Source organism: Tenacibaculum sp. TB-56 (assembly GCF_059716275.2).
Map to the genome: position 1 here is coordinate 235687 of NZ_CM201367.1, position 57671 is coordinate 293357.

A 57671-nucleotide genomic window follows, 5' to 3' on the forward strand; every position below is an offset into this window, starting at 1 on the left:
GAAATTACCGATAAAAGTATAAATATTAGCGATTACGATTTCAGTCCACATTCGAAAATTGTGTTACTTTTGGGTAGCGAAAGAAACGGCATAGAAAATGTTAATTTGGTAGACACAACAGTTGCGATACCAATGTACGGAAGAAATTCTAGCATGAATGTAATTCACAGTTTAGCTATCGCATTATACGAAACGACAAATCAGTTAAAAGAAAAGAACTTGAAATAGTATGAAAGGAGTTTTATTAGTAAACCTTGGCTCACCAAAAAGCACAAACCCTAAAGACGTAAAAAAGTACTTAGATGAATTTTTAATGGACGAACGTGTTATTGACGTTCCATTTTGGTTACGTGCATTTATTGTTAGAGGTATTATTTTAAATACACGCCCAAAAAAATCGGCAGAAGCATATCAAAAAATATGGTGGAAAGAAGGTTCTCCCCTAATCGTATTATCAGAACGCTTACAAAACAAAGTACAAGCAAAAACAGAACTACCCGTTGCTTTGGCAATGCGATACGGAAATCCATCTATCAAAAGTGGATTACAAGAACTACACGACAAAGGTGTTACGGATGTTTTATTAGTTCCGTTATATCCTCAGTTTGCTATGGCGACCACTGAGACTATTTTGGTTTTAGCTGAAGAATTAAGAAAAGAATTCTTCCCTAACATGAAAATTACGGATGTTCCTGCTTTTTACAACAAACCAGAATATATTAAAGCTTTATCTAACAGCATAAAAGATTATTTAGCTGATAAAGACTACGACCATATCTTATTTTCTTATCACGGAGTACCAGAGCGACACATCAGAAAATCTGACATCACTAAATCGCACTGTAACCCTGAGGCAGGAAATTTAAGTTGTTGTAACACTCCTTCTGAAGCTCATAAGTATTGTTACCGTCACCAATGTTATCAAACTACTAAAAATGTGATTTCTGAATTAGGTTTAGACGAAAATAAAGTATCCACTTCATTTCAATCTCGCTTAGGAGTAGATCCTTGGTTACAACCGTATACTGATAGAACAATTGTAAATAAAGCTGAAAAAGACGGAATTAAAAAGTTAGCTATTGTAACTCCTGCCTTTGTTTCTGATTGTTTAGAAACTTTAGAAGAAATAGCAATGGAGGGCAAACATGAATTTTTGGAAGCTGGTGGTGAAGAGTTTCATACAGTTCCTTGTATTAACGACAACGATGAATGGGTAAATGTTTTAGCAGGATGGATTAATGATTTTAATAAGAATTAATTATGGACTTTTTATACGTAAAAGCATTACACATTATATTTGTAGTAACTTGGTTTGCCGGGTTATTTTACATAGGTCGCTTATTTATTTACCATGTAGAAGCTGAAAAAAAAGACGAACCAGCCAAGTCTATATTACAAACCCAATACAAGTTAATGTCTAAACGTTTATGGTACATTATTACTTGGCCTTCTTTATTTATAGCGAGTTTTTTTGCTTTTTGGATGCTATATAAAAATCCTTATTACTTAAAAATGCCTTGGATGCATGTAAAATTAGCCTTTGTATTAGCGCTGTATTTTTACCACGGATTTTGTCACAAAATCTACAAAGAACTACAACGTGATGAGGTTAAATACACACCTAATAAACTCCGCATGTTTAATGAAATTCCAACTGTAATTTTATTTGCTGTTGTGTTTTTAGTCGTTTTAAAAAGTGCTATTAATTGGATTTGGGGTGTGGTAGGAATTATATTATTTGGAGTATTATTGATGATTGGTATTCGTTATTATAAAAAAGTAAGAGCTAAAAAATCGTGGGATAAATTCGAGCAAGAGTTGATTGATGAGGATGAAAAATTAGATAATTAGAAAAAAGCGAAGTTTAAAACTTCACTTTTTTTATCCCTTTATCGATTGTTCAAACGGTATCCTGTTCACAATACTTCTTCCTAAAGTAACCTCATCTGCATATTCCAACTCATCTCCTACCGAAATTCCTCTAGCAATCGTTGAAGTTGTAATTCCGTATTGCTCTATCTGTTTGTAAATATAAAAGTTGGTCGTATCACCTTCCATCGTAGAACTTAAGGCAAAGATCAATTCTTTCACCTCTCCTTCTTTTACCTTTTCTACTAATGATTCAATCTGTAAATTTTGAGGACCAATCCCTTCAATAGGAGAAATCTTTCCTCCTAACACATGATACAGACCTCTGTATTGTGCTGTATTTTCAATCGCCATTACATCACGAATATCTTCTACCACACATACAATCTCAGCATTTCGCTTCGGATTACTACAAATATCACATAACACTGTATCAGAAATATTATGACATTTCTTACACGATTTTACATCGTTACGTAAATGCGTCAATGCTTCTGTTAAATACTTCGTATTCTCTTTCGGTTGTTTCAATAAATGCAACACCAAGCGAAGTGCAGTGCGTTTACCAATTCCAGGTAATCGACTTACTTCATTTACTGCATTTTCTAATAATTTTGACGAAAAATCCATGCTGCGAATTTACAATTTTTCAATAAGGATTAAGTATCTTCGTAGCTTTAAAATTAAACAAACAATTCACAATGAATTCAGAGATAAGAAACCTAGAACCGAAAGCTGTTTGGAAAAATTTCGCAGATTTAAACGCAGTTCCTCGTCCATCAAAAAAAGAAGAAAGAGTCATTCAATTCATGGTTGATTTTGGTAAAAAATTAAACCTTGAAACTATGGTTGACAAAGTAGGTAACGTAATTATTCGTAAGCCTGCTTCAGCTGGAATGGAAGACCGTAAAACAGTCGTTATGCAAAGCCATTTAGATATGGTACACCAAAAAAATGCTGATACTGTTTTTGATTTTGACACCGAAGGAATTAAAATGTTTGTAGATGGTGATTGGGTTAAAGCTGACGGAACTACATTAGGAGCCGACAACGGTTTAGGTGTTGCCGCTATCATGGGAGTTTTAGAATCTACTGATATTCCTCACCCTGCTATCGAAGCTTTATTCACAATTGATGAAGAAACAGGTATGACAGGTGCTATGGGACTTGAAGGTGGTTTATTACAAGGTGAAATTTTATTAAACCTAGATACTGAAGAGGATGATGAAATAGGAATGGGATGTGCTGGTGGTGTAGATGTTACCGCTACTAGAGATTATAACGAAGAAACCACTCCTGAAAACACCATTGCTTATGAAATTTCTGTTACTGGGTTAAATGGTGGTCACTCAGGAATGGATATCATCAAAGGTTTAGGAAACGCCAACAAAATAATGAACCGTTTACTATTTGATGGTTTTACAAACTTCGGATTACGTGTTTCAGAAATTAACGGAGGTAGTTTACGTAATGCTATTCCTCGCGAAAGCTTTTCAACTGTAGTTATTGATGCTGTTTCTAAAGAACCTTTCTTATTTGAAATACATGAGCTTATCAACAACATCAAAGCTGAGTTTTTAACATTAGAACCTAATCTTTCTATTGAATTGAAAGAAGTTGACACTCCAGAAACTGTAATGGATTTAGGGATTCAAGAAGGATTAATTAAAGCTGTTTACACAGCTTTAAATGGCGTATACCGTATGAGTCCTGATATTGAAGGTTTAGTAGAAACTTCAAACAACATTGCTCGTATTATTGTAAAAGACGGAGCTATTAAAATTGGATGTTTAACTCGTTCTTCTTCTGAAACTAATAAATGGGATTTAGCGAACTCATTACGTTCAGCTTTTGAATTAGCAGGTTTTGACGTAGAGTTTTCTGGTTCGTATCCAGGATGGTTACCAAACGTAAACTCTGAAATTTTAAAAACGGTAACAGATTTATATGAAGAATTGCATAACGAAAAACCTATTGTAGCTGCTTGTCATGCAGGATTAGAATGTGGTATTTTAGGTCAAAACTACCCAGAAATGGACATGGTTTCTTTCGGTCCTAATATTAAAGGAGCTCACTCACCTGATGAGCGCGCACAAATATCATCAACGCAAAAATTCTGGAAGTTTTTACTAGAGATTTTAAAGAACACTCCAGTAAAAAACTAAATTTCATACATAAACTTTCAAACCACAACTTTTCAGTTGTGGTTTTTTGTTTACATTTATAAAATGAATTTTTTAGCGCATCTATATCTTTCCGATAACAACACCAATATAATGATTGGTAACTTTATTGCCGATCATGTAAAAGGGAAAAACTTTTCTCATTATCATGAAGATATTCAAAAAGGTATTTTACTACACCGAGAAATAGACACCTATACAGATGCGCATGAAATTGTTAGGATTAGTAAGCGTCGCCTTCACGAAAGATATCGTCATTATGACGGAGTAATTATCGATATTTTTTACGATCATTATTTAGCCAAAAACTGGAAAAATTATTCGCAAGTTCCATTAGGCATCTATGTTAATTCTGTCTATAATTTACTTCAAGACAATATTGATATTCTTCCTGAAAAAACACAAGAAATGCTACCCTACATGATACAGTATAACTGGTTATATAATTATCAATATGCTAAAGGGATTCAGGAAGTGCTAAACGGAATGAATAGACGCACTAATGGGAAATCAAAAATGAATTTAGCTACTGGAGATTTGTTAGAGAATTATCAAATTTTTGAAAATGATTTCACTACTTTTTTTGAAGATCTCCGTGCATTTTCTAATCAAAAACTAAAAGAACTAAGTTAACAACACATGAAAAAAGCATTCTTATTTTTTTTAACACTCACAGTATTATATAGCTGTAAAAAAGAAAAAGTTGTAGGTACAATTACTGAAAAGGCTATGGTAGTTTCTGCCCGTAAAGAAGCTTCACAAATTGGTTCAGATATCTTACAAAAAGGAGGAAATGCTTTTGATGCCATGGTTGCTACCGAACTAGCATTGGCAGTTGCTTATCCGTATGCAGGAAACATAGGCGGTGGCGGATTCATGGTCTACCGCAAAAATTCAGGAGAAATTGGCGCGTTAGATTATCGTGAGAAAGCACCTCTTGCCGCTCATAAAAACATGTATTTAGACAGCTTAGGAAATGTAATTGAAAATAAAAGTACCTTAGGCGCTATGGCTGTTGGAATACCCGGTACAGTAGCTGGAGTTTTTGCTACACACGAAAAATTTGGTTCATTACCTATACAAGAAATTTTAAAACCAGTTATAGCCTTAGCTAAAAAAGGCGTTATAGTTACTCAAAAACAAGAAGACCGCATTAAAAAATATCAACACTACTTTTTAAAAGCGAATAAAGACTCTATTCTTTTTGATAAATCTTGGAAAAAAGGTGACACTATTAAATACCCTGCTCTAGCAGAAACCTTAGGGCGCATTTCAAAAAACGGTCGTGATGAGTTTTACAAAGGAGAAACTGCTAAACGCTTAGTTGCTTTTATGCAAGACAACGGTGGAATTATGACAGAAGAAGATTTAGCTAAGTATGAAGCCAAATGGAGAACTCCGATAACTTTTACCTATGACGATTTACGAATCATTTCTATGTCACCACCCGCTAGTGGAGGTATTTGTTTAGCACAAATTATGAATGGAATTGAACCGTTTGATCTAGACAAATACGGACATAATTCAACAAGAGCGATGCAAGTAATCACCGAATCTGAACGTAGAGCTTATGCTGATAGAAGTTTTTACTTAGGAGATCCTGATTTTGTTGAGATTCCAGTTAAAACACTTATAAGTAAAGAGTATACAAAAAATCGAATGGATGATTTTTCTTTTGAAAAAGCGACTCCTTCAACCAATGTTTCTCACGGAAGCATTACTATGATTGAAAGCGACGAAACTACCCACTACTCTATTGTTGATCAATTTGGAAATGCTATTTCAGCCACCACAACCATCAACGGAGCTTACGGTTCTAAATTATATTGTTCAGATTTAGGATTCTTCCTAAACAATGAAATGGATGATTTTTCAAGCAAACCTGGGGTACCAAATATGTTTGGTTTGGTAGGTGCTGAAGCTAATAAAATAGAACCTGAAAAACGCATGTTAAGTTCTATGACTCCTACCATTGTAGAGAAAAACGGAAACTTGTATATGGTTGTAGGAACCCCTGGAGGCTCAACCATCATCACATCTGTATTACAAACCATTTTAAATGTGCATGAATTTGACATGGGAATGCAAGAAGCAGTAAATCAACCACGCTTTCACCATCAATGGTTGCCTGATGTAATTAAAATGGAACCTAATGGTTTTAACGAAGAAGTAAAAAAAGAGCTACAACTACTCGGATACGAACTAGACGAAACAAACTCACCTGTTATTGGTAAAGTAGATGCTATTTTAGTACTTCCCAATGGAAAACTAGAAGGTGGTGCTGATCCTAGAGGGGATGATACTGCGGTAGGGTTTTAGGTTTTAGGCTTTAGGCTTTAGGCTTTAGGCTTTAGGCTTTAGGCTTTAGGCTTTAGGCTTTAGGCTTTAGGCTTTAGGCTTTAGGCTTTAGGCTTTAGGCTTTAGGAAGTTTATTTTTTTACACTTATATCACAAATAATTTCATAATTTTTTTTCGCTTTTCACTTTTCACTTTTACCACTTCAACAAACAGATATGCAGTTATTAGAAACTCATAAAGTTCCTCTTTTAAAAACTCCTATTCGATTACAAGAATATGGAACTGGTATTTTTGCTTCATTACCCACAAAATCTGGACTAAAAAAGGCTATTAAGAATAATTTGATATTTGTTAACGGAAAACCTGCTACTACCGCATTATTTATTAAAGGAAACGAAACCATTGAATTATTTCAAGCTGAAGACAACACTAATAAAAAACACTTCCATTTTCCTTTAGAAGTTCTTTTTGAAGATGATTATTTAGCTATTGTATATAAACCAGCAGGAATTTTAGTTAGCGGAAACTCTTTTGCTACGATTGACAACGCACTTACTCAAAATCTACAAAAAAGCAGCTTACCAAATGCCACTCGTCCCAGACCAGTACATCGATTAGATTATCCGACTAGTGGATTGTTACTCATTGGAAAAACAACCGAAAGTATCATTGCTTTGAATAAACTTTTTGAGCAAAAAGAAATTCAAAAAACATATCACGCAATTTGCATTGGTAAAATGAAACGAAACGGAGAAATCGATTTACCTATTGATGGTAAAAGCGCTACTACAAACTACGAAATTCTTCAAACAGTCGCTTCTCCAAGATTTGAGTTCTTGAATCTAGTTAAACTTCAACCTCAAACAGGAAGAAAACATCAATTACGCAAGCATCTTTTTGCTATTGGTAATCCTATTTTAGGTGACAAAGAATACTTTTTAGAAGACCTAATCTTAAATGGAAAAGGGTTATTTCTTCATGCTTCTACACTCGATTTTAAGCATCCCTTTTCCGAAGAAAAAATAACGATTACGAAAGAACTTCCGAAGAAATTCAAAAAAATATTCTCTCAGTAAAATCTCCTTTAAAAGATATATCTTTGCCGCATGCGAATAGATATTATCACAGTAGAACCCGACTTAATTAAAAGCCCTTTTGAAAACTCAATGATGAAAAGAGCTATTGAAAAAGGCTTAGCAGAAGTTCATTTTCACAATTTAAGAGAATACGGTTTTGGCAACTATCGTCAAGTAGACGATTACCAATTTGGTGGAGGTGCAGGTATGGTTTTAATGATTGAACCCATTGCGAAATGTATTGATAAGCTGCAATCAGAAAGAACTTATGATGAAATAATTTACATGACTCCTGATGCTAAAACTTTAAACCAAGCTACTGCAAACACACTTTCTTTAAAAGAAAATATCATCATTTTAACGGGACATTATAAAGGTGTCGACCAACGTGTACGTGATAAATATGTTACCAAAGAAATATCTATTGGCGATTATGTATTAACCGGAGGCGAACTTGCTGCAGCAGTTTTATGTGATGCCGTAATTCGATTAATTCCTGGTGTTTTAGGCGATGAAACTTCTGCTTTAACGGATAGTTTTCAGGATAATTTGTTATCACCACCCGTATACACAAGACCTTCTGAATATGAAGGCATGAAAGTACCAGAAGTATTATTATCAGGTAATTTTCCTAAAATTGAAGAGTGGCGTTCAGAACAAGCGTATAAACGCACCAAAGAAATACGACCTGACTTGTTAGATTAACTAATAATCAGCTATTTATTTATTTTTTTTATCAAAATAAAAATCTTAAATTTGCAGCCACTAAAATCAACCTCTGACGAAAAAATCGTGTATGTTGCTTTTACGCAACCATAAATAATTATAGAAATGGATTTAGTAAAATTTGTTCAAGACGAATTTGTAACAAAAAACGAATTACCAGAATTCGCAGCTGGAGACACTATTACAGTGTACTACGAAATTAGAGAAGGAGATAAAGTTCGTACTCAGTTCTTTAGAGGAGTTGTTATCCAAAAAAGAGGTAGTGGAGCTTCTGAAACATTTACTATCAGAAAAATGTCTGGTACCGTAGGTGTTGAGCGTATCTTCCCTATCAACTTACCATCTATTCAAAAGATCGAAGTTAACAAAAGAGGTAAAGTACGTAGAGCTCGTATTTTCTACTTTAGAGGTCTTACTGGTAAGAAAGCAAGAATTAAAGAAAGAAGACACTAAGATTTTCTTTCGTTTAAGAAGCAAAAGCACTGTGGTTTCACAGTGCTTTTTTTATGCACATTTTGTTAATAAACCCACCCTCTCAACCTGTTGATAACTAACTAGTTAAAACCATTGGGATTCCAGAAAATCTTCTTATATTTGGGAAAGAGTTTACAAATAAGTGACGTCAGAAAATAGTTCAACTATATTAATCACACAAAGTAAACCATTTAAAGTAACGTTCTTTATATATTTTTCGTTTTTAAACTAAAGAGCTAAGTACCATCGTAATTTTTGATTAATTGTAAGTTATTAGTAATTTATAATTTTCTAGTTATAAGTTTATAAGTATTATTGGTTTTAAATTTAGCAAACCTGTTTAAAAACATCGAAGTAGTAGTTTTATAAATAGATTTTTTATAAAATGAAGCTTCAAATTTGAAGTAGTAATGTAGTTTTTTCTACGGAAGAAACATAAACACTGTTTTATTTGATGATGTAGCAATACAAGTCAGTGCCCTTACTATTTCAGGAAAGCCATGTTAATTACAAGAAATTGTTTGATATGGCTTTTTTTTTAATAACGAAATCTTCATTTTAGTCCATCATATTATCATTTTCACAATAAAACCCCTTAATTAATAATAATTTAGCATTAGAAAACTCGTTCGTTATTCTTAAATTTGCCTCACTTCAAAATATAATTTAATTATTACATATAAATATGAATAAGACTGCTAAAATTATGTATACAAAAACGGATGAAGCTCCTGCATTAGCTACTCGTTCGTTTTTACCTATCGTAAAAGCTTTTACAAAATCATCTAACATAGAAATAGAAACCAAAGATATTTCTCTTGCGGGTCGTATTCTTGCTAATTTTTCAAGCTACTTAACAAAAGAACAACAAGTAGAAGATGCTTTAGCTTTTTTAGGTGACTTAGCTACAAAACCAGAAGCTAACATTATTAAACTTCCTAATATTTCTGCTTCTGTTCCTCAGTTAAAAGCTGCTATTAAAGAATTACAAGCTTTAGGTTACGCATTACCTGACTACCCAGAAGAAGCTACTACCGATGAAGAAAAAGCTGTTTTAGCACGTTATAATAAAGTAAAAGGTTCTGCAGTAAACCCTGTGTTACGTGAAGGAAACTCTGACCGTAGAGCTCCTAAAGCTGTTAAGAACTACGCAAAAAAGAATCCTCATTCAATGGGAGCTTGGAGTGCTGACTCTAAAACACACGTTTCTACAATGACATCAGGTGATTTTGCTCATAGTGAAAAATCGGTTACTGTACCAAATGCTACTGATGTACAAATTGTACACACTGATGCTAACGGAAACAAAACTGTTTTAAAAGAAAAAGTTTCTTTACTAGCTGAAGAAGTTATAGATGCTTCTGTAATGAGTAAAAAAGCTTTATTAACTTTCTTAGAAGAGCAAGTTAAAGACGCTAAAGACAAAGGAGTATTATTCTCTTTACACATGAAAGCAACCATGATGAAGGTTTCTGATCCTATCATTTTCGGACATGCTGTTCGTGTTTTCTTTAAAGATTTATACGCTAAACACAGCCAAACTTTCAAAGAAATTGGTGTAGATGTAAACAACGGATTCGGAAACTTAATAAGCAATCTAGAAGAATTATCTGCTGATAAAAAAGCAGAAATCTTAGCTGATATTGAAGCTGTTTATGCTAACAATCCTGATTTAGCAATGGTAAATTCTGACAAAGGAATTACCAACTTACACGTTCCTTCAGATGTAATTATTGATGCTTCTATGCCTGCAATGATTCGTACCTCAGGACAAATGTGGAATAAAGAAGGAAAACAACAAGATACCAAAGCGGTAATTCCTGATAGTTCGTATGCTGGATTATATCAAGAAACTATCGATTTTTGTATCAAAAATGGTGCTTTTGATCCAACTACTATGGGAACCGTTCCTAACGTAGGATTAATGGCTCAAAAAGCTGAAGAATATGGTTCTCACGATAAAACTTTTGAAATTGCTGCTGATGGAAAAGTTGAAGTGATCGATGCAAACGGAACTACTTTATTAGAGCACACTGTTGAAGCTGGTGATATCTGGAGAATGTGTCAAACTAAAGATGCACCTATCCAAGATTGGGTAAAGCTAGCTGTTACTCGTGCAAGAGCCACTGACACTCCTGCTGTTTTCTGGTTAGGAAAAGAAAGAGCACACGATGCAGAAATCATCAAAAAAGTAGAAAAATACTTACAAGATCACGATACTACTGGTTTAGAAATTAAAATCTTATCGCAAGTAGAAGCTACTAAATATACTTTAGAAAGAGTTAAAGAAGGAAAAGATACTATTTCTGTTACAGGAAACGTATTACGTGACTATTTAACGGACCTTTTCCCTATTTTAGAATTAGGAACTTCAGCTAAAATGTTATCTATCGTACCATTAATGAATGGTGGTGGATTATTTGAAACTGGTGCGGGTGGATCTGCTCCTAAACACGTTGAGCAATTAGTAGAAGAAAATCACTTACGTTGGGATTCTTTAGGAGAGTTTTTAGCGTTGGCGGTTTCTTTAGAACACTTAGGTGAAACAAATGACAACAATAAAGCAAAAGTTTTAGCAGAAACTTTAGACGATGCAACAAGCAAGTTGTTAGATAACAAAAAAGGGCCTTCAAGAAGAACTGGAGAGTTAGACAACAGAGGTTCTCACTTTTATTTAGCTATGTATTGGGCTCAAGCATTAGCTGCTCAAGACAACGATGCTGAATTAAAAGCTCAATTCGCTCCTGTTGCTGAAAAAATGGCTGTTGAAGAAACTGCAATTATAAATGAATTAAACACTGTTCAAGGAAAAGCGGTAAACATTGGTGGTTACTACGAACCTAATGATGGTTTAGCTGACAATGTTATGCGTCCTAGTGCTACTTTCAATACTATTTTACAAAGCATTTAATATAGTATAACAACTTATAAAACAAAAAGCAGGTGATTTCTCACCTGCTTTTTTGTTTAAAATAAGAAAACCAAACAACTTACTAATAATTCCCCCAAATTATTATATAATACCCCATTAATATTGTTAGGCTTCATATAATAAGACACTCAAAAATTATAAACGTCACACTTCTTCCTTAAACTTTTAAATTAGTAAATTTGAAGCATGAAGTTTACCAAAACGACCGAGCAAGATTCTAAGTACAATAACTTAGAGCAGATGAGTATTTCTGAATTATTAACAAACATTAATAATGAAGACAAAACAGTTCCTTTAGCTGTTGAAAAAGCTTTACCGCAAATAGAAAAACTAACCCAACAAATCGTTCTAAAACTAAAAGAAGGTGGACGTTTGTTTTATATGGGAGCAGGAACCAGCGGTAGGTTAGGAATTGTTGATGCAAGTGAGTGCCCTCCTACTTTCGGAGTACCTCACGAATTAGTTGTTGGCTTAATTGCTGGAGGAGATTATGCCATTAGAAAAGCGGTAGAATTTGCTGAAGATTCTACCACACAAGGTTGGGAAGATTTACAAAATCACAATATCTCTTCTAAAGATGTCGTTGTTGGTATTGCGGCTTCTGGTACCACTCCGTATGTAATATCAGCTCTAGAAAAATGCAATGAAAACAACGTAGTTACAGGCTGTATAACCTGTAATGAAGGAAGTCCGTTAGCACTTACAGCACAGTTCCCTATTGAAGTTGTGGTTGGACCTGAATTTGTAACGGGTAGCTCTCGAATGAAAGCTGGTACCGCTCAGAAATTGGTTTTAAACATGTTGTCTACTGCAAGCATGATTCAATTAGGAAAAGTAAAAGGAAATAAAATGGTAGACATGCAACTATCAAACAACAAACTAGTTGATAGAGGCGAAAAAATGTTAATGACTGAGTTACAGATTGACCAAAAAACCGCAGCAGATTTATTAAAAAAACACGGAAGTGTTCGAGAAGCGATTAAAAATTTCAACAATGAGTAACACTTCTACTTTAGAAAAAGGCATCAAAAAACTCCTAATCTTTTTAGGATTACTTATTGCATCTCCACTGGTATTAAGTATTGCTTTTAAAGCAATCCGTATATTTAAAGAAGCTCCAAAAGTTTTCTTTGCCTATGGTTTGTTAGTTATAGGTATTTTGCTAACCCTTTTTACCGTATATTTCGGTTTTAAAACATTTAAAACCTTGCTAGATTACCTTTTTGAAAAAAAGTAACACCATACAAAAACTTACGAATTGGGAGCATTGGCCTTCAGCAATGTTTTACCTCCCTAACCTACCCTATGCTTTTTATTTGGCACTAAGAGCTAAACATTTAACTTTTTTCAGCGCTACGAATCCCTGTATAAAAAGTTCAGGAAACGGAACAGAAAGTAAATACGAAACTATTTTATTGGTTCCTGAAAAACACCGTCCGAAATCAGTTTTAGTAAAAGCTACTGCTAAATTTGAGGACGTTCTTTTTGCTATCAATCAGCAACAAATAGCTTTTCCTTTAATTGCCAAACCAGATGTTGGTTTCAGAGGTTTGTTGGTTCAAAAAATAGCTTCCGAAGAAGAACTTAAAAACTATCTTGAAAAGTATCCTATCAATATTATTATTCAGGAGTTTTTAGATTATAAAAATGAATGTGGCGTTTTTTATCATAGAAATCCGAATGAGCAAACAGGGCAAATTTCTTCTTTAACCTTGAAACATTTTCTATCAGTAACAGGAAATGGTAACGCAAATCTAAAAGAATTAATCCTTGCAGATGATAGGGCTAAATTATACCTCGATTTATTTGCTGAAATCCATAAAGAAAAACTCGCTTCTATTCCGAAGAAAAACGAAATCATAAAACTTACAGCGGTAGGAAATCATTCCAAAGGAACGCAATTTATTAATGGTAATCACCTTATCAGTAAAAAGTTAGTGAGAACTTTCGATCAACTAAGCAAAGCTATTCCTGGTTGGTACTATGGACGGATTGACATAAAATACAACACGTTTGAAGAACTAGAAAATGGTACCGATTTTAAAGTCTTAGAAATTAACGGAATCATCGCTGAACCTACGCATATTTACGATTCTGAAAACTATACTTACTTAAAAGCTTTAAAAGCAATTAGGACGCACTGGAAATCTCTTTTTACTATTGCAACCACTAATCACATCCATTTTAACACACCATATAAAAAACCTTTTCACTTCTTAGGTGAAATAATCGTTTTAAAAAAGTACACAAAAAAAATTAGGCATCTTTCAAAATAAGAAAACTTTTTTATTACATTTGTATCAGATACAGAACCTGTATTCTAAGAATCCCCCGAGTCTTAGAAACCAATTAATTAGCTCGCTGAATGGAAAGAAAACTACTTTTTTCTTTTATTCTTATTTTTCTGTTAACCCCTATTTTTGCTCAGGTAAAAATTGGGAACAATCCTTCTTCTATACACTCAAATTCCATTTTAGAATTAGAAAGTTCAGACAAGGTTTTAGTTATTAGTAAAATGACTGACACTCAAATGAACGCCATTCAACCTTTACGAGGTGCGTTGGTATTTAACACCGATCGTAATTGTGTGTTTATGTACAACGGAACCGCTTAGGCTAGTTTATGTACAGGAAGTACAGGGGGCGGAATTAACGTAACGACATCGAGTACTGCTCCTAACAATAACAGTTTAGGTGATTTTTGGATAAATGACACGCAAAATAACACAACACATATTTGGGATGGCACCAATTGGATTGCTATCGATAACAACCCGAGAAGAGGAAACGGAAGTCCGAATGCAAGTACTGCCCCTAACCCTACTGCTGGTGATGTGTATGTAGATAGCAGCACAGGAATTATTTATGCGTACGATGGCACTACTTGGGTAAACTCAAACACAACGCCATCCGCCAATAACGGTTTGTTGGTAAACGCTAACAATACCATACAATTAGGCGGCGTTTTAATACAACCTACGGTTATTGAAACCGATGCTACCAATACCTTAGCCATAACAGGTTTACAAAACGGAGATGTTACTACAGATGATATTGTAACTGTTGATAGAACTACAGGTACACTAAAAAGAACATCGGCTAGTAACTTATTGAGAGAAGAAGTAACTGACATTATTGCTACTGACGGACAAGTAACATTTACAGGGTTAACATTATATACCACTGATAAAATTAATGTATATAGAAATGGTGTACGTATTGATTTTACAGTAGATAACGCCACCACCATAACCATAGAACCTGATGCTACATGCTATGCAGGTGATGAAATACGAATCGTTCAATTATATTAATATAAAACAAAAATTAAAAAAGTTTAATAACGCAATCAATTCTTTAAAATTATGAAAACAATTACAAACAAATTTAAAATCGCGCTAGTTGCCGTTGGTTTGTTAGCCATGGGTACAGTAAGTGCGCAAACATTACCAACGGATTCAGGAGAAGAAACAAAAACTGCTCGTTCTGCTGCTGCTGGAGAATCTATTAGATTAATTGACAACAAAGGTACAATAAAGTACATGCAATCTAACAATGGTATTACTACCATCACTTCTACTTTTGCTGGAAACAGAACTGTTACTACTTGGCAATTAGGAGGAGCTTTATTAGATGCTACCACCATAACAATGGACGGAAATGATTTTACATTAGATGGTAATACTTTTAAATTACAAAACATTGATACTGAATCTGGAGTTGCTGCTGATGCTGCAACTATAGGAAATTCTGGATTTACTTTATTAGTTAGAGATGAAGATACTGGTACAGTTAAAAAAATGTTAGCTACTAATTTAATTCAATCTGGACAAACTTATTTTACTGCTACTGACGGACAAACTAGTTATGACATAACTACTGGTACACCAGGTGTTACCATTGCTTTACCTACTTATGAAAAGGTATGGGTGTATAGAAACGGAGCTAAATTAATTGCTAACGAAGATTATACAGTTGCAGGTAGTATTGTAACACTAACCCCAGGAGGTACTGCTCCTAATGACTGGGCTGTTTATGCTGGTGACAGAATAGAAGTTCAATTCGTTAAGTAAACACTTCTTAATGTTTAATAAAACTAAACATACAAAACTTTTTATACTAACTTCTGTATTGGTACTTTTTACTTTAAGTACCAATGCACAAGAAGTTAGGGTTATTGATAATAAGGGAACGATACAAAACATCAACAACAACCGTGTGTTTACACAAGCAACAGACCCTAACCCTACTTTACCTACCCCACCAATTACAGTTCAAGGAGATATTTGGTTTAACTCTTCTGTTACACCTAACGAAATGAATGTATGGAACGGAACTAGCTGGGTTACTGTTAGCACACAAAACAATGCTTGGTTAAGAGCAAACTCTACCGATATACCTAACGATATTAATGATAACATTTACACTAACGGTCGTATTGGTATAAATGACGACAACCCAGATTACGCAATTAAAGTAATTACACAGAGTGAAGGGATTGATCGTTTTTTACGTTTCGAAACAAACGACAGTAATGATTACTTAGAAATAAGTAATACTACTAGTAGTCCTTCTACATTATCTGGCGGTTTTATTGGAGGAACACTACAAACCAATAGAGCTGCTCTTAATTTTTTTGGTGATACAGAAATAAGCGATGATAATGCTAGCTCAGAACCTATTATAAAGTTTTTTGCTCGTAGAGGTTCTAATAATGCTAATATTACACCAAATCCTTATGGAGGTGCCGCAGAAGCTGTAACAGATAGACCTCTATTTGATTTCTTAAATGGTAATACTGATTCTAAATTAAGAATTTTAGCAAACGGAAATACTGGTATAGACGTTGATACACCTACTGAAAAGTTAGATATAAACGGAAAATTACGTATTAGAGACATCTCTACTGTTACTACAAATAATGACATTTTAACAACCGATGCAAAAGGTGTTGTGCAAAAAAAAGTATTAGTAGACACTCAAGCTAACAACAGTATAACCAATGGAGCTAACGGTGGAGTGTATTACAACTCACCAATAAAAGCAATGGGTAAAATTTATGCCGATGGCAGTGTTGCTAAAATTACTACTGGATATACCGTAGCACGATTAGAAAGAGGCAGATACCAAATTAATATACCTGCTGCTCAACAAACGGATGATGATTACATTATACAACTGACCACTGCTGGTAATCAATACAGAGTTATTAACTACTACGGTCAAACACCAAGTGATTTTAAAGTAGAAATAAAGAGTGTTGGACTTTTACGAGACACAGAATTCATGTTTACTATCCTAAATTTTTAAAAAGTAAACCATGAAAAAATATTTTTATTCTTTTTTTTTCTTTGGTTTTATAATCAATACTTATTCCCAAACTGCTTTTTTTAATTCTGGTAACGTTCAATTGCACGATGGAGCTCAAGTAGGTTTCCATACCAATGTTATTAATGATGGTACACTAGATAATTATACCGGTTTTGCTGGTTTCTATGCTGATAATGAAATTAGAACTATTTCAGGAACCAATAAAATTACGTTTTTTAATGTTGAAGTTGATGCACTACAAAATCTAGAATTATACAACTCTCTTGGGGTACGTAATCAACTAGACTTTATTAACGGACAAGTAATTACACCTAGAAACAATACCAATATCACACTCGATTTTATTGATTATGATTTTTACGCAGGTGAAGACAATGAGCGACATGTAAACGGTTATACTTCTTTAAAACAAGGAAATAAAAACACCGCAGATTTTACCTTTCCTGTGGGAGATGGCGCTATGTTACGTCCGATGAGCATTCCAAATGCCAACAGATATTATACGTTTAAAGGAGCCTATTTTTATGAAGACCCTAACTTTCCATCAACATTTACTGCTAATTTTTTAACTGATCAAAAACAAGCGATCATTGAAAATATTAGTCAAACAGAGTTTTGGGACTTAGACGGTAGAAATGAAACCAGAATTACCTTAACCTGGAATTCTCGAAGTGATATTTCAGCCTTAGCTAACAACATTTCTCAACTTATTGTAGTAGCATGGAGTAAAACCGAAAATCAATGGGTTAACTTGGATGTATTGAATGTTACAGGAAACCTATCTGAAGGTACAATTACCTCTGCTGCCTTTGTTCCTGATAACTATGAGGCGATCACTATTGGTTCTTTGATGAGTGACGAAATAAATGACAACAATAACAATATTTTAATTTCTCCTAATGGCGATAATCTAAACGATTTCTTAGTTTTTGATGAAGTTGAAGAATACGCTCACAATAAATTAGTTATTTACAATCGTTGGGGAAATATTGTGTTTCAAACTGAAAACTACAAAAATAACTGGGACGGTACTTCTAACGGAAGAGCTACCATTAACAAAGAAGACAAACTTCCTGCTGCTACTTACTTCTATTATTTAGAATTAGGTGATAAACCTAACACCTATCAAAAACTTAAAAAAGGTTGGGTTTATATTAACCGATAATACTTACTCTACTAATATTTTCTTTGGAGTTGTTGGATTGTAACCAAAATCTGCATCAGGCAATTCTATTCCTAGTTGATGTATGATAAATCCGATACTTGCAAAGTGATGTATTGCATGGCTATGCGCTTGTATCAATGCGCTTCCTAAGGTATAATTTGCTGTTACTTTTCCTGTACCCAAATCATCTGTAACAGAGATAATTTCATCAAAATCTTCTGATTGTAAACAATGTAATTGAGCAATTACTTCGTTAAAATAAGCGATTCCATACGTTGTTTTTTCTTCTGCTAATTGGTTTCGTTCTCTATCAGAAAAATCTACACATTTTTTCTCGAGTCCGTTAAAAACACAAGCAAAAACATCCAAAATATGTCTCATATTCGCTCCTATACTTGAATAGTACGGAGGTATTGATTTATCGCTGTATTGTTCATCTGTTATTGCTGTTAATAATTTAATTCCTCGTTGTAAATTCTTCTCAATAGCTTCAACCATTCCTATGTATAAGTTTTAAAGTAAGTTGTATAAATATAGAACTTTTCAGCAGAAGAAGTAAATTATTTTTTAAACCATAAACAACACACTGAATTACAGGGTTATACAAAATAAATCAACCTTAAAAAACACTTTAAAAAAGCATCCTTTTCATTTTTTGGCACGTTCTTTGAAAATTACTCTAACAAATGCGGAAGCCGAAAAGCATATAGAGTAAGCATAACCCTAAAATTAGCAATTATGAGAACAGGGATACTATTATTATTAGCAATGATGTCTTTAAGCACAGTAAAAGCAGACGACAACATTACAAAATCAACTAGCAAAATTGGGGTTACTATTCGCCACAACGACGCTGTTACCTTTGTTGAAAGAGGAATTCAATTTCATGTATTTTTAAATGGTGATTTCGATTTTAACACACATTACAACAGATATTCTGATTACGGAGTACGAATTAACAGAGATAGAAGCGGACGTGTTAGAAGTGTAGGTAATGTACATATTAATTATGATCGTAGAGGTAATGTTACCCGAATAGGTAGTGTATATATGAAGTACAAATTCGGAAATTTATTTAAAGTCGGTAACCTGCGTATTCAATATGATAGATGGGGAAATCCTAGATACAGAGGATTTGTAAAGCCAGGTAACCACCATCATTATGACGATGATCATTACTATTACGATGATGGATTTGATGTAAATATTGATATAAACATTGGTGATATTTTTGATTATAATGATGTTTATTTTTACAGAAAAGATTTTACCAGAAACTATCGTCAGTTTAGAGAGGATAACGATTTTTACTACTACAGAGCGGTACCAAATGCTAAGATTGGTAAAAAGAGTAAAATAATTAAAAGACGTAAGAACAAAGACAATAAATATTACAAAAAAGGAAAGTCTGAGCAAAGAGGAAAATCAAGAAGAAACCATGATTAATAAAAAAATCCCTCATCAAAATTGATGAGGGATTTTTTGTTTTTTTTAATTTTATGTAATTACTTCGCTACGTTTACAGCTCTAGTTTCACGAATAACCGTAACTTTTACTTGACCTGGATACGTCATATCATTTTGAATTTTTTGAGAAATATTAAATGATAATTCAGCTGCTTTAGTATCGTTTACTTTAGCACTCTCTACCATAACTCTTAATTCACGTCCTGCTTGAATAGCATAAGCCTTTTGTACACCGTTAAACCCAAAAGCAATATCTTCTAAATCCTTTAAACGTTGTATGTACGAATCTAACACTTGACGACGTGCTCCTGGTCTTGCACCAGAAATAGCATCACACACCTGAACAATTGGAGATAACATACTCTTCATTTCTATCTCATCGTGGTGCGCTCCAATAGCGTTACATACATCAGGTTTTTCACCATACTTTTCAGCCCATTGCATTCCTAATAATGCGTGTGGTAATTCACTTTCTGTTTCTGGTACTTTACCTATATCATGTAATAATCCAGCACGTTTAGCTGCTTTAGCATTTAAGCCCATTTCTGCAGCCATGATACCACATAAATTAGCTACTTCACGCGAGTGTTGTAATAAGTTTTGTCCGTACGAAGAACGATACTTCATACGTCCCACAGTTTTAATTAATTCAGGGTGTAAACCGTGAATTCCTAAATCTATAACCGTACGTTTACCTACTTCAATAATCTCTTGAGTTATTTGTTTTTCAGTCTTTTTAACAACTTCTTCAATTCTCGCAGGGTGAATTCTACCATCAGTTACTAATTTATGCATTGATAAACGAGCAATTTCTCTGCGAACAGGATCAAAACAAGATAAAATGATTGCTTCTGGAGTATCATCAACAATAATCTCAACACCTGTAGCTGCTTCTAATGCACGAATATTACGTCCTTCACGACCAATAATTCTTCCTTTTACATCATCCGACTCTAAGTTAAACACCGATACACAATTCTCTACTGCTTGCTCTACTCCTACTCGTTGAATTGTATTTAATACTACTTTACGAGCTTCTTGTTGTGCGGTCATTTTAGCTTCTTCAACCGTATCTTGAATAAAAGACATCGCATCAGCCTTTGCTTCATCTTTTAAGGAAGCTACTAATTCTGTTTTAGCTTCATCTGCTGATAAACCAGAAATTTGCTCAAGCATTTCTACATGACGCTTATGCATTTTTTCAACTTCAGATTCTTTTTTCTCTAAGAATTCAATTTTGTAGTCAAAATCAGCTTCTTTCTTCTCTAATTGCTTGTTAAGTTTTTTGGTTTTATCTAACTCTGAAGATACTTGACTCTCTTTGTCTCTTATTCTCTTTTCTACATCAGAAACTTTTTTCTCTCTTGATAAGATTACTTTTTCATGTTCAGACTTTAACTCTATAAACTTTTCTTTGGCTTGTAAAATCTTATCTTTCTTTATAGCTTCGGCTTCAACTTTAGCTTCTTTTAAAATGCTATTTGCCTCTTTTTTTGTTTCTTGTATTAATTTATTCGCGTTAGATTTCTCTAACATCTTAGCAATAAAAAAACCTATTGCTACACCTATAATTCCTGCTAAAACAGGAAATAATATTCCCTCCATAATTGTGATTTGATTATATAAAAAAAGCCTACATTAATAGGGTTATCATAAACTCCAAAAAACAAGTTTAGGATTAACTGGCTGATCAAGGATCCGAGGTAAAATCGGCGTGCTTTACTAACCATGACTCATCCTTTATAATTGAATAACGTTGAGTTTAACAAACGATGTACTAATGTAGGCAGTATGTTTAAATATTATATTTTAAAGAACGTATTATAAATGATTTTCTAGCAAGTTAGTCAATTCATTTATCTTTTCCAATACTTCGGTGTTTTCTTTAGTATTTTTTAACGATACTATTTCTGCTTTTGATGCAAATTGCAACGCGCACATTGCCAATACATCTTGTTTATCTGCTACCGCATAATTTTGTTCAAACTTAGCTATTAACTCGTTAATGTTTTTTGCCGCTTTTCGCATCCCTTCTTCTTCATTGGTATCATTAACACTCAACGGATACGTTCTTCCTGCAATAACTACATTAACTTTTATTTTTGCCATGTAAAGAACCTTTTTTATGTGTTCAAAAGAGAAATACATTTATCTATCTCTCGAACTAAAGTATTTATTTTGAGTTTTGTTTCTCTTGTATTTTCATTACTGCCTTCAATAGTTTTTGCAACTTTAAGCAAAGCATATTCTTTTTGCTGTTTTTCTAATTGCTTCTCTTTTTCTTGTAATAAAACTTGTAACTCCGCGTTATTCTGAAGTAATACTTGGTTTTCTTCTTTTAAAAATTCATAGTTAGCAAGTAAGTTCTTCAACTTATCTTCCAGTAAATGAATTGCTTCTAAAGGGTTACTCATTTATTTTTAGAGAATAAAACTATATTCACAAAGTTATTAATATAACTTATAATTAGCAACACTTTTAGTGTTTTTTACCAAAACACTGTTTATTAACCCTTTAACAACTTAGTATTATTTTACTATTTTTGTTTGAAAACGATTGTACTTTGAAGCTTTACTTTTCACTTATTTTATTACTATTTATCACAACTGTTAATGCACAGAAACAGTACCCTAAAAACTATTTTTCTAACCCTTTAAAAATTCCTGTGGTACTATCTGGTACTTTTGGTGAACTGCGCAGCAATCACTTTCATTCAGGCATCGATATTAAAACACAAGGTAAAGAAGGGATTCCTATTTATGCCCCTGCAGATGGTTATGTTTCTCGTATTAAAGTACAACAATATGGTTTTGGAAAAGCTTTGTACATTACACATCCTAACGGTTATACTACCGTATATGCGCATTTAAAATATTTTGAACCAAAAATTCAAAAATATGTGAAAGACATTCAGTATAAAAAAGAAAATTATAGTACTGGAAATCTTTTTCTTTCTGCTGATAAGTTTCCTGTAAAAAAAGGGCAGCTTGTAGGATATACTGGTGATACGGGAAGCTCTGGAGGTCCACATTTACATTATGAAATTAGAGATACCGAAACAGAAAACATTATCAACCCAATGCATTTTGGATTAACCGCGCATGATGACACCCCTCCTACCATACAAAAACTGATGGCTTATCCGTTAAGTGATGATGCTCGAATTAATAATTCTTCGTTAGAATCTGTTATTTCTTTTAAAAACAATAGTAACGGTAATTATGTTGCTGAAAAAATTACAGCTAGCGGTACCATTGGTTTTGGAATTAGCGTTTTTGACCGACTTAATGGTGCTTTAAATAAAAACGGAATTTACAGCTTAGAAATGAACGTAAATGGTAAAAGAGTGTATTACCACGATGTTGAAACCTTTTCATTTGCTGAATCGAAGTATATTAATTTGTTAATTGACTATAAACACTACAAAAAATATAAAAATCGACTTCAAAAAACCCATAAAGTGGCCGCTAATAAATTGAGTTTATACGAAGATCTTATAAATAACGGTAAAATTCACATTGATGAAAATGCTAATTATAATATTGAAATTATAGCCAAAGATTTTGATAACAACACCTCTAAAATTAGGATTCCGGTACAAGGAGTAAAAAGTAATTTAGTTTTTAAAGAAAAAGACACAACTAATTACAAAATTACTGCTGCTGAGTTCAATAAATTTCATCAAAAAAATGTTACAGTAGCCTTTCCAAAAAACACATTTTATACCGATTGTTTCATCGACTTTAAGGTAGAAAACGGTACGGCTAAAATTCATGAACCTACCATTCCGCTTGATAAACGATATACTCTTACTTTTGAAACTTCTTTTTTAACCGAAGATCAAAAACAGCATGTGTACATTGCTAATGTTACCAATCCTAAATATCCTAGATATACTTCTACCAAGAAAAAAATAGACAAGGTGTACACTACCACTAAAGTTTTAGGTAGTTACGCTTTACGTTTTGATACTAAAAAACCAACTATTCAACTGTATAATTTTAGCAATAATCAGTGGATTTCTAAAAATAAGACCCTAAAAGTTAAAATTAAAGATGCTGAAACCGGTGTAAAAAACTACCGCGCTACTATTAATGGTCAATGGATTTTAATGGAATTAAACCACAAAAAAGGAATTTTAACCTATGATTTTAGTGATAAAAAATTAGAAGGAAGTAAACATCTTTTTAAAATTGTAGTTTCTGACAATGTTGGAAATACTGAAACTGTATCTGCTACTTTCTTTAAAAAAATAAACTAAACTCTTTAAAACAACGCATAAAAAAAGTGTCTCTTAATTATTGGGAAATAATGTATCTATAAAATGTTGTGTTTAAAAGGATGCAAGGTACATTATTAATGCCAAAACCAAGAGAATCTCTCTTAAATTAACTTAATTGATTCTTTCTTGTTAAACTTTTTAAACAGAAAATATACTGGTCTTATGGAAGTTTATAAACTTACCCTACTTTGTTTCTGTTAATTAGTTATTTTCGTATAGTGAATAATGAATTTATTTTCTTTCTGAACAAAAATGAATTGGATTATATTAATTATTGCTGGACTTTTTGAAGTCGCATTTGCCACTTGCCTAGGAAAAGCAAAAGAGGCCACAGGAACTGAAGCTACTTACTGGTATATCGGCTTTTTAGTTTGTTTATCAATAAGCATGTTACTTCTTATGAAAGCTACTCAAGAATTACCGATTGGAACGGCTTATGCTGTTTGGACAGGTATTGGTGCTGTGGGGACTGTGTTAATAGGAGTTTTAATTTTTAAAGAACCTGCAACCTTTTGGCGTTTGTTCTTTATCACAACATTAATCGTTTCAATAGTAGGACTTAAATTTGTTTCGAATTAATATTACATTATGAAAACAACACCAGAACACGACGAAAAAATAGCCAAAATAAGCTTCTCTTCTGTATACCCTCATTACATTACAAAAGTTGAGAAAAAAGGAAGAACCAAAGAAGAACTACATCAAGTAATTGAATGGTTAACTGGTTTTAATATTGAAAAAGTAAACGAGCTAGTTGACAGAAAAGTTACTTTTAAAACTTTCTTTGAAGAAGCGACTCTCAATCCTAATTCTGATTTGATTACTGGTGTTATTTGTGGTTACAGAATTGAAGAAATCGAAACTCCGTTAACTAAACAAGTTCGTTATTTAGATAAACTAGTAGATGAATTAGCTAAAGGACGTAAAATGGAGAAAATTTTACGCGCATAATATCACTATTTTCCACAAAAAAACTCCAAGCTTTCACTTGGAGTATTCTATTTTATATATTTTTTACTTCGTTTTTCTAAACATTAACCAGAAACCAATTAACACTAACGGAATACTCAATACTTGACCTGTATTTAACGAGTTGAAAACCCAATCTTCACGTCCTTCTACTTGTGCTTCTTTTAAGAACTCGATAAAGAAACGTAACGACCATAAAACGACCATAAACAACCCAAATAAGAACCCTGTTTGATTCTTTTTATCTGTTTTCCAGTAGAAATACCACAATGCAAAAAACAAAACTAAGTAACTAAATGCTTCGTATAATTGGGTTGGATGACGTGGTACCGTTTCTCCTGCTAGTTTAAAAATTACTCCAAAACTACTCCCTGTAGGTTTTCCATAGATTTCTGAGTTGAAAAAGTTTCCAAAACGGATAAAAAACCCTGCTAAGGCAACCATAATTCCTAATCTATCTAAAATAAACAACCATGGTTTATTTAAGTGTTTTTTAGCGTAGAAATACATTGCTATCGGAATAGCAATCGCTGCTCCGTGACTTGCAAACCCTGTAAATCCTGTAAATTTCCATCCATCTAACAACCCAAATAAAGCAGAAGCTCCTTCTTGCTTTTTAATTGGTAAAATAATTTCTAGTAAATGGTTTTGGTAATAATCCCAACTGTAAAAAAACACATCTCCTAAACGCATTCCTATTAACATAGAAACGAATACGTACATAAATAACGGATCTAATTTTTCTACAGGAATATTATCGTTGATGTAAATCTTTTTCATTAATCGAAGTCCTAATACAAATGCTGCTACAAACATTAAGCTGTACCAACGAATACCAAAACCTCCAATGTTTATTAATTCTGGGTTCCAATCCCACACTATGGATAAAAAATTCATATTTCTAATTAAAAAATTAAAAGATTTAAAAATTGAAAAACAACATTACGGGAAATCTTTCAATTAATGAATCTTTACACTTATTATTTTGTCAAATTGAGTGCAAACCTTCACGAAGTTATTACTCTTAATGACGATTATTTTTTTCTTTTTTCTCTGGAACAGGATCATAACCACTACCGCCCCACGGATGACAACTAAAAATTCTTTTGAGTGCTAACCATCCACCATAAAACAAACCATGTTTTTGTAATGCTTCTATGGTATAGCTTGAACAGGTAGGTGAATACCTACACGTAGCAGGTGTAAACGGAGATATGGCTGTTTGATAAAATCGCACCAACAATATAAACGGGTATGCTATGATCGTTTTTAGTTTCAAATTTTGATTTTTTAAGGCTTCTTCAATATTACTAAAGATTTCTCGACTGTACTCGAAATAACATCTTACTTCATTAACACATTTACTCATGATCGAATTAACTCATTAAATCATTGTTTCATTAAATCATTAGCTCATTGAGCCATTATTAATTAACTGTAAACGTTGTTCCCTCTCTACCGTCTTTTAATTGAATACCTAAAGCAAGTAGCTTATCACGAATTTCATCTGACAATGCCCAATCTTTGTTCTCGCGGGCTTCTTTACGCATGGTAATTAACATTTCTACCACACCGTCTAATTTATCAGAATTATTTCCTTCAGAAGTTTCATTTAACAATCCTAAAACATCATAAACAAATGCCTTGATGGTTTCTTTTAACATTGTTAAATCTTCTTCATTTAAACTAGCATTTCCTTCTTTTATTTGATTGATAACTTTAACGGCTTCAAATAAATGAGAAATTAAAATAGGCGTATTAAAATCATCATTCATAGCAGCATAACAATCCTCTTTCCATTTTTGAACATCAAATGTTGAAGTTGCGCCAGCAGTTATTTTATCTAAAGCATTTATAGCTTCCATTAATTTATTATATCCTTTTTCAGAAGCTAACAACGCTTCTCCTGAAAAATCTAGGATACTACGATAATGTGCCTGCATAATAAAGAAACGTACTACACCTGCATTAAACGCCTTTGGTAAAATAGCGTTTGTTCCTGTTAAAATTTCATCAGGTAAAATATAGTTCCCTGTAGATTTTGCCATTTTCTGACTGTTTAACAGTAACATATTAGCGTGCATCCAATAATTAACAGGTTGTACTCCTGAGCAAGTATGCGATTGCGCAATTTCACATTCATGATGCGGGAATTTCAAATCCATTCCTCCACCGTGAATATCAAATTGTTCTCCTAAATACTTGGTACTCATTACCGAACACTCTAAATGCCAACCAGGAAAACCATCACTCCAAGGAGAAGGCCAACGCATGATATGACGCTCATCTGCTTTTTTCCAAAGTGCAAAGTCTTGTGGATTTTTCTTGTCTGATTGTCCGTCTAAAACCCTTGTATTATGAATAGCATCTTCAATAGTACGCCCTGAAAGGATTCCGTAGTTATTCTTTTCATTATACTTTAACACATCGAAATACACCGATCCGTTTACTTCGTAAGCAAAACCTTTTTCCATGATTTCTTTAATCATTTCTATTTGCTCTACAATGTGTCCTGTTGCAGTTGGCTCTATACTCGGTGGTAAAAAGTTGTATTTTGCGGCTACTGTATGAAAATCTACCGTGTAGCGCTGAACCACTTCCATAGGTTCAATTTCTTCTAATCGCGCTTTTTTAGCAATTCTATCTTCACCTTCATCTGCATCATTTTCTAAGTGACCTGCATCGGTAATATTACGTACATAACGTACTTTATAGCCTAAGTGTAGTAAATAACGAAAAACCATATCAAACGACATAAAGGTTCTAATATTTCCTAAATGCACATTACTATAAACTGTTGGTCCACACACATACATTCCTACGCGCCCCTCAGTTACTGGTTTAAAAAGCTCTTTTGATTTGCTTAAAGAGTTATATATTTTAAGTTGATTTTCTTTGTATAATTCCATCCTAAAAGTGACTATTTACAAACGCTAAGATAGGCACTTTAAAAAGAATACAGAAATGGAATTTAGCAGTATTTTTGTTAAGAAAGAAGTAGTTTTATTTACATAAATCTACTGTTTTTTCAGCTCTAGTTGACTGTATTTTCCATCTATTACAATCTTTTTATCTTTTGAAGTTAGTGTGAAATCTCCATTATACTCTACACTTCCATTTTTAGAATTTCGAATTTCATTAGAAACCTTAAATTCTAACTTACCTTTTAATTCTGAAAGGTTTACAGTGGCGTCTGAATAATTTAAAAACACTTTAAAACTGTTTGGGTTTGGATGCACTTTTGTAATCGTTAAATTACCAAATTTATTAGTTACCTCTACGTCGTTATATACATTATTAACTACAACTCCTGATGAGTTTGAGTTAACCGTTGCGTTAGTAACCGACGCTAATTGAGCATCGGTTACATTATTTAAAAACAACGTACAAGCGTTTAATGAATTAATAGTTACTGGTGAATAAGACACGGTTAATTTTCCGCCATCAATAGCATCTGCTTTAAAAGTTCCGTAGCTTACTTTTCCTGAAGCCTTCGTTTTTGGCAGCGTAACTTTGCAGTGACGCGTATTCAAATCAAACGTTGCTGATTTTGGTACTTTTACCATAATTTTTTTGGTAACTTTTACTTTTTTGCCATTTACCATAAAGTTGTTACTATCTGATGAAAAAGAATAGCTAACACGATTTTTATGTATTTCCTTTCTTGTTTTATGCATCTCTTCTCTAGCCTTGTGCATTTCCTCTCTAACTATCGCCATCTCCTTTCGGATTTCTTCTCTATTAATTTTTCGAACCTCAGCTCTAGCTCTCGCCACTTCTCTTCTAAGTTCTTCTTGATTAATTCTTTCTACCTTAATCTTTTTTAATTCTTCTTGAATTTCTTTTTTTCGTTCTTCTTGATGTTTTTTAAACTCTTTATACTTAGCTGTTTTCTTGAACTCTTCCCATTCTTTTTTCGATTTAATCGTAATATCGTTTACACCGTCTTTCCATTGAAAAAAATAATTATCACCGTCTTTTGCATACTTATCAAAATCAAACTCTATATCTTCTAATCCCGTTACAATTTCTTCAAAATTAATTTCTGGAATTTCAATTTCAGGAATCTCTGGCATCTCAGGCATTTCTGGAATTCTTACTTCTGGAATTTCTGGCATTTCTGGCATCACTACAACTCCACTTTCTGTATCGTATTCAAATACTTTCGGGAAATTATTATCCGACGAATTAAAAAAGACAATATTCTCACTTCCTACAGATCGAAAAGTACTTCGGTTGGCATTAATTTGTACTTTACTTTTGTTTCCTAAAGCTTCAAATTTCCAATTGTCTAAATATTTTTGAGCCTCTTTTTTATCTAGCCCTTCAACCTCTACGATTGCTTCTACCGAAACTTCATTTTTGTTCCATGTAGTTACATCTACTTCAGCGTTAGACGCATTTATAGCAACCAATACATCTTTATTGGTTTTAAAATTTTCACTAAACTTTTTATTGTACTGCTGTGCAGATACAACTCCAGCTATAAACAGTAAAAAAACACTGATTTTAAATTGTTTGAATGTCATTTTGAGTTGGATTTTTAAATTCTTGTAATTGTTTTTGCATACGTTTTAACAGCTGTAAACGCAGTTGCAGATTTCCAATCAATGCATTGATAGTATCATCGTTAACTCCTTTTGTATTGAGCTCTTGAGTTAGCGATTTATATTCTTTGGTTAATTCACCTATCTTGGTTAAATAACCATCAAAAAGTTCTTTATTAGCACTTGTTAATTCTAATTGACTTAACTCGTAATTAATTGTATTTATATAATAATCTTCCACCGTTTTTAATTCTGGTGAAATAGAACCTAAACTAATTTGATTTCGATATTCTTCTGGAATCTCTTTTATAACTGGTTCTATATTATTTGTTGGATAAAATTTAATCCCTATGCTAACCAATAACATAATTGATGCAGCTACAAATAACCATTGATATGATTTTCTTGTTGATGGTTTTTCGTGCAATTCATCCATCAACTTTTGTTGAAAACGCTGTCTGTGATTTGTTGATAACTTCGTTGAGTTTTCAACCTCTTTTTTAGTATTTCTCTAAGATCTCTAGACATGATGTACTGCTTTTAATTGCTCTTGTACTTGCTTTTTTCCTCGTAATAAATGTGTTCTCGAACTCACTTCCGAAATTCCTAATATTTGTGAAATTTCTCCGTGGTCATAACCCTCCAATAAGAACAGCGTCAACACTATCCTGTACTTTTCTTTTAATTGTTGAATGCAGTTTACAATATCTTGATACGATATCGTTGAAGCTACATTCCAATTCTCATGATCATCATCTACCAATGTGGTAGTTTCTTCATTAATCGAAATCAATTCTAATTTTCTCTTTTTTAAATAATCAATACTTTGATTGATCACAATCCTTTTCAACCAAGCCCCAAACGTTACTTCTTCTTTGTAAGAATCCATATTTTTAAACGCTTTTATAAACGCTTCTTGCATCACATCTTCCGCAGTAAATGAATCTTTCACGTACCGTAATGCCACTGTGTACATAGCATCACAATACAAATCATACAATTGCATTTGCGCTTTTGCATCATTATTTTTACAGGCATCTATAACCGGTTGATGTATCTGTTTGGTTGATTTCATTCTTGATTTCTTACCCTAAAGACGAGTCTTTTTATACTCCGTTGCATTTTCCTGCATTTTTATTTCTAAATTTACATTATTATTCTGTTTTAGCTATACAATGACCGATAAAAACAAATCTGCACTTACTGAAAAAGATGGGGTTTCACAACCTGAAACGACTAGCAAAGCTTCCGCAGAAAAAATAAAACGTAGCAGAAGAAAAAGCACCTCTACCGAAGAATTTGTAACCCAAATATTAGCAGGAAACATTCCTTTTTTAAGTAGAGCGATTACTTTGGTTGAAAGTACCAATCCAAAACACCAAGAACAAGCAAATGAAATTTTAGAAGCTTGTTTGCCACATGCCAATAAATCGGTACGAATTGGAATTACAGGAGTGCCTGGAGTAGGAAAAAGTACGTTTATCGAATCTTTCGGAAAACATTTGACTTCACTAGGTAAAAAAGTTGCGGTATTAGCAGTTGACCCAAGTAGTTCGGTACACAAAGGAAGTATTTTAGGAGATAAAACTCGTATGGAAGAATTGGTTACTGATGAAAATGCGTTTATCCGCCCTTCTCCTTCTGGGACTTCACTGGGTGGAGTAGCTCAAAAAACACGCGAAAGTATTATTTTATGTGAAGCAGCAGGATTTGATACCATTATTATAGAAACTGTAGGTGTTGGTCAATCAGAAACTGCCGTACATTCTATGACCGATTTCTTTTTATTATTGAAGTTAGCAGGTGCTGGTGATGAATTACAAGGAATTAAACGCGGAATTATTGAAATGGCAGATGCTATTGTGATTAACAAAGCAGACAGCGGTAACGAAAAAAATGCGAAGATTGCCAAAGTGGAGTTTAACAGAGCCTTACATTTATATCCTCCTAAAGATAGTGGTTGGCAACCCAAAGTTTTGTTGGCAAGTGCACTTCAACATCAAGGAATTGATGCTATTCATACGATGATTGATGAATACATCACGCAGGCAAAAAACTCTGGCTATTTTCAACAAAAAAGAAACGAACAGAACAACTATTGGTTGTTAGAAACCATTAATCAGCAACTAAAAAGTAATTTTTACAATAATCCCAAAATTAAAGAATTGTTACAACAAGAAGTTGCCAAACTAGAAAACGGAAAAACCACACCATTTACAGCTGCAAAACGATTGTTAGACAACAAATAATTAAAAATATATGGAAGAGAACACTCTTACTTGGAACGATTTTGCAAAAGTAGAAATGCGCATTGGTACGATTATTTCTGCTGAAGTTTTTAAAGAAGTTAAAAACCCTGCCTATAAAATGCAAGTAGATTTTGGCGACTACGGAATTAAAAAAACCTCTGCACAAATTACCAAACTATACCAACCCGAAGACTTGATAGGAAAACAAGTAGTAGCAGTCGTAAATTTCCCAAAAAAACAAATTGCCAATATGATGAGCGAATGCTTGGTATTAGGCGGCTTAGGTGATGATAAAGAAGTAACGCTTTTAACTGCCGAACGTGCTGTTAAAAACGGAACAAAAATTGGGTAAAGTTTAGTTTATCTAAAATTGTTTATGAGTAAACTCTTAATAAATGAAAACTAAAAAAACTATAAAAGGTACTTGCAGAATATGTAAACAGGAAAAAGAACTTAGTTTCGAACATATCCCTCCTAAATCAGCCTTTAATAAAAATAATAGATTTTATACTATTAGCTCTATAGATCATTACCAAAATTTTGAACAATATAAGAATGAAAAACCTAACCTAAAAATAGAGCAAGGAGGCTTAGGAGAATATTGTCTTTGTGTAAATTGTAATGGTTTTTCAGGACAAATGTATGTTAGAGAATATAAAAAGTTTTCACATATTGCTATGAGTATACTCAATAAATATGAAGATAATTATGTTAAATCTTTTGAATTTGACATATCTGATATAAATCTTTTAAAATTTTTAAAGCAAATAACTTCAATTTTTGTTTGTAGTAACCAACCTGCTTTTACAAATTCTTATCCAGAACTAATTGACTTTATTAAAAAACCTGAATTAGAATCGCTTCCTGATAAATATCGTTTTTATATGTATTTAAATAATGAAGGCCATATAAAAAATGGAAAATTTCATTATACAAATATTCATGGTATGGTTTGTGAATTTGTATACCCTCCCTTTGGTTTTGTATTAAATATTGATAATCCAAATAGGATAATGGAAGTTACTGAGATAACCAACTTCAAACATTATAACAAAATTGATAAGACCAGAAAATTACCGATTATTTTGAATAAGTATATCACACATTATCCTTTCCCTTTAGATTTTAGACAAAAAGGTTAATTAAAAAATTTTACTGAAAACTCAACAAAACTCCCCTCTATTCACTTTCTAAAAATTCCAAATAACCGTATCTTGCAGTCTTATTAAAAGACACCTATAATGCAAGACAAAAACTTACATACCTATATAAAAAATGTTGTAGAAAATATGCCAGCAGATTGGTTAAACTTAACCACGCACCGTCTGGATATTTATGTAGAAAAACTAGCCAAAACTCAGTTTTTAGAACAGTTTGAAGATTTGTATAAAAACAACGATGCTACTGCTTCAGCTTTAAGCAAGTTGCCAACTGCATACGATTATATTCGTTTAGGGCATCCGTTATCGTCTGTATTAGAGTGGACGATTGCCAAACTATACAACACAAAAGCAGCAAATGTAATTAGTTTTTCGTCACAAACAGTTCCTGTATTGGCTGTATTAAGAGCGAATTTATTTGCAAATAAAAACACGCAAATAGTGTACACCAATGAAATCCCTAGCTTTTTTGATGCAGAGGTAATTAAGAGCGTATACGGATATCAATTTGAATTAAAAAAGGTGGATAGTGTTGAAGCTATTCCTGAGTTTGATGGTAGCACCGTATTGATTGTTGAGCAAGAAACTATTTGCAACTTTACCATTGTACCAAACGTTGATTTCTACATCAATACACACCCTGAATTAGGAAGCTTTTTATTAGTTAACGGAGAGCAAAACGACTCTTATATTTCAGACATTCAACATGTAAGAAGAAGAGAAACTATTGCCATGACTCCTGCTAATTCACTAAAAGCATTAAAAAGTCTTATCGATGAGCCGTATGAGGTTACAGTAACTGACGTAGCACAAAACAAAGCGAAGGTTGAGAAACTCATCAATGAAATTACCAACACCAGCACAAAAGCGTTAGTAGCTTCAAGTGGACTTTCAATACAATATGCTATTTTAATGGGATTGATTGATGATGCTCTTGAAAACCATAAAGGGAAAGCTATTAAAATTGTAGTGCCTCCAAACTGTTATGGTGGTACAAACGACCAAGCAAGACGTGTTGCTGCTTGTTTAAACAACGTAGATATTGTTGATTTACCTGTTGATGGAGACAATGATATGGTAGAAAGTATCGATACCGTGTTAACCAACATTGCAGCACAAGATGCGATTCCGTATATCATTGCAGAAATTCCGACCAACCCAAGAGTAGAAGTACCAAACCTTACCGATTTAAGAGATGTTTTGAGTAAAAAACGTACGACTCCTACTGGTGAAACAGCGGTTGATCCTGTGTTTATTTTAGATCAAACTTTTTGTCCGAATGTTCACTTTTTAGGAGATACAGACATGTTAGCCAATATTAGAACTATTTCGTTTGCTAGTGGATCAAAATTCCCTAGTGGTGGAAAATGTACTGCTGGATACTGTGTTGGAAATAAAACAACCAACGCGTTAATAGAAAAAATAGAAAAGCACTTACATATTTGCGATAACGAGGCTACACCGCTTCAATATGAAATATTGGCTGCACAAATGCCTTCGATGACGCAACGAATTAGTGACGCTTATAAGAATACGCGTGAGTTTGTAAACTTTATTCATGAAGTGTTACCTGATGCTAAAATCAGTTTTGTTTCTGAGGAATTAGCAGCACAAGGATTTACACCATCGGTATTTTCGTTAGATCTTCCTACCAAAGGAAATACTGCGGAAGAAAAAGAAGCCTATAAAAGAGCCTTAAACTTAAAGCTTATCAATTTAATGATTACTGAAATACCTAATGAAAGTAAGTATTGTGTAAGCTACGGACAGTTAAAAGGTTGTTACTGGACGATTCCTGCAACCTCAACACAAGGAACTACGAAAGAAGGTGATAAAGATTATATTGCTCGTGTAGCACTTTCTCCTAATATGGATTTAGAGCTTCATAAAAAAGTATTCTTAGACTTTGTAAAAGGTATTTAAGAACTACAAAACGTCATTTCGACTATATGAGTGACTCCTATTTTAAAGATTTCTCCTTTCGTTACACTTCAGTTCGAAATGACAAAATAAAAACGTCATTTCGACCGGAGGGAGAAATCTTTAAAATAGGAGTTACTATCCTTAGTAAGATTTCTCGTTATCACTCGAAATGACGTTTATTAATTACTTGTATTCTAACATCTCTCTAAAACCTCCAACACACTATACGCGTTACCTTGTTTCCTTGGTGCATAGGAATTACTTTAAATTCTTTAACTCCTAATTTCTTACCTGAGTTCTGTAAACTTTCTACGTTTTCTTTTTTAGAAACCAAACTTGTAAACCATTTACTTACTTTCGGATATTTAGAACTCTCATATAAATAGGTATGCAAAAAAGCTTTTTCTCCACCTATATACCATAGCTCGTTTGAGTTCCCTGCAAAGTTACGTACCGCATTATTCCCTAAGTTTCTCGATTTTCTTCGGTTGGCTCCTCTCGCCTCTTCTGCCGATTTATAAAATGGCGGATTGCACATCGTTACCGTAAATGCATCACCTTCTTCTATAATTCCTTCTAAGATATGTTCTTCTTTAAACTGTTGTCTTAATTCAACCTTATCAGTAAAATCATTATCATCTATAATATCTTGAGAATAATCTAACGAATCTAAATCGATATCGGTTGCTACAAAATTCCAATCGTATACTGCAATTCCCAACAAAGGATAAATACAACTTGCCCCAGTGCCAATATCTAACACCTTTACGTTTTCCTCATCTGCAACTAAATCAGCTAAATGGTGAATATAGTCCACTCTTCCTGGTATTGGTGGACATAAATTCTCATCAGAAAAATTCCAATGTTTAATATTATAATGAGCTGTTAATAATGCCTTATTAAACTCTTTTACAGCTATTGGATCAGAAAAATCAATAGTCTCTTTCTCAAATTTCTCAATAATAAATTCAGAAAGTTTCGGGTACTTTTCTACTAATAGCGTGAAATCGTATCCTTGATTGTGTATGTTTTTTGGATGTAATCCTTTTTTTGTGCTCATTAAAGTGTAATAACTGTAAACTCTAGTTGTAACGGACGTAAGTTTTCTTTTAAAACCTTAATAAAATCGGTTCCGTATGCTAAATAATATTCTGAAAAGTTACGCTGACGTTCTTCTAAACTTTGATTTGGCAAAATCTCATTTTGCAATGCTGTAATTCTCTCTACCAAATCTTGCTGCCTGCGTTTTTCTGCTCGCAACCATCTTTTTTCTAGGTTTTCTAATCCTTTTGTCTGCTTTTTTTCTTGCGCATTTACAGCTCCAACAAACGAAACATCTGTTTTTTCTGCAAGCTCTCTTAACGTTTCAAATTGCTCTTGTAAAAACTGTTTTTGATTGGTAAAATCTACTTTAGTTTCAGAGTTTTCCAATACTTTTTGCTCGATTAAGTTGTTCTGTTTGATAAAAATATCTTCAATAGACAACTCTAAATTTCCTAGTTTCTTGACTTGTTTTTCTGAAACTACTTGTACTGAATTACGTAACAATAAAATAGGAAAAGGAATATCAACCGATTCAAACATGCTTTTTAGCTCTAGCCAATAGGCTAACTCTCCTCCTCCACCAATGTAACATAGGTTTGGTAAGATTACCTCTTGGTATAACGGACGTAAAATTACATTGGGTGAAAATCGCTCAGGTAACTCGTTTACTTCTGCTAGCAACTCTTCCAAACTCCATGAAATATCTGTGCTATTTACTTTGTAAACTCCATCTTCTAAAACTATGCGTTCACGAAGCGAATCTCCTAAATAAAATAAGTTAATCTCTCTAGGATTTACCTGAATTTTATAGTCGTTTTCTAGGCTTGAAATCGTTTCAGAAACCTTGGTATATGAAAATTGTTCCGTTAGTTCTTTAGTGATATACGGAACAAACTCTTTCTTTAACTTAGCATCATCTCCATCAACAATCACCAAACCATACTCTCCAAACAATTCATTGGCTATGTATCGGGTTGCAGCGGTTAAATTAGTATGCTCTATATAGGCTTTCTTGAAAAGTTGCGCTAAATATTGTGCATTTTTCGATGTTCCTAAATGTTCTGAAAACACTTCTAATACGTGATCTAAACCTTCTGTAGAAAAACGTCCTACAGCCCCGGTTTGATGTGAATTCCATTGTACTTTCTTTCCTTCGAAATTAAAAAAGTTGATTTCTTCAAAGTCATGATCTTCAGATGCCATCCAATATACAGGTACAAAATTTTCTTCAGGAAACTGTGTACGTAATTCTTCACACAAGTTGATTGCTGACACAATTTTGTATAAAAAATATAACGGGCCTGTAAACAAGTTTAATTGATGTCCTGTAGTAATCGTAAAAGTATTTTCTGACGCTAACGCTTCTATATTTTGCTGAGTTACCTCTGAAACCTTACTGCTTTTATATTGCTCTTTTAAAGCACTCACTAAGGTTTGTCTATGTGATATAGAAAAACTACGTTTTTGATTTAACTGCTTTTTAAAACCTTCTATGTTTGAAAAATTACCGTAAAACGGTTGTATTGTTGGAGATTCTTCTAAATAATCTAGCATTGTTTTAGAGAAAAACCCTGTGTTTTTAAAAGGGATATTGGTTACCTTCATTACTTATTCTTTCTTTGAAACAATGTATAAATATATGGACGCTCTCCTCCATACGGATTTATAAATGTGTGATTAAACGTTTTAACTAACTCAAAATCTTTTCCTAATTTTTCTTGCAACATTTCAGCATCGTATCGCTGTAAAGGTAATCCACAACATTTTTCAGCTCCATCCAATGCAAAGACAGCTATAATTACAAATCCACTCGCTTTCACTACTTTTTTTAATAAATTAAAATAAGCGTCTTGCTCTTCTTCCTTTAAAAAGAAATGTAGTACCGCTCTATCATTCCAAACAGTTACTTCTTCTAACCCTTCAAGTTGTGTCGGATTGATAATATCATCAGCAATAAAAGTAACTTTCGAAGCATTTTCTCCTAACCGATTTTTCACATCATTTAGGGCTTTTTCCGATAAATCGTTAGCTATTAATTGGGAGTATCCTTTGTTGACTAATTCATCAATCAACATTGATGATCCAACACCTACATTTAAAATTTTAGCATCTTTAGCAACACCTGATTTCTCTAGTAATCCAATGGTTTCTTTCGAATTTTCTTCGAACCAACCCAGTTTTTCAGTAGGATTTTTTTTATACGCAGTTTCCCAGTGTTCTTTTAATAAATTTTCTGGAAGTGTACATTCACTCTCTTTTGTAGTCATAGTTCAAAAATAGGAAATTTTTACTCCTTTGTCGAAAAAGAAACTTGTATCTAACAGATTTTTAACTACATTCTTTTTTAAACCATCAATTTGGCTATTTTTACAATTGGTAAAACACTAATATGCAGTTTAAACACCCAGAAATTTTATACTTTTTAGCTTTTTTGCTCATTCCTATTTTGGTGCATTTGTTCCAATTACAGCGATTTGTAAAAGTTCCGTTTACCAATGTAGCTTTTTTACAAAAGTTAGTGTTGCAAACTCGTAAAAGCTCTCGTATAAAAAAATGGTTGATTTTAGCTACACGATTACTATTACTTACTGCTTTAATTTTTGCGTTTGCCCAACCTTATTTTAGCAATCATAAAGCAAATGAAAAGCAAAACTTTTTTATTTTTTTAGATAATTCTTTAAGCACCTCTGCTATTGGTGAAAAAGGAAATTTACTACAAATAGCTTCGCAAGAAATCATTGAAAACTTATCAGATAAAGCCAACTACTCGCTAGCTACTCAAGATAACTTTTATAAAAACAAAACAGCTTCTGAACTTAAAGACATTTTGTTAAAAGTTAGCAATACTGCTAAAAACACGAATTTGAAAGATGTCTTGTTAAAAGCGGCAAATGAAAACACTTCAAACAACACCAAAAACATCCTAATTTCTGATTTCCAAAACACTCAAAAAGAAGACATTACCAATCTTCCTATAAATACGTCTTTGGTTAAAGTAAGTCCTGAACAAAAAAGCAATCTTTCTATTGATAGTGTTTTTGTTAACGACAATGGTTCTTCAAACTTCAATATTCATATCACTGTTAGAAATCAAGGAGGTGCCAAAAAAGACATTCCGATTGCTCTTTATAACGCCGACAAACTCATTAACAAACAAACTTTTTCAGTAGAAGAAAACAACACTACACAAATCACTTTTTCTATTGTAAAAACACCTATTTTCTTAGGAAAAATTGATCTTAATTTTAAAGACACCTATAGCTTTGACAATTCATTTTACTTTACCATCAACACCAACGAAAAAATTAATGTGTTAAGCGTAGGAGAATCGGGCGATTTTCTGAGTAGAATTTACACGAAAGAGGAATTTAACTTTACTGCTTCTTCGTTGCAAAATGTGAATTATAATGAAATTCCGAAGCAACATCTGGTAATTTTAAATGAATTGGAAAATATTCCGCAAACACTTATCAATAGCTTAGAATCTTATGTAGAAAATGGAGGAAATATTGTTGCTATTCCGAATAAAAACACAACCATTACTTCGTACAATAATTTATTCAACAAGTTGAATATCGGAAGGCTACTTTCACAAAAAAATGATAGTTTAAAAATTACGGATATTAATTACAATCATCCACTTTTAAAAAATGTCTTTGAAAAAAAGGTTACCAATTTTCAATATCCGTTTGTAAAAACATCATTCAGTTCTACTTTTAAAAATGCTTCTAACCTTGTTTCTTTTGAAAACAGACAAGGTTTTATTCAGCAAATACGTTTACCGAAAGCTTCTTTGTATTGGATAGCGGCTCCACTTCAAAAAGAAAACAGCAATTTTATCAATTCTCCATTGATTGTTCCTGTTTTTTATAACATCGGAAAACAGAGTTTACAACTTTCTGAATTGTATTATACCATCGACAGACAAAACACAATCGATATTGATAAACATTTAGGAAAAGACGAAATTTTAATCATTACTTCCAACACTAGTTCGTTTATTCCGTTGCAACAAACTTTTCAAAATAAAGTACGAATTACCACTAATGATCAACCTTTAACCGCTGGATTTTATCAAATTAAACAACAAAACAACCTGATAAAAAACTGTGCTTTCAACTACCCAAAAAGTGAAAGTTCATTAGATTTTTTAACTCTTTCAGATATTGATAACACTACTATTTCTACTTCAGTTAAAGACACTTTAGAAAATATTAATAATGAAAATAAAATTCAATGGCTTTGGAAATGGTTTTTGGCACTAGCTATCGTATCTTTGCTGTTAGAAATTTTGATTTTAAAATTCTTTAAACCATGACAACGCTGCTTAAATCGGCAACAATTATAGATGCTTCTAGCCCATACCACAAGCAAACCAAAGATATTTTAATTACTGACGGAATTATCACTACAATTGATGATGCTATCGAACCAAAAGAAGACTGTCAAGTTGTAGAACTCGATAATTTACACGTTTCAACTGGATGGTTTGATACTAGTGTGTCTTTTGGTGAACCAGGGTATGAAGAACGCGAAACCTTACAACACGGTGTACAAGTAGCTGCTAAAAGCGGATTTACCGATGTAGCCATCAACCCGAATACCTACCCTATAGTTGACAATAAATCGGCTGTTGAGTTTTTAATTAATAAAGTAAACGGAGCCGCTACCAGCATTCACCCTATCGGAGCTTTAACACAGCAAAGTAAAGGTATTGAAATGTCAGAAATGTACGACATGCAGCAATCAGGCGCTATTGCTTTTGGAGATTATAACAAGTCTGTTAGCAATGATAATTTGTTAAAAATTGCGTTGCTGTACGCTCAAAATTTTGACGGATTGGTTTTAAGCTTTCCAAAAAATAATTTAATTGCTGGTGAAGGTGTTGCAAACGAAGGTAAAAACAGCACTCTTTTAGGGTTAAAGGGAATTCCTGCTTTGGCAGAAGAAATTCAAATTGCTCGTGATTTATTTTTGTTAGAATATACTGGAGGAAAACTACACATACCTACAATTTCTACCGCTAAATCTGTTCAACTGATTAAAGAAGCAAAAGAAAAAGGATTAGATGTAACGTGTAGCGTTGCGGTTCATAATTTATTTTTAACCGACGATGAGTTGCATGGTTTTGACGCGAATAAAAAAGTAACCCCACCTCTACGTACCGAAGAAGATAGAATAGCTTTACTACAAGGAATAAAAGACGGTATTATTGATATAATTACTACCGATCATAATCCGATTGATGTAGAGCATAAAAAAGTAGAATATTCTACTGCAAAAGACGGAACTATTGGTTTAGAAAGTGCTTTCGGAGCATTAAATACCGTGTTAGATATTGAAACAATTGTAAAATGTTTATCTGACAACCCTAGAAAGCGCTTCGGAGCTGATTTTGTTACTATTAAAGAGAATGAAAAAGTAACTTTATCTATATTCAATCCTAACGGAGAATACACTTTTTCTGAAGAAAATATTATTTCTACCTCTAAAAACAGTATCTTTTTAGAGAAAAAATTAAAAGGTAAAGCCTACGGAGTTTTTTCTAAAAATCAACTAATTTTAAATTCATAAAATTATGGAAAACCTAACAGTGAACGAAGGAAAAACCGCTGCGATTATCAGTCATTTTACAGTAATAGGACTAATTATTGCTTTTGTTCTAAACATGAACAATAAAAATGCCTTTGCTAGTTTTTATATAAGACAAATGCTAGGACTAAACATATTGTACATGGCAAATATCTGGATTGTATACAGATACTTAGGAAATACAATAGGTTGGGCTGTAGGAGTATTGTTATTTGCTCTTTGGATAATTAGCCTTTTAGCTGTTTTAAAGGGAGAAAAAAAGCTAGTTCCTGTGGTAGGAGAACAATTTCAAAACTTGTTTAAAGGAATATAAGAACATGAGTTTACAATATATTGTAAGAGAACCTAAAACTTCAACTTCTAATCCGCCTCTCTTAATTTTATTACACGGATACGGAAGTAATGAAGAAGATTTATTTTCATTTGCAGAAGAATTACCTAACGATTTATTAATAGTAAGCGCTAGAGCTCCACATGATATGGGCTATGGAGGTTATGCTTGGTACGCTATCAACTTCGATGCTATTAACGGAAAGTTTTCAGATTTAGTTCAAGCTGATGAATCAATAGATAAAATTGCTATATTTATTGATGAAATCAAAGAAAAATATAATACCAATCCTGACAAAACCTTCTTATTAGGATTTAGCCAAGGAGCTATTTTAAGTTATGCGCTAAGTTTTAAATACCCTAACAAAGTACAACATGTAGTTGCTTTAAGCGGCTATATTAACGAAGAGTTATTACCTACTGAAATAGACAACTCTATTACAACAGATTATTATATTTCTCACGGAACTGTAGATCAAGTTCTTCCTATAGATTGGGCACGCAAAGCTCCTATTATACTGAAAGACTTAAAGTTAAAAAACGAATATTCAGAATATCCGGTCGGACATGGTGTAGCTCCACAAAATTTTTACAGTTTCAAAAACTGGATTGAAAAACGATTGTAATTAACAATCGTTTTTTTTATACTTTAAAAAGAATATTTTTGCAAACTCAAAAGTAAGTTATGAATAGTTTATTTAATCAAGATATATTATACTACTGGAGTGCTCCTTTTTTCATTTCAGTAATTTTACTTGAAATGTTCTTTAGCTATCGAGCTAAAGCCAAAAACTATGAGTTTAAAGATACAGCGACCAATGTTTACTTTGCCTTAATTAACTTTAGTTTAGATTTATTAATGAAAGGTGTATCCTTCTTTGTTCTTAATTACTTTTATCACAACCGAATTATCGATTGGGAAGGAAATCAATACTGGGCATACTGGACTCTTGCTTTCTTAGGTCAAGATTTTTTATACTATTTACAACATTATTTTGATCATAGTTCTCGCTTTTTTTGGGCGATACACGTAACACATCATAATTCAGGATATTATAATATTTCAACAGGTTTTAGATCATCTGTTTTACAACCATTGTACAGATATATTTTCTTTATTCCTTTGGCCTTTTTAGGGGTTGAAGCGCTTCATATCATATTTGCGTATGCAATGATCCAAAACTACGGAACTTTATGCCACACTAACTTTATCAACAATAAGTTCTCTAAGCTGTGGGGAATAATTTTCGTAACACCGTCTCATCATAGAGTTCACCATGCTTCTAATGTTAAATACCTAGATAAAAACATGGGAATGTTTTTAATTATTTGGGATAAAATCTTTGGTACTTTTCAAGCAGAAGAAACAGAAGAAGAATATGAAAAATTAGAGTATGGATTAACTAAGCCTTTGGAGAACAAAGGACCTATTAATATCATTTTTCATGAATGGAAGGAGATTTATAAAGATTTCTTCTATCGAAAAAAAGGTCTTCCAATAGGCATTCGCTTAAAATATGTATTTATGCCTCCTGGATGGAGTCATGACGGAAGTTCTAAAACAAGTAAAGAACTACAACGAGAACTAAAAAACACAACTCAAGAGGTTCGTTTAGAAAAAATAAAAGTCGAGTAATTTACTCGACTTTTATTTTGATATATTTTAAGTTATTAACTTAATATTTGATTAGCGTGTTCTTTAGTTTTTACTTTTGTAATAACATCTTCAATCACACCTTTTTCATCAATTACAAAGGTAGTACGGTGAATTCCATCATACTCTCTTCCCATAAACTTCTTAGGTCCCCAAACTCCAAATGCATTGATTACATCTTTACTTTCATCTGCTAACAAAGGAAATGGCAATTCATTTTTATTGATAAAATTTTGTTGGCGTTTCGCTGAATCAGCGCTTACCCCTAATACATCGTATCCTTTAGCTAAAAATGTTTGATAATTATCACGTAAATCACATGCCTCTGCTGTACAACCTGGTGTACTTGCTTTAGGATAAAAGAACAAAACTAATTTCTTTCCTTTATAGTCAGAAAGCTTTACTACATTACCTTTTTCATCAACCGACTCAAAATTTGGTGCATTATCTCCTACTTTTAATGTTGTCATATTATTTCGTTTCAAAGTTACAATGTCAAAGTTACAAAGTTGATTTTGATTTTCCATAAACATACGTAGCTTCTTTGTACCTTTGAGTCATTCAAACTATATAAAATGACCAAAGCAGAAAAAGTTCAATTTGTTATAGATACTTTAGAAAAATTATACCCTGAAACTCCCATCCCTTTAGATCATAAAGATCCTTACACTTTATTAATTGCAGTACTAATGTCTGCTCAAAGTACTGATGCTCGTGTAAATACAATCACACCTTTATTATTTGATAAAGCTGATAACCCTTATGATATGGTAAAACTTTCTGTAGATGAAATTCGAGATATTATTAAACCTGTTGGTTTATCTCCTATGAAATCAAAAGGAATTCATGGGTTATCTAAAATTTTGATTGAAAAACACAATGGTGAAGTTCCTATTGATATGGAAGCTTTGGAAGAATTACCTGCTGTGGGACACAAAACTGCTAGTGTTGTTATGGCGCAAGCTTTCGATATTCCTGCTTTTCCTGTAGACACTCACATTCACAGATTGATGTATCGTTGGAATTTATCAAACGGAAAAAGCGTAACACAAACTGAAAAGGATGCTAAGCGTTTATTTCCAAAAGAATTATGGAATAAATTGCACTTACAAATTATTTATTACGGACGTGAGTACTCTCCTGCTCGTGGTTGGAAATTAGAAAATGATATTATTACTAAAACGGTTGGCAGAAAGTCGGTAATAGACGATTATTATAAAAAATGAGCCTAAAAAAAGCCCCAACCTTGTTGAAGCTTTTTCCACTCTTAATTCAAATTCAATTCAATGAGATAGTTTGATTTCGTTTTAACTACTTTTAGCGATTTAGAAAAATTAATCAAATATTGAACTGTTTCTTGTTTTGGTTCCATAGTAAAGTCTGAAGACTTTTCTGAGTAAATTTGCATCATATAACCCCTTATTTATAACTTATAATCAATGAATTAACGATGCTTTTTTTCAAATATTGTTTAACTTGCTAAAATAATTTTATTTTTTTCTATTATTTTTCTCAAATTAATCAAAGCGTAACGCATTCTTCCTAATGCTGTATTAATGCTAACGCCCGTATTTTCTGATATTTCGTTAAAACTCATATCATTATATATACGCATCTTTAAAACCTCTTTTTGTTCTTCTGGCAATTCTTCAACTAGCTCTTTTACGTCGTTTAAAATTTGCTCTTTAATAATTTTACTTTCTGCATTTAACGCTCCATCACTTAAAACCGAAAAAATATCGAACTCTTCTGTATTATTAAACGTTGGCATGCGGTTGTTCTTTCTAAAATAATCTATAATTAAATTATGAGCAATACGCATAACCCAAGGTAAAAATTTACCTTCTTCGTTATAATTTCCTTTTTTTAGTGTTCTTATTACCTTGATAAAGGTGTCTTGAAAAATGTCTTCTGTAGTATCTCGATCTTGTAGTTTGCTATAAATAAAGCTATACAATCTCTGTTGGTGTCGTTTAATCAATAATTCAATGGCTAGTTCGTTGCCGTTAATGTAGTTTTTTACTAAAACACTATCGTCGATTATGTCTTTCATAATAATTACTTTTTGAAGGGGAACTAATTCGTTCTCTTCTTGTTAAGGGATATAAGTTATAAAGTAATTATTATGCTATAGGCCTTTATTTATTGATTAATAATGAATTACAAATATTGAATTTTTTATTAATAAAAGCAAAAAAAACTCACAAAAAAGAGAAAAACACTGTTGTAACCACGTTAAAATCACTTAAAAATTGGTATTTTTATCGCTTATTTTTTGAGCACATGAAGACTGACATTTCAACTGTAAACCCTAAAGAAAACATTATAATAAAAGGAGCTAAACTGCACAATTTAAAGAACATTGATGTGGTCATCCCTCGTAATAAATTAGTCGTTATTACTGGACTTTCGGGATCTGGAAAGTCTTCTTTAGCATTTGATACTCTATATGCCGAAGGTCAACGTCGTTATGTTGAAAGCTTAAGTTCTTATGCTCGTCAATTTCTTGGAAAACTACATAAACCAAAGGTTGATTATATAAAAGGAATTGCCCCTGCTATTGCTATTGAGCAAAAAGTGAACTCTACCAATCCAAGGTCTACTGTTGGAACCTCAACTGAAATTTACGATTATATCAAATTATTGTATGCTCGTATCGGTAAAACCTTCTCTCCTATTTCTGGAGAAGAAGTAAAAAAACACACGGTTTCAGATGTTATAAACCATGTAAAAACTTTTGAGGAACGCACAAAACTATTATTACTTGCTCCTATACATATTAATAAAGACAGAGATATAAAGACTGTTTTACAAGTATTAACACAGCAAGGGTATGCTCGTTTAAAATATCAAGATACCGTATACAGAATTGATGAATTCCCAGTAAAAGATTTTAAAGGAAGCCAATTACAATTAGTTGTTGATAGGATTGTTGTAAAACACGAAGAAGATTTTTACAACCGTCTTGGTGATGCTATTCAAACAGCTTTTTTTGAAGGAAAAGGAATTTGTTACATAGAAAACTTATCTGACGAAACTACTACAGAATTCAGTAATAAATTTGAACTAGACGGAATTTCTTTTTTAGAACCGAATACACATTTATTCAGTTTTAACAATCCTTACGGAGCTTGCCCTACCTGTGAAGGTTATGGAAATGTAATTGGTATTGATGAAGATTTGGTTATTCCTAACACAGGGTTATCTATTTACGAAGATGCTATTTTTCCGTTTAAAACAGACAGCTATAAAAAATATAAAAACGACTTGATTCTTCATGCTGAAGAGTTCGGAATTTCGATTCATAAACCTTGGTTTGAACTTTCTGAAGAGCATAAAAGTCTTATTTGGAATGGAACCAAAAAGTTCAAAGGAATCAATCATTTATTCAAAAAATTAGAAGAAAAAAGTTACAAAATTCAAAACCGTGTAATGCTTTCTCGCTATCGCGGAAAAACTAAATGTACGGAGTGTGAAGGAAAACGTTTGCGCAAAGAAGCAAATTATGTGCAAGTATATGGGAAGACAATTTCCGAACTGGTTACACTTCCATTAGACGAATTAGCTGTATTTTTCAATAGTATTCAGCTCAACAAATACGAAGAAAAAATAGGGAAACGCTTATTAACTGAAATCAACAATCGCTTACAGTTTTTAACCGATGTTGGTTTAAACTACTTAACCTTAAACCGAACATCAAACACGCTATCTGGTGGAGAAAGTCAACGAATTAATTTAGCTACATCCTTAGGAAGTTCGTTAGTTGGTTCGATGTATATTTTAGACGAACCAAGTATTGGGTTACACCCAAAAGATACTGAAAGGCTCATTGGTGTTTTAAAAAACCTACGCGATTTAGGAAACACCGTAATCGTAGTTGAACATGATGAAGACATCATGAAAGAAGCCGATTATATTATTGATATCGGTCCTGAAGCGGGAACTTATGGTGGAAATGTAGTTGCTGAAGGAACTTTTGATGAAATTCTACAATCAGATTCGTTAACTGCTAAATATCTTTCCGAAGAATTAAAAATTGAAGTTCCAACCAAGCGAAGAAATTCTAAGAATTTTATTGAAGTTATTGGTGCTCGTGAAAACAACTTAAAAAATATTGATGTAGCTTTTCCGCTAAACAATTTAACGGTTATTACTGGGGTTTCAGGAAGTGGAAAAAGTACGTTAGTTAAGAAAATTTTATATCCTGCGATGCAAAAGCAACTTATAGGATATGGAGATAAATTAGGGCAACATACAGAAATTACAGGAAGTTTTGACACCTTAAAACATGTAGAATTTATTGATCAAAACCCTATTGGACGCTCTTCTCGTTCCAATCCAGTTACCTACATTAAAGCTTACGACGATATTCGAAAGCTATTATCAGATCAAAAACTTTCGAAAATTAGAAATTATCAACCTAAACATTTTTCTTTCAATGTTGAAGGCGGTCGTTGTGAGGTTTGTAAAGGAGAAGGTGAAGTAACGATTGAAATGCAATTCATGGCCGATGTACATTTAGAATGTGAAACTTGCGGAGGAAAACGCTTTAAAAAGGAAGTTTTAGAAGTTGCTTTTGAAGGAAAAAACATCGATGATATTTTAAACATGACCATCGACGATGCTGTTGCTTTTTTCACACAACACAATCAAACAAAAGTTGCCAGAAAACTAAAACCTTTACAGGATGTTGGATTAGGCTATGTACAATTAGGACAATCATCTTCTACATTATCAGGGGGTGAAGCACAACGTATCAAATTAGCTTCTTTTTTAGTCAAAGGAAACACAAAAGACAAAGCACTATTCATCTTTGATGAACCCACAACTGGTTTGCATTTTCACGATATTAAAAAACTATTAGCATCGTTTAATGCTTTGATAGAAAGAGGGCATTCTATTATTGTTATTGAGCACAATATTGAGCTAATTAAATGTGCCGATTACATAATCGACCTTGGTTTGGAAGGTGGTAAAAAAGGTGGAAATTTAATTTTTGCAGGCACTCCTGAAGAACTTACTAAAAATAAAGAGTCGTACACTTCTAAATACTTAAAAGAAAAACTAGTTTTTTAATTAGAAAAGCCACCCAACCTCTCGGTCGGACAGCCTTTCACAACAAAAATTAACAAAATTTAATAAATAAAGAACTCTTAATTATTTTAATAAGCTATACACAAACTCTGGATAACCTCTTTCTCCTGCTTCGTTTGTTAATGCTAAAAACTTTAGTTTATATAAATTACCATCGGTATCTTCTAATACATAAAAAATAGTTTCTTTAAGAGAAGGTAAAGTTTCTGGACCTCCACCTTTTCTCCAACTACTACCAATACCACGTTGATCATTTTCAAAACTGTCTAAATTTACATCTGTCAATGAAAAAGTGTTGTATGTATAATCTTCAGTTTCTGTGTCAATCATATACACTTTTACATTAGATTTTAAATTGTTTACTACAAAATCTGAATAACCATATGCCCCGTAACCTGGAATTTCGTTTGTAAAAACGGTAAAGTTTAAATCCCATTCAGTTTTTTTAGGCTCAACATTTACAGTATTTTCAGTATTAAAACTGAAAAAAGTAAAATTATAGCCTTCTGTTTTGGTAATTACAACTTCATTATGTGTAGTTGCATCTAAATCTGCATATTGTAAAACATAATTACTGCCATCTTTTAAAATTCTAATTTTTTTCCAACCTCTAGAATCATCAGAAATATCTACCCCTCCTACAGCTGGAGTTTCTGTACCTATCTCGTATCCTAAATTTATTAAGTACACTTTATTATCTTCATCATTATCTGATATTTCAGCTATTGCAGTAGTATTTATGTCTCCATTAGGAGCATCAATATATGCCGAACTTTCAGAATCAAAAGTACCCACAGCTACTTTAGGTTGTAAATCTTTAACCTCTTGAGTTGAAGAGTTTACTGCATTTATATTTGTAGAAGATAACTGAGCTACTGCCATATAAATAGCTCCATTTAAAGTAACCTTAAACTTATCTCCTGAGTAAAAGCCTAAATCCCAAGAATCTCTTTTTATGTTTGTTGTAGTGTTTGTACTTAAATCTACATACACTTGATTAGGTTGGTTAGGCCCTCCTATTTCTGGTGCTACGGTTGCCCCTTCTATTACTACTTTTATAGGTTCTGAGGGTAAATTATTATCACTAGAACAACTTGCTAATAAGAAAGTTGCTACTAATAAAGAAAATGATAAAATCTTGTTTGTCATGATTATTAATTTTAAAAATTGATATTATATAATAGTTTTAAATAGTATGATCGTCCGTACCCCAGCAAAAGAGTATTATTATTTGCCGAGTGTGTTCCTCCATTGCTTACGTTATTGACATTAACATTCGTAACATCAAATAAGTTTCTAGCGCCTAAGGTTGTTTCTAACTTGTTCTTAAAAAATGATTTTTTCATAGAAGCATCTAACCAATTGTAGGATGCTATCGTAGATTTTGAGAAAATTGAATTCCCTTCATTATCTGTTCCCGAAGCAACATAGTTTTGTTGTCTTCCGTTATGTTTTAATAAAACTGTGAATGCTGTTTGCCACTTTTCTATTTCATAAGTAGCACTTGTATTTAGCTGAAATGAGTATAAAAAATCATTTTCTGCATTCGCTTCATTATTCGCTATTCTAGATATTCCTTGTATAGTTGCCCCTAAATTAAATGCCCAATTGTTAGCTTTTATAGTATTAGTTGATGAAATTCCCCATAACTTATACGCATCAATGTTTATGTATTGATATTGTAATGGTGAAGAGTTTACAATTGCTAAATCAATTTTATCATCAACATTTATATAGTCAACTTTTACGCTATTTAATAATGATATACTTGAACCATCAAACCAACTTTTTTTCTTTAAACTCAATGATGCGGAATATCCATTTTCTGGGTTTAAGTCTTCATTCCCTCTTACATCATGATTAGAATCTACAAAATAGTAGTATAATTCTTCAAAATTTGGGGTTCTGTACGAGGTTCCTACGTTACCTCTAAGTTCAAAGCCATTTTTTAATAGATAACGAAGGCTTAATGAACCTAAAAGTTTTGAACGAAATAGAGAGTTATATTCAAATCGTAAACCCGGACGAACCATAAAAGAGTCTGAAAAGTTAATTTCAGAAGAACCGTATAACGCATAATTATTTTGTGTTCGCTTTTTATCTTGTTGCGTAACACTGCCTGATGCTTGTGTATCAAAACCACTTATGTAGCGTGTTTCGTATCCTAATTGAAAATTATGGCGATTGCTTTTTATGAAATTTGAAATAGCTCCTTTCGAAAAGAAGACTTCACTTGACTGATAAACTTCATCGACTTCATTGGTTTTATCTCCATTCAAAATATAATAATTGAACTCGTTTAAATACCTATCTTGTGTTTGATATGAAGCTGAGAAAGAATATGAACTTCCTGATTTAAAATTACCATTTACGTTTAAGTTATTTACAAACCTATTAGTTTTAAAAACTCTATCTGTAGCAGACGGATTACTAGTTTGCGTATCTGTATTTATATTAGCTCTTACACCTGTATTATAGTAATTTATAAGTTCATTAAAATAATTAAATCGATAACTTAAATTAAATCGCTCATTTTTATAGTTTAAAAACCCGTTAGTATTAATCTGTTCTTTTGGCAACCAGCTATAACCTCTTAAACTATCGTTCTCATAATAATCTCTTCCTTTTCTATTATCATAAAAACCAGCAAATTTGTTTCTATTAAAGCTAATTCTACCAAACCAATTATCAGAAAAATTATGAGCTACACTTACACTTTGTATATGTTTTCCTTTATTAAAAAAAGCAAATTCATTACTAACTGTTTCTTCTTGTAACGATGTTTTTATACTCCATTTACTTCGAGCAGATTTTTTTGTTATAATATTAATAACTCCAGATACTGAGTTTGCTCCATACTCCACTCCCATAGCCCCTTCAACGATTTCAATTCGCTCAACGTCATCTAAATTAACTTGAGTTAAATCAATATTATTTCCCAGTCCATTATCACTTACTAAAGGAATATTATCAATCAAAATATTGAAGTATTGTGAATCTAAACCAAATAGCGAAATAGTAGATTTCCCTGACTGAGCATTTGGCACAACTGTTAAGTTTAATTTGAAGTTTAGCAAATCTGCTAAATTATTAGCTGCTTGTTTTTCTATTTGTTTTTTATCTATAACTGTTACGTTATATACTGATTTCTTTATTGATTGAGGATTGTATTGTCCTGTGATTACAACTTCTTCAAGCTTATTATAATAAACACTATCCTGCTTAATTTCTTCTTGAGAAAAAGACGATATAGCAACAAGCAACAACAAAATTCCTATATTTTTATTTAGAAACATTCTTAATAATTTTCTGCAAATATATTTTTTATTTTTAACAAGTCTAAATAAAATTTATATTTTTGTCGAAAATAAATTCAAACAAAACTCACAATGAAAAAAATATTATTGAGTAGTATTATATTACTATCTGCACTTACCATTAATGCTCAAAGCAAAAAGAAAAAAGATAGACAAGCCATAAAAAACATGTGCGGTTGCTATGAAGTAACTTTCAATTTTGCTGAAACTTTTAACAACAGTAAAGACTCTCTTTACAAACCTTCAAAAACAAAAAAAGACAAAGGTTTAGAGTGGGCAGAATTAATCGTTGATGAGAATAATAAAATCTCTATTCAACACTTATTACAAGTTGGAAACCCTGCTAACCCACATATAGTTAAACATTGGAGGCAAGATTGGCTATACGAAAACACTGATTTTTACATGTATAATGGTGATAACAATTGGTTATTTCAAACAAAACCTAAATCAGAAGTAAAAAAACAGTGGACTCAAAAAGTATATCAAGTAGATGATAGTCCAAGATATGAAGGCTCTGGAACTTGGGTACATGTTGATGGAAAAAGCTACTGGGAAAATACTACGGATGCTCCTTTACCGAGGAGAGAATATACCAAAAGAAGTGACTATAATGTTACAGAAAGAGGTAATCGTCATGAAATCACAAATTATGGTTGGTTACATGACCAAGACAACAGAAAAATCATACGAGAAGCTGGTAAAGAAGATATTGTTGTTGCTCACGAAAAAGGTTATAACACCTACGTTAAAGTACCAGATAGTAGATGCGAAGCTGCACAAAATTGGTGGAAAGAAAATCAAAACAAGTGGCAACTCGTAAGAAATAAATGGGATGAAGTGTACGGTAGAAATACCAATCTTTCTTTAGAAAATAAAGTAGACAATAAACCTCTATTCAAATATTTGTTTTCTGACGAAACTTCAAAAGAAAATGAAATTGATAAAACCATTGAATCTTTTATAAAAAAATAAACTCCTAATGAAAAAATTACAAATCACTCTTATACTAACAGTTCTTATTAGTTCAATACAAGCACAAACAAAAAACATCTTTTTGGAAAGGTCTTTTTGGAAAAACAACCCTACCGTTGAACTTATCGAACAAAAAATAAAAGAAGGTAACGATGCTACTGCTTCAAATTCTGGCGGATTTGATGCTGTTTCACAAGCTATTTTAGCAGATGCTCCGAATGAAGTTATCAAACATCTACTAACCAAAAAAGGGAATGATGTTAACAAAATAACACACGATAAAAGAACTTATATTTTCTGGGCTGCTTACAAAAACAATGTTGAAATAATGAAGCATTTACTAGGCAACAATGCTCGTATGGATGTAAAAGATTCGCATCAGTTTTCTCCATTAACCTTTGCTGCTAATGCAGGACAAACCAATAAAGAAATTTATGAGTTATGCATTAAAAACGGAATTGATATTAAAACAGATGTTGACGAACACGGTGCCAACGCTCTTCTTTTAGTTTTACCTAGTTTAAAAGACCTATCTTTTATAGAATACCTTTCTACTAAAGGATTAAGCTTACAAAGTGTTGACCATAACGGAAACGGTGCCTTTAACTATGCTGCAAAAAAAGGAAATAAAACCATCTTAGAACTTCTTATCAAGAAAGGTATACCTTATAAAAACTTAAACAAAAAAGGAGGAAATGCAATCTTGCTAGCTACACAAGGCTCTAGAGCAGGTTACAATTCACTTGAGTTTTTCAAGTATTTAGAAAGCTTAGGAATCAATCCGAATATCACGAATAAAGACGGAAAAACACCGCTTCATAATTTAGCTCGCGGAAACAAAGACATAGCTACTTTTAACTATTTCCTTAACAAAGGAGTAAACCCTAATCAAGTTGATGAAAACGGAAACACTCCTCTACTAATTACTGCTAGTAGGAATACTTTAGAGATTGTTCAGTTGTTATCAGAAAAAACAACCAACATTAATCACACTAACGAAAAAGGTCATTCAGCACTTACCTACGCAGTTGAACAAAACTCAGAAGCTATTGTTGATTATTTAATCAAAAATAAGGCTGACATTCATGTAAAGGATAATAAAGAGAATTCGTTAGCTTATTATTTAGTAAAAAGTTACCATCCTAAAAAATCAGAGGATTTCAACAAAAAAATGCAGCTTTTAGCGAATAACGGATTAAAATTAACACAACTTCAAGCAGACAAAAACAACTTGTTCCATATAGCTATAGAAAAAAATAGCGTTGACTTATTACAAAAAATCAACACTTTAAAACTTGATATAAATGCTAAAAACAGCGACGGATTAACTCCTTTGCATTTAGCTGTGATGCAAGCTAACAATACAGATGTTATCAATTATTTATTAAGTATTGGTGCGGATAAATCAATCACGACCGATTTTGACGAAACAGTTTATGATTTAGCTAAAGAAAACGAAGTTCTTAAAAACCAAAACATCAATATTAACTTTTTAAAATAAAACATCACATCGAGTGATTTTGAGAAAAACAATCAAAATTATATCGAAATGAAAAAAAAACAAATTAAGATGAAAAAAATAATTCCAGTTCTTTTAATAGCTATGCTTACCATGGCTTTTACCTCAACAAATAGCGCTAGTTACAAATGTATGATCCAACTAAAAAACTATACGGGTGAAGGCGCTTACATCACTATTTCATTATTGAATCCGAAAGGAGAATATGATAAAACCTTGTATGTAATTGGTGATGATGAAGAATGGTATTCTGACATTACCGAATGGTGGAAATTTCAAGGAAAAGTTCGCGCTGATATCGATGCTATAACTGGCGCTACAGTTAGCGGTGGTGGTAGAACTATTAGCGTACTAAACATAGATAACGACAAGATTGATAAAGGTTATAAAATCAGATTTGAATCGGCTGTAGAAGACCAAGAATATTACAAAGACGATGTAGAATTTGAGTTAACAACCGAAAATCTTAAAAACAAATTTGAAGGAAAAGGTTTTATCCGTTACATACGTCTAATGCCTCAATAGTTTAAATAAACATCTAACAAAAATGACCACCTCAATTTGGAGATATAGCCACTTAACCTTGGCTATATCTTCTTCTATATTCGTACTTCTTGCTGCAGTTACAGGTATTATTTTAACGTTTGAACCTATTTCAAAACAGCTATCAGAATACAGCATTTCTAATACAGAAAATATTACGCTAGCTGAAACAATTTCTGAACTTCAAAAACAGTATGATGAAGTTATTTCTATTACTGTTGATGAAAATGATTTTGTAACCGCTTCGGTAATTACTAAAGAAGGAAAAAGTGCTACTTTTTATGTAGATCCGTTTAGTGGTGAAAAACTAGGAGAACCAGAAAAAAAACATCCTGTTTTTCAATTTGCAACGAGTTTACACAGGTCATTATTTTTAAAATCAACTGGGCGTTTCATTGTTGGTTTCTTTTCTTTTTTACTGAGTTTAATCGCTATTACAGGACTTATATTAATTGCCAAACGACAAGGTGGAATTAAACAACTTTTTTCCAAGGTTATAAAAGAAAATTTTGCTCAATATTACCATATCATTATCGGAAGATACACACTGATTCCTATTATTATCATCACCCTAACAGGTGTGTATTTATCTTTAGACAAATTTTCTCTTTTACCTACGGAAAAAATCAATCATTCTTTTGATATTTCATCTTCTACTTCGGATGAGAAATTAGCGATTGCTGAATTTTCGACCTTTCAAAATATAACTTTAAATACCGTAAAAAGTGTTGAATTCCCTTTTTCTGAAGACGAAGAAGATTTCTTTTTCATAAAACTAACCAACAGTGAATTATTAGTACATCAATATACCGGTGCAATTATTAGTAAAGAAAACCTTTCATTAACTAGCATACTTTTAAACTGGAGTTTATTATTACATACTGGAAACGGAACCATTATTTGGTCGATTGTATTGTTGCTTTCTTCAATTTCAATCCTGTTTTTTATCTATTCTGGATTTGTAATGACTCTTAACAGAACTAAAAAAAGCTCGCTACCTAAAAACAATATCCGTAAAGAGAAAGCAGAAATTATCATCTTAGTGGGATCTGAAACAAACAGTACTTTTCAGTTTGCTTCTGCATTGTACAATTCATTAGCTAAAACAAACAACTCTGTTTTTATTGATGTTTTAAACAACTATACTTCTTACACCAACGCTAAACATTTAATTGTACTAACTTCAACTTACGGAGACGGTGAGGCACCTTCAAATGCAAACAAGTTTCTAAAATTAATTCAGCAAATAAATAATCAGAATACGATTAACTATTCGGTAATTGGTTTTGGTTCTAGAGCATATCCTAAATTTTGTCAGTTTGCTATTGATATTGATGCTGCATTACAACAACATCCAAAATTTAACTCAGTAGTACCTATATATAAAATCAACAATCAATCATTTCAAGATTTTAAAACTTGGGGGCACCAATGGAGCGACAAAACTGGAATTGATTTAGAACTAGTTCAAGTAGTTAAAAAGCCTAAAAAACAACAAACTTTTACTACAGTTTCTAAAACCGATTTAAACAACGACGATTCTTTTTTAGTTCGCTTACAACCTACAAAAAAACTTCGTTTTAATTCAGGAGATTTACTCGCTATTACTCCTAAAGAAGACAATATTGAACGTTTATATTCTGTCGGAAAAGTTGATAATGATATTCTATTAAGCATAAAAAAACACGAATTAGGAATTTGCTCTAACCTACTTTATCAATTAGAGGAAAGAGAACCAATTCAAGCAACTATTCAACCAAATAAAGATTTTCATTTCCCGAAGAAAAACAAAGAAGTTATTTTAATTGCTAACGGAACCGGAATTGCTCCTTTTTTAGGAATGCTTCAACAAAAAAATGGTACAAAAACACATTTGTTTTGGGGAGGAAGAACTCAAGAGTCTTTAAAAATCTATACTCCTTTACTAAACAATATAGAAAACAACAACATTCATATTGCTTATTCTCAAGACCAAAACAAAGAGTACGTTCAAGATTTATTATTAAAAGAAGAGAATACAATTGCTTCTGTTTTGCAAAACGGTGGAACAATTATGGTTTGCGGTTCCATCAAAATGTTGAAAGGCGTTGAAACTTCCATAGAACAAATTGTTTCAAACAAACTGAACACTTCTTTAAATTACTTTAAAAAGAATAATCAAATTAAAACGGATTGTTATTAACAGAAAACTGGCTGAAGACTGCATTCTTTAAGCTTTCAGCCAATTCCTTTTGTCTACTACGTTTTCATAAACTAACCACTCACTACTGGCTAACGTCTACTGTCTAGTAACTGACGACAACGAATTCTAATTTATCTACTACGAATTCTAATTTACTCCCAATTCACCTATACATCTGTGGTAATTTTGATCATATAAAAACAACAATTATGTGGTCTAACAACAATTATTCATCAGTATTAAAAATGTATTTGGAAAAATACACAAGTTTAAAATTACAAATCAGTAATAACGGATTAATCGCTTCTGTTGAAAAGCAAGAAAACGGTCAATGGATTAGCGATAGAAACCTACCTAATATCTTAAATAAATTATCAACCGATTTTAATTTAGGTAGAGATGTAACCATCATCTTACAACAATAAAACTATAATAACCTTAAAACAAAAAACTATGAAACAAAACATTTTAAAAGTAGGTACAGTAATCGGATTACTACTACTTATCGGAGTATTTACAAGCTGTAATGACGCAAAAAAAGAAAACAAAAAACAAGAACTGGGAAATATTGCTAAACTAGATGAAGTTATGGAAAATTCGGTGGTAGAGTACAGAACCCCTGTAGTTTTCATTACAGGAAACGACAAAGGTAACAGTCATTTTTACGACAGTGCGCGCGTATACTTTAAAGAGAAAAACTATGATGTTATCAACGGAAAATACTCTATTGAAGAAATCATTACTTGGATGAATAGTAATGCTAGTGAAAAC

57 protein-coding genes and 1 other RNA gene (2 of these 58 only partly in view) are annotated in these 57671 nt (G+C 32.5%); 39 read left to right on the forward strand and 19 right to left on the reverse strand.

Features of this window, described 5'->3' with window-relative positions:
- The 3 genes in view from AC3VI6_RS01070 to AC3VI6_RS01080 are tightly spaced (at most 2 nt apart) and all read left to right on the forward strand, a layout consistent with a single transcriptional unit that may run on beyond the window.
- A protein-coding gene (locus AC3VI6_RS01070) for a TrmH family RNA methyltransferase (RefSeq protein WP_497704863.1) crosses the window boundary here: on the forward strand, positions 1-228 show its 3' end. Its footprint begins 288 nt before the window's first position; only the last 228 of its 516 coding nucleotides appear in the window; the start codon falls outside the window, past its left edge; the stop codon is at positions 226-228.
- 1 nt (position 229) lies between these two features.
- Positions 230-1258 carry a ferrochelatase gene (hemH, locus tag AC3VI6_RS01075; RefSeq protein ID WP_497704864.1) on the forward strand — a complete coding sequence of 343 codons (1029 nt, stop codon included), beginning with the start codon at positions 230-232 and terminating at the stop codon, positions 1256-1258.
- A gap of 2 nt (positions 1259-1260) precedes the next feature.
- Positions 1261-1851, forward strand: coding sequence for a CopD family protein (locus AC3VI6_RS01080; protein ID WP_497704865.1), 591 nt, complete (start codon positions 1261-1263; stop codon positions 1849-1851).
- A gap of 30 nt (positions 1852-1881) precedes the next feature.
- Here AC3VI6_RS01080 and recR read toward each other — a convergent pair whose 3' ends face one another.
- The gene (recR, locus tag AC3VI6_RS01085) at positions 1882-2499 is read right to left on the reverse strand and encodes a recombination mediator RecR (protein WP_497704866.1); all 618 of its coding nucleotides are present in this window, start codon (positions 2497-2499) and stop codon (positions 1882-1884) included.
- Positions 2500-2570: 71 nt separating this feature from the next.
- Here recR and AC3VI6_RS01090 point away from each other — a divergent pair, with 71 nt between their 5' ends.
- From AC3VI6_RS01090 to AC3VI6_RS01160, 15 genes are all read left to right on the forward strand, one after another.
- Positions 2571-4034, forward strand: a complete 1464-nt coding sequence (locus AC3VI6_RS01090) for an aminoacyl-histidine dipeptidase (RefSeq protein ID WP_497704867.1) — start codon at positions 2571-2573, stop codon at positions 4032-4034.
- A gap of 63 nt (positions 4035-4097) precedes the next feature.
- Complete coding sequence (locus tag AC3VI6_RS01095; RefSeq protein WP_497704868.1) at positions 4098-4685, forward strand: acyl carrier protein phosphodiesterase; 588 nt, start codon at positions 4098-4100, stop codon at positions 4683-4685.
- Between the two features lie 6 nt (positions 4686-4691).
- A complete protein-coding gene (gene ggt, locus AC3VI6_RS01100; protein WP_497704869.1) occupies positions 4692-6371 on the forward strand; it encodes a gamma-glutamyltransferase in 1680 nt (559 codons plus the stop codon).
- Positions 6372-6566: 195 nt separating this feature from the next.
- The gene (locus AC3VI6_RS01105) at positions 6567-7427 is read left to right on the forward strand and encodes an RluA family pseudouridine synthase (RefSeq protein ID WP_497704870.1); all 861 of its coding nucleotides are present in this window, start codon (positions 6567-6569) and stop codon (positions 7425-7427) included.
- A 30-nt stretch (positions 7428-7457) separates the two neighbouring features.
- A complete protein-coding gene (gene trmD / locus AC3VI6_RS01110) occupies positions 7458-8132 on the forward strand; it encodes a tRNA (guanosine(37)-N1)-methyltransferase TrmD (protein WP_497704871.1) in 675 nt (224 codons plus the stop codon).
- Positions 8133-8258: 126 nt separating this feature from the next.
- Entirely contained in the window at positions 8259-8606 is a 348-nt protein-coding gene (gene rplS / locus AC3VI6_RS01115; RefSeq protein WP_274633975.1) for a 50S ribosomal protein L19, read from the forward strand.
- 706 nt (positions 8607-9312) lie between these two features.
- Positions 9313-11538 (forward strand): NADP-dependent isocitrate dehydrogenase, encoded by a 2226-nt coding sequence (locus AC3VI6_RS01120; protein ID WP_497704872.1) that lies wholly within the window; start codon positions 9313-9315, stop codon positions 11536-11538.
- 207 nt (positions 11539-11745) lie between these two features.
- The gene (gene murQ / locus AC3VI6_RS01125) at positions 11746-12561 is read left to right on the forward strand and encodes an N-acetylmuramic acid 6-phosphate etherase (protein WP_497704873.1); all 816 of its coding nucleotides are present in this window, start codon (positions 11746-11748) and stop codon (positions 12559-12561) included.
- Entirely contained in the window at positions 12554-12796 is a 243-nt protein-coding gene (locus AC3VI6_RS01130; protein ID WP_274633972.1) for a DUF6095 family protein, read from the forward strand. The genes murQ and AC3VI6_RS01130 overlap by 8 nt, the downstream gene beginning before the upstream one ends.
- Complete coding sequence (locus tag AC3VI6_RS01135; RefSeq protein WP_497704874.1) at positions 12783-13835, forward strand: ATP-grasp domain-containing protein; 1053 nt, start codon at positions 12783-12785, stop codon at positions 13833-13835. The genes AC3VI6_RS01130 and AC3VI6_RS01135 overlap by 14 nt, the downstream gene beginning before the upstream one ends.
- Before the next feature lie 89 nt (positions 13836-13924).
- Positions 13925-14173, forward strand: a complete 249-nt coding sequence (locus AC3VI6_RS01140; RefSeq protein WP_497704875.1) for a phage tail-like protein — start codon at positions 13925-13927, stop codon at positions 14171-14173.
- Between the two features lie 219 nt (positions 14174-14392).
- The gene (locus tag AC3VI6_RS01145) at positions 14393-14872 is read left to right on the forward strand and encodes a hypothetical protein (RefSeq protein ID WP_497704876.1); all 480 of its coding nucleotides are present in this window, start codon (positions 14393-14395) and stop codon (positions 14870-14872) included.
- A 51-nt stretch (positions 14873-14923) separates the two neighbouring features.
- Positions 14924-15631 carry a hypothetical protein gene (locus AC3VI6_RS01150; RefSeq protein WP_497704877.1) on the forward strand — a complete coding sequence of 236 codons (708 nt, stop codon included), beginning with the start codon at positions 14924-14926 and terminating at the stop codon, positions 15629-15631.
- Positions 15632-15641: 10 nt separating this feature from the next.
- On the forward strand, positions 15642-16868 hold the full coding sequence (locus AC3VI6_RS01155) for a hypothetical protein (protein ID WP_497704878.1): 1227 nt from the start codon (positions 15642-15644) through the stop codon (positions 16866-16868).
- A 10-nt stretch (positions 16869-16878) separates the two neighbouring features.
- Positions 16879-18054 (forward strand): T9SS type B sorting domain-containing protein, encoded by a 1176-nt coding sequence (locus tag AC3VI6_RS01160; protein ID WP_497704879.1) that lies wholly within the window; start codon positions 16879-16881, stop codon positions 18052-18054.
- Positions 18055-18057: 3 nt separating this feature from the next.
- Here the strand turns inward: AC3VI6_RS01160 and AC3VI6_RS01165 are convergent, their stop codons facing one another.
- Positions 18058-18552: a DinB family protein gene (locus AC3VI6_RS01165; protein WP_497704880.1), complete on the reverse strand. Its 495-nt coding sequence runs from the start codon at positions 18550-18552 to the stop codon at positions 18058-18060.
- A gap of 240 nt (positions 18553-18792) precedes the next feature.
- Between AC3VI6_RS01165 and AC3VI6_RS01170 the strand changes: the two genes are divergently transcribed.
- Complete coding sequence (locus tag AC3VI6_RS01170) at positions 18793-19500, forward strand: hypothetical protein (protein ID WP_299001308.1); 708 nt, start codon at positions 18793-18795, stop codon at positions 19498-19500.
- A 59-nt stretch (positions 19501-19559) separates the two neighbouring features.
- On the opposite strand, the gene rny is transcribed toward AC3VI6_RS01170, so the two are convergent.
- The 4 genes from rny to AC3VI6_RS01190 form a co-directional block, all read right to left on the reverse strand.
- On the reverse strand, positions 19560-21125 hold the full coding sequence (gene rny, locus AC3VI6_RS01175) for a ribonuclease Y (RefSeq protein ID WP_497704881.1): 1566 nt from the start codon (positions 21123-21125) through the stop codon (positions 19560-19562).
- A 49-nt stretch (positions 21126-21174) separates the two neighbouring features.
- Positions 21175-21282: non-coding RNA, 6S RNA (gene ssrS, locus AC3VI6_RS01180), on the reverse strand.
- Between the two features lie 59 nt (positions 21283-21341).
- Positions 21342-21629 carry a cell division protein ZapA gene (locus AC3VI6_RS01185; RefSeq protein ID WP_274633963.1) on the reverse strand — a complete coding sequence of 96 codons (288 nt, stop codon included), beginning with the start codon at positions 21627-21629 and terminating at the stop codon, positions 21342-21344.
- Positions 21630-21643: 14 nt separating this feature from the next.
- The gene (locus tag AC3VI6_RS01190) at positions 21644-21934 is read right to left on the reverse strand and encodes a coiled-coil domain-containing protein (RefSeq protein ID WP_274633962.1); all 291 of its coding nucleotides are present in this window, start codon (positions 21932-21934) and stop codon (positions 21644-21646) included.
- A gap of 149 nt (positions 21935-22083) precedes the next feature.
- Here AC3VI6_RS01190 and AC3VI6_RS01195 point away from each other — a divergent pair, with 149 nt between their 5' ends.
- The 3 genes from AC3VI6_RS01195 to AC3VI6_RS01205 all read left to right on the forward strand — a co-directional run bounded on the left by AC3VI6_RS01195 (position 22084) and on the right by AC3VI6_RS01205 (position 24753).
- Positions 22084-23781: a M23 family metallopeptidase gene (locus AC3VI6_RS01195; RefSeq protein ID WP_435255201.1), complete on the forward strand. Its 1698-nt coding sequence runs from the start codon at positions 22084-22086 to the stop codon at positions 23779-23781.
- A 273-nt stretch (positions 23782-24054) separates the two neighbouring features.
- Entirely contained in the window at positions 24055-24381 is a 327-nt protein-coding gene (locus AC3VI6_RS01200) for a DMT family transporter (RefSeq protein ID WP_497704882.1), read from the forward strand.
- 9 nt (positions 24382-24390) lie between these two features.
- Positions 24391-24753: a DUF2200 domain-containing protein gene (locus AC3VI6_RS01205; protein WP_497704883.1), complete on the forward strand. Its 363-nt coding sequence runs from the start codon at positions 24391-24393 to the stop codon at positions 24751-24753.
- Positions 24754-24816: 63 nt separating this feature from the next.
- Here AC3VI6_RS01205 and lgt read toward each other — a convergent pair whose 3' ends face one another.
- The 6 genes from lgt to AC3VI6_RS01235 form a co-directional block, all read right to left on the reverse strand.
- On the reverse strand, positions 24817-25668 hold the full coding sequence (lgt, locus tag AC3VI6_RS01210) for a prolipoprotein diacylglyceryl transferase (RefSeq protein ID WP_299001312.1): 852 nt from the start codon (positions 25666-25668) through the stop codon (positions 24817-24819).
- Between the two features lie 127 nt (positions 25669-25795).
- The gene (gene yidD, locus AC3VI6_RS01215) at positions 25796-26050 is read right to left on the reverse strand and encodes a membrane protein insertion efficiency factor YidD (RefSeq protein WP_274633958.1); all 255 of its coding nucleotides are present in this window, start codon (positions 26048-26050) and stop codon (positions 25796-25798) included.
- Between the two features lie 148 nt (positions 26051-26198).
- Positions 26199-27680, reverse strand: a complete 1482-nt coding sequence (cysS, locus tag AC3VI6_RS01220) for a cysteine--tRNA ligase (RefSeq protein WP_497704884.1) — start codon at positions 27678-27680, stop codon at positions 26199-26201.
- A 108-nt stretch (positions 27681-27788) separates the two neighbouring features.
- Positions 27789-29300, reverse strand: coding sequence for a hypothetical protein (locus tag AC3VI6_RS01225; protein WP_497704885.1), 1512 nt, complete (start codon positions 29298-29300; stop codon positions 27789-27791).
- The gene (locus AC3VI6_RS01230) at positions 29281-29754 is read right to left on the reverse strand and encodes a hypothetical protein (RefSeq protein ID WP_497704886.1); all 474 of its coding nucleotides are present in this window, start codon (positions 29752-29754) and stop codon (positions 29281-29283) included. The genes AC3VI6_RS01225 and AC3VI6_RS01230 overlap by 20 nt, the downstream gene beginning before the upstream one ends.
- A gap of 84 nt (positions 29755-29838) precedes the next feature.
- Complete coding sequence (locus AC3VI6_RS01235; protein WP_274633954.1) at positions 29839-30393, reverse strand: RNA polymerase sigma factor; 555 nt, start codon at positions 30391-30393, stop codon at positions 29839-29841.
- A gap of 100 nt (positions 30394-30493) precedes the next feature.
- On the opposite strand from AC3VI6_RS01235, the gene meaB reads away from it, so the two are divergent.
- The 4 genes from meaB (at position 30494) to AC3VI6_RS01255 (ending at position 34650) form a co-directional block, all read left to right on the forward strand.
- Complete coding sequence (gene meaB / locus AC3VI6_RS01240; RefSeq protein ID WP_497704887.1) at positions 30494-31567, forward strand: methylmalonyl Co-A mutase-associated GTPase MeaB; 1074 nt, start codon at positions 30494-30496, stop codon at positions 31565-31567.
- Positions 31568-31577: 10 nt separating this feature from the next.
- The gene (locus AC3VI6_RS01245; RefSeq protein WP_497704888.1) at positions 31578-31919 is read left to right on the forward strand and encodes a tRNA-binding protein; all 342 of its coding nucleotides are present in this window, start codon (positions 31578-31580) and stop codon (positions 31917-31919) included.
- Between the two features lie 43 nt (positions 31920-31962).
- Positions 31963-32709 carry a hypothetical protein gene (locus AC3VI6_RS01250; protein ID WP_497704889.1) on the forward strand — a complete coding sequence of 249 codons (747 nt, stop codon included), beginning with the start codon at positions 31963-31965 and terminating at the stop codon, positions 32707-32709.
- Between the two features lie 99 nt (positions 32710-32808).
- On the forward strand, positions 32809-34650 hold the full coding sequence (locus AC3VI6_RS01255; protein ID WP_497704890.1) for a PLP-dependent aminotransferase family protein: 1842 nt from the start codon (positions 32809-32811) through the stop codon (positions 34648-34650).
- Positions 34651-34855: 205 nt separating this feature from the next.
- On the opposite strand, the gene rlmF is transcribed toward AC3VI6_RS01255, so the two are convergent.
- The 3 genes from rlmF to AC3VI6_RS01270 are packed head-to-tail and all read right to left on the reverse strand — an operon-like array spanning position 34856 to position 37961.
- Positions 34856-35710, reverse strand: a complete 855-nt coding sequence (gene rlmF / locus AC3VI6_RS01260; protein WP_497704891.1) for a 23S rRNA (adenine(1618)-N(6))-methyltransferase RlmF — start codon at positions 35708-35710, stop codon at positions 34856-34858.
- A complete protein-coding gene (gene bshC / locus AC3VI6_RS01265) occupies positions 35710-37299 on the reverse strand; it encodes a bacillithiol biosynthesis cysteine-adding enzyme BshC (RefSeq protein ID WP_497704892.1) in 1590 nt (529 codons plus the stop codon). Before bshC ends, rlmF begins: the two co-directional genes overlap by 1 nt.
- Positions 37299-37961, reverse strand: a complete 663-nt coding sequence (locus AC3VI6_RS01270) for a class I SAM-dependent methyltransferase (protein WP_497704893.1) — start codon at positions 37959-37961, stop codon at positions 37299-37301. Before AC3VI6_RS01270 ends, bshC begins: the two co-directional genes overlap by 1 nt.
- Positions 37962-38083: 122 nt before the next feature.
- Here AC3VI6_RS01270 and AC3VI6_RS01275 point away from each other — a divergent pair, with 122 nt between their 5' ends.
- The 5 genes from AC3VI6_RS01275 to AC3VI6_RS01295 are packed head-to-tail and all read left to right on the forward strand — an operon-like array spanning position 38084 to position 43252.
- Positions 38084-40012 (forward strand): BatA domain-containing protein, encoded by a 1929-nt coding sequence (locus AC3VI6_RS01275; protein WP_497704894.1) that lies wholly within the window; start codon positions 38084-38086, stop codon positions 40010-40012.
- Complete coding sequence (locus AC3VI6_RS01280) at positions 40009-41268, forward strand: dihydroorotase (RefSeq protein WP_497704895.1); 1260 nt, start codon at positions 40009-40011, stop codon at positions 41266-41268. Before AC3VI6_RS01275 ends, AC3VI6_RS01280 begins: the two co-directional genes overlap by 4 nt.
- Positions 41269-41272: 4 nt before the next feature.
- The gene (locus tag AC3VI6_RS01285; protein WP_497704896.1) at positions 41273-41599 is read left to right on the forward strand and encodes a hypothetical protein; all 327 of its coding nucleotides are present in this window, start codon (positions 41273-41275) and stop codon (positions 41597-41599) included.
- Between the two features lie 4 nt (positions 41600-41603).
- Positions 41604-42242: an alpha/beta hydrolase gene (locus tag AC3VI6_RS01290; RefSeq protein ID WP_497704897.1), complete on the forward strand. Its 639-nt coding sequence runs from the start codon at positions 41604-41606 to the stop codon at positions 42240-42242.
- Positions 42243-42301: 59 nt separating this feature from the next.
- On the forward strand, positions 42302-43252 hold the full coding sequence (locus AC3VI6_RS01295) for a sterol desaturase family protein (RefSeq protein ID WP_299001338.1): 951 nt from the start codon (positions 42302-42304) through the stop codon (positions 43250-43252).
- A gap of 35 nt (positions 43253-43287) precedes the next feature.
- Here AC3VI6_RS01295 and bcp read toward each other — a convergent pair whose 3' ends face one another.
- Positions 43288-43740, reverse strand: coding sequence for a thioredoxin-dependent thiol peroxidase (bcp, locus tag AC3VI6_RS01300; protein WP_274634601.1), 453 nt, complete (start codon positions 43738-43740; stop codon positions 43288-43290).
- A 105-nt stretch (positions 43741-43845) separates the two neighbouring features.
- Between bcp and AC3VI6_RS01305 the strand changes: the two genes are divergently transcribed.
- Entirely contained in the window at positions 43846-44496 is a 651-nt protein-coding gene (locus AC3VI6_RS01305; RefSeq protein WP_497704898.1) for an endonuclease III domain-containing protein, read from the forward strand.
- Between the two features lie 245 nt (positions 44497-44741).
- Here AC3VI6_RS01305 and AC3VI6_RS01310 read toward each other — a convergent pair whose 3' ends face one another.
- Positions 44742-45323 (reverse strand): RNA polymerase sigma factor, encoded by a 582-nt coding sequence (locus AC3VI6_RS01310; RefSeq protein WP_274634599.1) that lies wholly within the window; start codon positions 45321-45323, stop codon positions 44742-44744.
- A gap of 230 nt (positions 45324-45553) precedes the next feature.
- On the opposite strand from AC3VI6_RS01310, the gene uvrA reads away from it, so the two are divergent.
- The gene (uvrA, locus tag AC3VI6_RS01315; protein WP_497704899.1) at positions 45554-48346 is read left to right on the forward strand and encodes an excinuclease ABC subunit UvrA; all 2793 of its coding nucleotides are present in this window, start codon (positions 45554-45556) and stop codon (positions 48344-48346) included.
- Between the two features lie 81 nt (positions 48347-48427).
- On the opposite strand, the gene AC3VI6_RS01320 is transcribed toward uvrA, so the two are convergent.
- On the reverse strand, positions 48428-49513 hold the full coding sequence (locus tag AC3VI6_RS01320) for an HmuY family protein (RefSeq protein ID WP_497704900.1): 1086 nt from the start codon (positions 49511-49513) through the stop codon (positions 48428-48430).
- 11 nt (positions 49514-49524) lie between these two features.
- The gene (locus AC3VI6_RS01325) at positions 49525-51660 is read right to left on the reverse strand and encodes a TonB-dependent receptor plug domain-containing protein (RefSeq protein WP_497704901.1); all 2136 of its coding nucleotides are present in this window, start codon (positions 51658-51660) and stop codon (positions 49525-49527) included.
- A gap of 93 nt (positions 51661-51753) precedes the next feature.
- On the opposite strand from AC3VI6_RS01325, the gene AC3VI6_RS01330 reads away from it, so the two are divergent.
- The 6 genes from AC3VI6_RS01330 to AC3VI6_RS01355 all read left to right on the forward strand — a co-directional run.
- Complete coding sequence (locus tag AC3VI6_RS01330) at positions 51754-52656, forward strand: DUF6607 family protein (protein WP_435255222.1); 903 nt, start codon at positions 51754-51756, stop codon at positions 52654-52656.
- Positions 52657-52663: 7 nt separating this feature from the next.
- Positions 52664-54157, forward strand: a complete 1494-nt coding sequence (locus AC3VI6_RS01335; RefSeq protein ID WP_497704902.1) for an ankyrin repeat domain-containing protein — start codon at positions 52664-52666, stop codon at positions 54155-54157.
- Positions 54158-54226: 69 nt separating this feature from the next.
- Entirely contained in the window at positions 54227-54700 is a 474-nt protein-coding gene (locus tag AC3VI6_RS01340; RefSeq protein WP_497704903.1) for a DUF2271 domain-containing protein, read from the forward strand.
- 22 nt (positions 54701-54722) lie between these two features.
- Positions 54723-56900 (forward strand): PepSY domain-containing protein, encoded by a 2178-nt coding sequence (locus tag AC3VI6_RS01345; protein ID WP_497704904.1) that lies wholly within the window; start codon positions 54723-54725, stop codon positions 56898-56900.
- Between the two features lie 209 nt (positions 56901-57109).
- On the forward strand, positions 57110-57325 hold the full coding sequence (locus tag AC3VI6_RS01350) for a hypothetical protein (RefSeq protein ID WP_274634590.1): 216 nt from the start codon (positions 57110-57112) through the stop codon (positions 57323-57325).
- Positions 57326-57353: 28 nt separating this feature from the next.
- Positions 57354-57671 carry the 5' end (the start) of a hypothetical protein gene (locus AC3VI6_RS01355; protein WP_497704905.1) on the forward strand. The gene runs 777 nt beyond the window's last position, so the window shows 318 of its 1095 coding nt (coding positions 1-318); the start codon lies at positions 57354-57356; its stop codon lies beyond the right edge, outside the window.

Excerpts from the sequence above, each read along its gene's own strand:
- hemH (WP_497704864.1), top strand. The coding sequence starts at position 230 with ATGAAAGGAGTTTTATTAGTAAACCTTGGCTCACCAAAAAGCACAAAC.
- AC3VI6_RS01080 (WP_497704865.1), top strand. The coding sequence starts at position 1,261 with ATGGACTTTTTATACGTAAAAGCATTACACATTATATTTGTAGTAACT.
- recR (WP_497704866.1), bottom strand. The coding sequence starts at position 2,499 with ATGGATTTTTCGTCAAAATTATTAGAAAATGCAGTAAATGAAGTAAGT.
- AC3VI6_RS01090 (WP_497704867.1), top strand. The coding sequence starts at position 2,571 with ATGAATTCAGAGATAAGAAACCTAGAACCGAAAGCTGTTTGGAAAAAT.
- AC3VI6_RS01095 (WP_497704868.1), top strand. The coding sequence starts at position 4,098 with ATGAATTTTTTAGCGCATCTATATCTTTCCGATAACAACACCAATATA.
- ggt (WP_497704869.1), top strand. The coding sequence starts at position 4,692 with ATGAAAAAAGCATTCTTATTTTTTTTAACACTCACAGTATTATATAGC.
- AC3VI6_RS01105 (WP_497704870.1), top strand. The coding sequence starts at position 6,567 with ATGCAGTTATTAGAAACTCATAAAGTTCCTCTTTTAAAAACTCCTATT.
- trmD (WP_497704871.1), top strand. The coding sequence starts at position 7,458 with ATGCGAATAGATATTATCACAGTAGAACCCGACTTAATTAAAAGCCCT.
- rplS (WP_274633975.1), top strand. The coding sequence starts at position 8,259 with ATGGATTTAGTAAAATTTGTTCAAGACGAATTTGTAACAAAAAACGAA.
- AC3VI6_RS01120 (WP_497704872.1), top strand. The coding sequence starts at position 9,313 with ATGAATAAGACTGCTAAAATTATGTATACAAAAACGGATGAAGCTCCT.
- murQ (WP_497704873.1), top strand. The coding sequence starts at position 11,746 with ATGAAGTTTACCAAAACGACCGAGCAAGATTCTAAGTACAATAACTTA.
- AC3VI6_RS01130 (WP_274633972.1), top strand. The coding sequence starts at position 12,554 with ATGAGTAACACTTCTACTTTAGAAAAAGGCATCAAAAAACTCCTAATC.
- AC3VI6_RS01140 (WP_497704875.1), top strand. The coding sequence starts at position 13,925 with ATGGAAAGAAAACTACTTTTTTCTTTTATTCTTATTTTTCTGTTAACC.
- AC3VI6_RS01150 (WP_497704877.1), top strand. The coding sequence starts at position 14,924 with ATGAAAACAATTACAAACAAATTTAAAATCGCGCTAGTTGCCGTTGGT.
- AC3VI6_RS01155 (WP_497704878.1), top strand. The coding sequence starts at position 15,642 with ATGTTTAATAAAACTAAACATACAAAACTTTTTATACTAACTTCTGTA.
- AC3VI6_RS01160 (WP_497704879.1), top strand. The coding sequence starts at position 16,879 with ATGAAAAAATATTTTTATTCTTTTTTTTTCTTTGGTTTTATAATCAAT.
- AC3VI6_RS01165 (WP_497704880.1), bottom strand. The coding sequence starts at position 18,552 with ATGGTTGAAGCTATTGAGAAGAATTTACAACGAGGAATTAAATTATTA.
- AC3VI6_RS01170 (WP_299001308.1), top strand. The coding sequence starts at position 18,793 with ATGAGAACAGGGATACTATTATTATTAGCAATGATGTCTTTAAGCACA.
- rny (WP_497704881.1), bottom strand. The coding sequence starts at position 21,125 with ATGGAGGGAATATTATTTCCTGTTTTAGCAGGAATTATAGGTGTAGCA.
- AC3VI6_RS01185 (WP_274633963.1), bottom strand. The coding sequence starts at position 21,629 with ATGGCAAAAATAAAAGTTAATGTAGTTATTGCAGGAAGAACGTATCCG.
- AC3VI6_RS01190 (WP_274633962.1), bottom strand. The coding sequence starts at position 21,934 with ATGAGTAACCCTTTAGAAGCAATTCATTTACTGGAAGATAAGTTGAAG.
- AC3VI6_RS01200 (WP_497704882.1), top strand. The coding sequence starts at position 24,055 with ATGAATTGGATTATATTAATTATTGCTGGACTTTTTGAAGTCGCATTT.
- AC3VI6_RS01205 (WP_497704883.1), top strand. The coding sequence starts at position 24,391 with ATGAAAACAACACCAGAACACGACGAAAAAATAGCCAAAATAAGCTTC.
- lgt (WP_299001312.1), bottom strand. The coding sequence starts at position 25,668 with ATGAATTTTTTATCCATAGTGTGGGATTGGAACCCAGAATTAATAAAC.
- cysS (WP_497704884.1), bottom strand. The coding sequence starts at position 27,680 with ATGGAATTATACAAAGAAAATCAACTTAAAATATATAACTCTTTAAGC.
- AC3VI6_RS01225 (WP_497704885.1), bottom strand. The coding sequence starts at position 29,300 with ATGACATTCAAACAATTTAAAATCAGTGTTTTTTTACTGTTTATAGCT.
- AC3VI6_RS01230 (WP_497704886.1), bottom strand. The coding sequence starts at position 29,754 with ATGGATGAATTGCACGAAAAACCATCAACAAGAAAATCATATCAATGG.
- AC3VI6_RS01235 (WP_274633954.1), bottom strand. The coding sequence starts at position 30,393 with ATGAAATCAACCAAACAGATACATCAACCGGTTATAGATGCCTGTAAA.
- meaB (WP_497704887.1), top strand. The coding sequence starts at position 30,494 with ATGACCGATAAAAACAAATCTGCACTTACTGAAAAAGATGGGGTTTCA.
- AC3VI6_RS01245 (WP_497704888.1), top strand. The coding sequence starts at position 31,578 with ATGGAAGAGAACACTCTTACTTGGAACGATTTTGCAAAAGTAGAAATG.
- AC3VI6_RS01250 (WP_497704889.1), top strand. The coding sequence starts at position 31,963 with ATGAAAACTAAAAAAACTATAAAAGGTACTTGCAGAATATGTAAACAG.
- AC3VI6_RS01255 (WP_497704890.1), top strand. The coding sequence starts at position 32,809 with ATGCAAGACAAAAACTTACATACCTATATAAAAAATGTTGTAGAAAAT.
- rlmF (WP_497704891.1), bottom strand. The coding sequence starts at position 35,710 with ATGAGCACAAAAAAAGGATTACATCCAAAAAACATACACAATCAAGGA.
- bshC (WP_497704892.1), bottom strand. The coding sequence starts at position 37,299 with ATGAAGGTAACCAATATCCCTTTTAAAAACACAGGGTTTTTCTCTAAA.
- AC3VI6_RS01270 (WP_497704893.1), bottom strand. The coding sequence starts at position 37,961 with ATGACTACAAAAGAGAGTGAATGTACACTTCCAGAAAATTTATTAAAA.
- AC3VI6_RS01275 (WP_497704894.1), top strand. The coding sequence starts at position 38,084 with ATGCAGTTTAAACACCCAGAAATTTTATACTTTTTAGCTTTTTTGCTC.
- AC3VI6_RS01280 (WP_497704895.1), top strand. The coding sequence starts at position 40,009 with ATGACAACGCTGCTTAAATCGGCAACAATTATAGATGCTTCTAGCCCA.
- AC3VI6_RS01285 (WP_497704896.1), top strand. The coding sequence starts at position 41,273 with ATGGAAAACCTAACAGTGAACGAAGGAAAAACCGCTGCGATTATCAGT.
- AC3VI6_RS01290 (WP_497704897.1), top strand. The coding sequence starts at position 41,604 with ATGAGTTTACAATATATTGTAAGAGAACCTAAAACTTCAACTTCTAAT.
- AC3VI6_RS01295 (WP_299001338.1), top strand. The coding sequence starts at position 42,302 with ATGAATAGTTTATTTAATCAAGATATATTATACTACTGGAGTGCTCCT.
- bcp (WP_274634601.1), bottom strand. The coding sequence starts at position 43,740 with ATGACAACATTAAAAGTAGGAGATAATGCACCAAATTTTGAGTCGGTT.
- AC3VI6_RS01305 (WP_497704898.1), top strand. The coding sequence starts at position 43,846 with ATGACCAAAGCAGAAAAAGTTCAATTTGTTATAGATACTTTAGAAAAA.
- AC3VI6_RS01310 (WP_274634599.1), bottom strand. The coding sequence starts at position 45,323 with ATGAAAGACATAATCGACGATAGTGTTTTAGTAAAAAACTACATTAAC.
- uvrA (WP_497704899.1), top strand. The coding sequence starts at position 45,554 with ATGAAGACTGACATTTCAACTGTAAACCCTAAAGAAAACATTATAATA.
- AC3VI6_RS01320 (WP_497704900.1), bottom strand. The coding sequence starts at position 49,513 with ATGACAAACAAGATTTTATCATTTTCTTTATTAGTAGCAACTTTCTTA.
- AC3VI6_RS01325 (WP_497704901.1), bottom strand. The coding sequence starts at position 51,660 with ATGTTTCTAAATAAAAATATAGGAATTTTGTTGTTGCTTGTTGCTATA.
- AC3VI6_RS01330 (WP_435255222.1), top strand. The coding sequence starts at position 51,754 with ATGAAAAAAATATTATTGAGTAGTATTATATTACTATCTGCACTTACC.
- AC3VI6_RS01335 (WP_497704902.1), top strand. The coding sequence starts at position 52,664 with ATGAAAAAATTACAAATCACTCTTATACTAACAGTTCTTATTAGTTCA.
- AC3VI6_RS01340 (WP_497704903.1), top strand. The coding sequence starts at position 54,227 with ATGAAAAAAATAATTCCAGTTCTTTTAATAGCTATGCTTACCATGGCT.
- AC3VI6_RS01345 (WP_497704904.1), top strand. The coding sequence starts at position 54,723 with ATGACCACCTCAATTTGGAGATATAGCCACTTAACCTTGGCTATATCT.
- AC3VI6_RS01350 (WP_274634590.1), top strand. The coding sequence starts at position 57,110 with ATGTGGTCTAACAACAATTATTCATCAGTATTAAAAATGTATTTGGAA.